This window comes from Streptomyces sp. NPDC019224, from assembly GCF_040632605.1.
Taxonomy (GTDB): domain Bacteria; phylum Actinomycetota; class Actinomycetes; order Streptomycetales; family Streptomycetaceae; genus Streptomyces.
The window spans coordinates 1-56542 of sequence record NZ_JBEYCF010000036.1 but is presented as its reverse complement, the minus strand read 5'-3'; the positions used below and the strand labels follow the sequence as shown (position 1 = coordinate 56542).

Sequence of the window (56542 nt, the reverse complement as noted above, 5' to 3'; positions counted from 1 at the left end):
ACCTGGAGCCCGGTCAGCCGGTCGCGGCCGAGGCGGGCCGACCAGAACGGGGCCAGGGCGGTGTGGGCGCTGCCCGTCACCGGGTCCTCGTCGATGCCCACGGCCGGGAAGAAGCCGCGCGAGACGTAGTCGTACGTACGGCCGGGCCCGGCGGCGGCCGTGGCGATGACGCCGCGCCGGGAGAGGCCGGCCAGCGCCGCGAAGTCGGGGGCCAGGCCCCGTACGGCCGCCTCGTCCTTCAGCTCCACGAGCAGGTCCCCGACGTGCGCACCGGTGTCGTGCACCGACACCGGCTCCGCGCCCAGGGCCTCGGCGAGACCGGCGGGCGCGGGCTCGGGGGTGAGCGGTGCGGTCGGGAAGTCCAGCGTGAGCGAACCGTCCGGGTGGGCCGTCGCGGTCAGCGTTCCGCACCGGGCGGCGAAGCGGACGGTGCCGGTCGCCGCTCCCGTGGTGTGCAGGACGTGGGCGGTGGCGAGCGTGGCGTGGCCGCACATGTCCACCTCGGTGACCGGGGTGAACCACCGCAGCGCCCAGTCCGCTGTGCCGCCGGGCGGCAACGGGTGGGCGAACGCCGTCTCGGAGAGGTTCAGTTCGGCGGCGACCCGCTGGAGGAAGCCGTCCCCGGGGAAGCCCTCGGGGCCGAACAGCAGGACGCCGGCGGGGTTGCCGGTGAAGGGGCGGTCGGTGAACGCGTCGACGGTGCGAATCCTCATGCGCTCGACCGTAGAGGTGGCTCCCGGCGGATAACCAAGGCCAATCGCGGCTCGGTGGCCCCGAAACGTATCTCGACTTGACCTTGTCACTGTGGCAAGGGCTTCACTGAGCCGCGAGGAGGTGGTCCGGATGACCATGCCGAACGAGGACACGGCCATGACGCGCGCCCTGCGCGGGCTGGAGCACGGTGACGCGTCGGTCCGGCTGCGCACCGCGCTGGCGGTCGGCTCGGCGCCGGAGGCGCGGCTCGTCGACCGGCTCGTGGAACTGTGCGCGACCGAGCCCGATTTCTCCGTACGCGAGATGCTGACGTGGGCGCTCACCCGCCATCCGCAGGAGCTGACGGTCCCCCGGCTCGTCGAGGAGCTCCGCTCGGAGCGCCCGCAGGCACGCAGCCAGGCCCTGCACACCCTGTCCAAGACCGGGGACCGGCGGGCCTGGCCGGCGATCACCCGGGCCCTGCTGACCGACACCGACGACGAGGTGGCGCGTACGGCCTGGCGGGCGGCGGTCGTCCTCGTCCCCGAGGGCGAGGGCCCCGGACTGGCCGACGTGCTGGCCGGGCAGCTCGGGCGCGGCGGGCGCGAGACGCAGCTGAGCCTCAGCCGGGCGCTGATCGCACTCGGCGAGGCGGCCGGCCCGGCCCTGAGCGCCGCCGCCACGCACCCCGGGCCGCGGGTTCGTCAGCACGCACTCGCCACCGAGGCGCTGCGGCGCGACCCGGGCGCCGGGTTCGAGTTCGCGATCGAGGAGGCGAAGCGGAGGGTCGCGCTCGGGGCGTACGGTCAGGAGGGGTGAGGCACGGTGTTGATCGGTGAGGTGGCACGGCGGTCCGGGGTCAGCGCCCGCATGCTCAGGCACTACGAGTCGCTGGGGCTGGTGCGGCCCACGGGACGCAACGACGTCGGATACCGCGAGTACTCCGGCGAGGACGTCCGGCGGATCTTCCACATCGAGAGCCTGCGGTCCCTCGGCCTTTCGCTGCGCGAGGTGGGACGCGCCCTGGACGACCCCGGCTTCAGCCCGGCGGAGCTCGTCGAGGACCTCGTCCGGCGGACCCGGGAACGGATCGCGAGCGAGACGGAGCTGCTGACCCGGTTGAGCCGGATCGGCGCCGCCGAGCCGGAGCGCTGGGGGGAGGTCCTGCGTACCGTCGCCCTTCTCCAGGCGCTGGGATCCAGCAGTCCCGGCACGCGTCAGCGGGCGGCACTGGCCTCGGGCGGCGAGGCGCCGGTGCCGGGGGAGGCCCTGGCCGAGGCGGTGCTGAGCGAGCGGGACCCGACCGTGGCCGGCGCCCTGCGGTGGGCCCTGGCCCGGGCGGGCGACGGGCTCGCCCGGCTGGCGGAGGGCCTGGACTCGCCCGCGGCGGAGGTCCGCGCCCGCGCGGTGCGGGCTCTCGCCGGGATGCCGGGCGAGGCGGCGAGCGCGCTGCTGCGGGACGCTCTCGGCCACCCCGACGCCGCGGTACGCCGGTACGCGGCTCCGGCGCTGGGTGCGCGCGGGGTGGCCGAGGCGGTCCCGACACTGATCGACATGGTCGCGGAGGCGGTGCGGGACGTGGACGCGGCCGACGCCCTGGGCGTGCTGGCCGCCGAGCCCGGGACGGCCGAGCGGATCGCCGCCGGGCTCCTCGACCGCCTTGCGGACGACGCCCCCGACGCATCCGCCCGCCGCCGCCTCACCCAGGCACTCGCGGACATCCCGGGTCCGACGGCGTCGCGCGCGCTCGCGGAACTGGCGCGGGACGCGGACCGGGGCGTGGCGGTCACGGCCGTGTATCTGCTCGGGCTGCGGGGCGAAGGGTGAGTTCGGGCTGCCGCTGACGGCGCCCGGGCGACGGGCGCCGGTGCGGCGGCGGGGACCGGGATCTGATGTGCCACCGGCGGCGGGCGCGGCGCCGGTGCTCAGCTTCTGGCGCCGGCGAGGGCCGCCGTGTCCATGTAGTCGCGGACGTGGGTGATCAGCCCGTCGCGGACCCGGAGCACGAGCAGGCCGGGGACGGTGAAGGCGGCGCCACCGGCGGGCAGCGTCCCCGCGACGACGTGCTCGGCGATGATCACCTCCGGGTCGGCCGTCTCGTACGAGGACACCGTCCTGACCTCGTCGATGCGTACCGGGCTCGCTCCCCAGGCCGCCCGGTAGCCCGCACGTACGGCCTCGCGCCCCTCGTAGCGCGGCGGAAAGCCGGGAGCGGTGAACGGGAACTCGTGCAACGCGTCGGCCGCGTACAGATCCGCGAGCTCGTCCGCGGACTTGCCGAGCATGGCCCGGTAGTAGGAGGCCAGGACGCCGCGGGGGGTGCGGACACCGGCGGTTTCCAGATGCGGCATGGGAGGACTCCAGTCACTCAACGTTTGTTGAGCGATGACCGTAGGCCGGAGGGGAGCGTTCGGTCAACGGCTGTAGAGTCACGGCGTGACCACGCCTCGACCCTCCCGCGCCGACCGCCGTCGAGCCACCGAGGCGCGCATCCTCGCCCACGCCCGGGAGCAGTTCGCCGCCCAGGGGTTCGACCGGACCACCATCCGCGCGGTGGCGGGCGCGGCCGGTGTGGACCCGGCCCTGGTCATGCAGTACTTCGGCTCGAAACGTGAACTGTTCGGCCGGGCCGTGGAGACGTTCACCGCGCCACCGGTGGAGGCCGCGGACGCGGACGCGTGGGTCGATCGGATGCTGGCCACACTGGGCCTGAAGCTCGGCGGGCTGCCCGAGGGCACGCTCGCGGTGATGCGGTCCATGCTCACGGATCCGGCGGCCGCCGCTCACGTACGCACCGCGCTCGGGCGGCAGATCGCCGATGTGGGTACCGCCCTGCCCGCGCCCGACGACCGCGAGCTCCGCGCCGCCCTGGCCGTCACCACCCTGCTCGGCGTCACCCTCGGGCACCAGCTCCTGGGCCTTCCGGTCTTGTGTGAGGCGTCGCCCGACCGCATCGCCGCGTTGCTCCGGCCCGCGCTCAACGCGCTGGCCGAACCCGCACCGGGCCCCGAACCGGCCTGAGGCCGCGGGCGCCGTGCTCCGGCGGCGGAGATCACGGGCGGGGGAGCGGACCGTTGCGTGGCGGGGCGGCCGGCCGGTCCGGCCTCACTCCGCCGCCAGAATGCGGTCCAGTGTCCGGCGGCCCATCGCGCTCATCACCGGGTTGCTCTCGGCGTAGTACCAGACGAGGCCCATCGCCTGTTCGAACGCCCAGGCCTTGCCGCGTTCCCATTCCAGGTCGGCGCAGGACAGGGCGTGCCGGAGCACCTCCCGGGGGCCCGGGCGCAGGAGGTGCCAGGCGCTGACCAGGTCCAGGGCGGGGTCGGCCGGGGCGAAGCCGCCGGTGTCGAGTACGCCGCCCAGGCGGTCGCCCGTGACCAGGACGTTGCCGGGGATCAGGTCGCCGTGACTCATCACGTCGGCGCTCGTGCGCGGCAGTTCGCGGAAGCGGTGCCACAGCCGGCGCAAGCGGTCCACGTCGAGCAGGGCCTCGCTCTCCCGGAAGCACGTCGCCATCCAGTCGTCGTGGTCGGCGAGCACGCCACCGCGGTTGCCGCCGTCGAAGCGGCGCCCCCGCGTGTCGGCGCCCCGGAGGCCGGCGATGAAGGCCGCCAGGTCCTGGGCGAAGGCGTTCGAAGCGCTCGGGTCGGCGTCGAAGGCGTTCGTGCCCGGCAGCCAGGTCTGGACCGACCAGGGCATGGGGTAACCCGCGCCGGGCCGCCCCAGCGCCACGGGCTGCGGAACGGGGAACCGCGACACCCGCGCCAGCTCCGCGCTCGCCCGGGCTTCCCGTTCCAGGACCGCCAGGGCCCCGCCGACGTCGGACGGACGCAGCGGGAAGCGCGCCGAGAGGCCCTCCCCTATGCGGAAGACGGCGTTGACCGTCCCGGTCGAGGCCAGCGGGCGGATCGCCTTGCCGCTCCACCGGGGGAACTGGTCCCGGATCAGGGCCGCGACGGTTTCGGCGCTCACGTCCAGTTGGTCGCTGTGCATGGTCAGCCAGTATCCGGACGGCGGGCCGGGAGAGCGACCGGGTTTCGCGGATTTCTGTGTCCCGTCTCGATCGATCCGGTCCGGTGCCGGGGCTGTGACCTGCGAGGGCCGGATCATCTGGGACGCGGGGCGGCGATTGTCCCGGACGATCTGGCCCGGCACCGCTGCCGCGGCATTCCAAGTGCCGGACCTGACCCTCTTTGATCCTGAGTGGGCGGACAAGAAGATCCGCCCGGACGAGTTCGAGGCAGCATGGCTCCGAGCACGGCACATGGACAGCGAGTAATAAGGGGTCGACGCCGCCCAGGTCGGACCAGATCAACGGAGACCGGGACCGGATCGCCGAAGGCGGAACACCAAGGCAATGCCTCCTCGGGTTGTCATGCGATGGGTCCCGATATATCGTTGAAGCATCGCGATAGTGCAGCGATACGTGAAAGATCGACGCAGGAAAAGGAGAACGGTCATGCGTTCACATGGATTCGAGCATGGACATGGTCACGGCCCGTGCGGCCCCGAGGGGCGACGTGGGGGATTCGAGGGGCAGCGGGCGGCGTTCGGGCCGTTCGGGCCGCCGTTCGGCGGGGGGCCCTTCGGTGGCGGGCGCGGCCGGGGCGGCGGTCGGGGGCGGGCGCGGCGCGGTGACGTACGCGCTTCGATCCTGGCGCTGCTCAAGGACCGGCCGATGCACGGCTACGAGATGATCCAGGAGATCGGCGAGCGCAGCGGCGGGGCCTGGCGGCCCAGCCCCGGCTCGGTGTACCCGACCCTTCAGCTACTGGAGGACGAGGGGCTGATCACCAGCGCGAGCGAGGGCGGCAAGAAGCTGTTCACGCTCACCGGCGCCGGTCGCACGGAGGCGGAGACGGGGGCCGAGGCGCCCTGGGAAGAGGTCGGGCGCGGCATCGACTGGGAGAGCATGAACGAGATCCGGCAGGCCGGGTTCGGTCTGATGGAGGCGGTCGGTCAGGTCTGGAAGAGCGGCTCGGCCGACCAGCGCGAGAAAGCCGTCGCGGTCATCAACGAGGCCCGCAAGAAGCTGTACCTCATTCTCGCCGACGAGCACTGAGCCCCGGCCGTGGGCCGTGCGGCGGTCGGAGAGGAAGACCCGGGGGAGCCCGGCGGCCCGGGCCGCCGGACTCCCCGCTGTTGGCCCGTCAGTTCCGGTGGACCTGGTCGGGACCCGTCCGCCAGATCAGGGCCGCGTCGAAACGGTCGGAGGCGCGGGGGTGCGGTCCGTCGTCGTGGCAGTGGAACGCGGACCAGAACAGATCCGCCGGCAGCGCGTCGAGCGGTGCGTGGACCCGGTAGACGTAATCGCGCCCGTCGAGCGCCGGCAGGGACACCAGCCAGCTCACCCAGGTTTCCTCCCGCCGCGTCGCGAACAACCGCTCACGTCTGTGGGACGTGTACGGGTGGGCCGTCGGTTGCCCGGTGTTTCCGGGTACGTACGTGTCAGGGGCGTCGATGGCGTCGGAGTGTTACCCGGGTCAGGTGTCACCGGGGTGACGCTCCTGACCTCAGCTGTCATGATGTGCCGATGCACGCGTCTCAGGGGAGAAGCGCCGGCCTGGGACTCGCCCTCGCCTCGGCCTTCGCATTCGGCGGTTCCGGAGTGGCGGCCAAGCCGCTGATCGAGGCGGGGCTCGACCCGCTCCACGTGGTCTGGCTGCGGGTGGCGGGCGCCGCGCTCGTCATGCTGCCCGTGGCCTGGCGCCACCGGGCGCTGGTGCGCGGCCGGCCCGTGCTGCTGCTCGGCTTCGGGCTGCTCGCCGTCGCGGGCGTGCAGGCCTGCTACTTCGCCGCCCTCTCCCGTATCCCGGTGGGCGTCGCGCTGCTGGTGGAATACCTGGCGCCGGCCCTCGTCCTCGGCTGGGTGCGTTTCGTCCAGCGACGGCCGGTGACCCCGGCGGCGGCCCTCGGGGTCGTCCTCGCGGTCGGCGGCCTGGCCTGCGTGGTCGAGGTGTGGGCCGGGCTGAGCTTCGACGCGGTCGGACTGCTGCTCGCGCTCGGCGCCGCCTGCTGCCAGGTCGGCTACTTCGTCCTCTCCGACCAGGGCGGCGGGGAGGCGTCCCCGGGCGGCGGAGAACCCCCGCATCCGGTCGGCGTCATCGCCTACGGGCTGCTGGTCGGTGCCCTCGTGCTCACCGTGATCGCCCGGCCGTGGGGCATGGACTGGTCGGTGCTCGGCGGCGACACGGCCATGGACGGCACCGAGGTTCCGGCCTGGCTGCTGCTGGTCTGGATCGTGCTGCTGGCCACCGTCATCGCGTACGTCACCGGGGTGATCTCCGTACGGCTGCTGTCCCCGGCGGTCGCGGGCGTCGTGGCCTGCCTGGAGGCGGTCATCGCGACCATGCTCGCCTGGGTGCTGCTTGGCGAGCACCTGGCCGCCCCGCAGCTCATCGGCGGCGCGCTCGTCCTGACCGGCGCCCTCATCGCGCAGTCGGCAACGCCCCGGCCCCCGTCCGGACCCGTCGCCTCGGGGGCGGGTGCGGAGGACGCGACCGGGGAGCGGGCCGCGGCCCGTCGCTAGTGCATGTCCGAGTCCCGACGGTCCGGGCGGCACTGGCGCAACGGGGCCGCGCTCCGGGTCGCCACGCCTGGGGACGGTGAGCCCGGACGATCCCGCACTCGCTGATGCCGGCCTCCACCTCGGCCTGATCCCGCTCATCCGCAAGGGTTTCCGTTTGCGGCACCTCTTCCGGAGACGGCCGCGACGTCATCCCGGTGAACCACACGCGCGCGGGGACCCTCTTACGGGCGGATGCCCTCGACACGCGACAGTGGGACGCGGCGACCACGGCCGTGCTTCCCCGGGCAACGACGGAAAAGGATGTTCATGAAGCTGACGCTCAAAACCGCGGTGGTCGCGGCTGCCATCGCCTCCACCGCCGTACTGACGGCTCCGGGAGCCGCGTCGGCCGACCCCAGGGACGCCTATATGGGAGGCAAGATCTACCTCTTCGACGGCCACAACAACACCGGGGACATGCTGCAGATCGATCCCGTGGACACCCCCTACATCACGTGGGCGTGGAACGACCGGGTAAGCTCGGTGTGGAACCTCAGCGACGATCAGGTCTGCATCTGGACCGATGCCGACTACAACGGCCGCTACTTCAGCATCCCGGCGGGCGCGAAGCAGGAACTTCTGTTCCTCTACGACAACGCGGTGTCCTCCCTCTCGGTCAGCGGCTGCGGAGGCTGAGCCGGCTGGTTGACCGAAACAGCCGTCCCCCCGCGCTTCGAGGGGGACGGCGGGGCGTGGCCGGACGGCGTCCCGTGGGGGAGAGAGCCAGTGCCTTCCGGTCGCGCTGCCGGGCCCTCCCAGGGGCCCGGCAGCGAAGACCTCGTCTCAGCCGAGGCCCTCGTCCCAGTCGACGGCCGCCGGGTCCACCACCTCGTCGGCGTCCGGGACATGCACGTCGAGCGGCTCGTCGAAGGCGCTGAACGAGGTGGTGGTGGAGACCTCCTCGCCCTCGTAGACGACCTTGAGGAGGTACGGCTTGCCCTCGGTGGCCACGTAGAAGGCGAAGGAGCCGCCCTTGTCCGTCCCGTCGGCCACCTTCAGCACCATCGCCGGAGCGCCGTCGACCTCGGCCGGTCCGCCCTCGGAGACCTCACCGAACGAGGCGAACTCCTGTGTGCACCCCGCGAGTCCGTCTCCCGGCTGCGCCGTGTCGGCCGGCGTCTTCGCCCACAGGTCCTGCTGCCCCGTGCCCGCCACGTCGTAGCCCGACTCCTCGAGATAGGCCCGGTTCGGGCGCACGTAGTCCGTCCCGTCGGTCCGGATCTGTTCCAGCCCGGCTCCCGTGGAAGAGGTCATCGTGAACGCGCACGTGGCCTTGAGATCCGTCGACAGCCGGGTGGACGTGACATCGCCCCCGTTCTTCTTGGTGACCGTCTTGATGGTCACCGACGTCAGACCGCGCATCACGGCGTTCGCATCGTCGAGCATCTGCTCGGCGGACGATCCCTTCATCGCGCTGCCGTCGTCGGTGCAGCCGGTCACGGTGACGCCCACGAACAGGCACGCCGAGGCCGCCTTCGCCATGGTCGGTATCGCTCTCACTGGACCCCCCCTGTCTGAATCTGATCATGCTAGTGCCGCGGCAGCAGGTCCCGCTCGGTCGCCGGCCACTTGGCCCGGGCCGGGTTGACCGTCGAACACCCGGTGCCGGGCTTCGAGGGGCGTTGGACGTCGCGGGGAACAGGTGAAGCTGCCGGCCGGGCGCATCCTGGAGGTTCTCGGCCTGCCGGCCGGGCCGCTCTGCACGCGGTTTTGGCTGTCGGCCGACGCGGACGTGGTGTGCGAGGTCAGGTACGTGGCGACGGACACCCAGGCCCTCACCTTCGTACTCGTCGGTCCGGGCGGTGAAAACACCCGGCAGCGGCGGCGTCATCCGCTCCCGCGCCGCATCCGTCAGCTCTCCGCGACCCACCACCGGATCAATGCCGGACCGCTCCTGGTCAGGGCGCGTTCAGGTAGGCCGGGACCTCGATCGACGGGTCCAGGTCGTCCGCCGGGACCGGCGTGCCGAAGGCGGGGGCGACCGGGACGACGCCGGCCCAGTGCGGCAGAGCGACGTCCCGGGGATCGTCGTTCGGTCCGCCCGTGCGGATCTTGGCGGAGACCTCCCGCAGGTCCAGCCGGATGACGGCCGTGGCGGCCAGCTCCCTGGCATCGGCCGGGCGCGCGTCCTTCGAACGTCCCGGCACCACCTGGTCCACGATCGCGTCCAGGGCGATGCGCCGCTCCTCGGGGTCGGTCACCGGGTGTGCGGTGCCGTGGACGACCACGGAACGGTAGTTGAGCGAGTGGTGGAAGGCGGAGCGGGCCAGCACCAGGCCGTCGACGTGCGTCACCGTCAGGCACACGGGCAGCCCCTCGTCGCTGCCGCCGGCCGCCCGCAACGGCCGCGAGCCGGTCGAGCCGTGGACGTAGAGCCGCTCGCCGACCCGGCCGAAGAGCGTCGGCAGCACGACCGGTGCGCCGTCGCGCACGAAGCCGAGGTGGCAGAGGTAGGCGTCGTCGAGTATCGAGTGGACCGTCTCCCGGTCGTACGCGGCCCGCTCGCGCGACCGGGTGGGGGTCGTGCGGTCCGTCGGCTCGTAGCCGGACGAGGCATCCGGGGACGTGGTCTGCTGGGGTGCGGTCTCCGGCATTGCGGCCTCCATTGCACTAGTGCATACTGTTGTTTGTGCTAGGAGAGTATCGGATCAGTGGGCGGCGCGCACAGGAAATCGCCGCCAGTGTCGAGCGCGGGGTCGGTTCCGGGGAGCTGGCGCCCGGCCAGGTCCTGCCTCCGATGCGGGAGTTGGCGGCTCGGTTGGAGGTGAACCCCAACACCGTTGCGGCGGCCTACCGCATCCTGCGCGAGCGCGGGGTGATCGAGACCGCCGGCCGCCGGGGCAGCCGGATCAGGCCGCGCCCCGCGAGCACCGCGCGCGGTTCGATGCGGGTCGAGGCGCCGGAGGGTGTACGGGACCTGGGCGACGGCAGCCCCGATCCGGCACTGCTGCCGCGCCTCGGCGAGGCGTTCGCGGCGGTCGCCGAGCGGTACGCGCGCGAGCCGGGCCTGTACGGGGAGGCGCCCGTCGACCCGGAGTTCGCCGCGCTCGCGCGCGCCGCCATGGACGCCGACGGGGTCCCGGCCGGGCCGGTGGCCGCCGCTTCCGGCTCGCTCGACGCGATCGAGCGGGTCCTCGTCGCCCATCTCAGGCCCGGTGACCTGGTCGCCGTCGAGGACCCCGGGTGGGGCGGACTGCTGGACCTGGTGCCCGCGCTGGGCATGCGTCCCGTGTCCGTGGCGCTCGACGACGAGGGGCCGCTGCCGGACGCGCTCGAGGCGGCGCTGCGGGCGGGCGCGCGGGCCGTCGTCGTCACGGACCGGGCGCAGAACCCGACGGGGGCGGCGGTCTCCGAGGTACGTGCGGCGGAACTGCGGGCCGTCCTCGCCGGCCATCCGGAGGTCCTGCTCATCGAGGACGACCACGGGCACGCCATCGTCGACCTGCCGCTGCACCCGCTGGCCGGTGTGACGGACCACTGGGCGTTCGTCCGCTCGGTCGCCAAGGCGTACGGGCCGGACCTGCGGGTCGCGGTGCTGACCGGGGACACCGTCACGGTCGACCGGGTGTCCGGGCGCCAGCGGCTGGGCCCCGGCTGGGTCAGCCGGCTGCTGCAGCGGACCGTGGTGCACCTGTGGAGCACCGGCTCCGTGGACCCCCGCCAGGTGGCCCGGTCCTACGCCCGCCGCCGGGACGCCCTCGTGCGGGCGCTGGCGGAGCGGGGAGTCGAGGCGCACGGCCGCAGCGGGATGAACGTGTGGGTGCCGGTGAGCGACGAGACGGGAGCGGTGGCCCGGCTCCTGCAGGCGGGCTGGGCGGTGGCGCCCGGGGCCCGGTTCCGCATCTCGGCGCCCCAGGCGGTCCGGCTCACCGTGTCCCCGCTCACCGACGCCGACATCGGGCCGCTGGCCGACGCGGTGGCGCAGGCGGCGGGACCGGCGAGGCCGCTGAGCTACGGGTGAGCGCGGAGGCCGGTCGGCAGGGGCCTCACGGGCGCGGCGCGGCCCTTCGGCCGCGCCGCCTGCTCTGGGTGAGGGCGGCACCGGCCAGGACGACGAGCGCGCCGACGGGGGTGTTCCAGCTCAACTCCTCGCCGAGCACGGCCACTCCGGCAGCCGTGGCGATGACCGGGATGAAGTAGGTGACCATCTGCGCGGTCGTCGGTCCGACCTCCGTGACCAGGCCGTACTGGAGCAGCACCGCCAGCCCGGTGCCCAGCGCCCCGAGCGCGACCACGGCCAGCGTGGGCAGCAGCGGGAAGCTGCCGGGGAAGGCGGTGAACAGCGGTGTGACCAGCGCGAGTTGCAGGGTGCCCAGGAAGAGCTGGCTGCCGGTGAGAGCGAGGGTCGACGCATCGCTGCCCGCCAGCGTCCGGCGTACGTGGATCCAGCCGACCGGGTAGCTCAGCGACGCCAGGAGAGCCATGGCCGTCCCGCTGAAGTCCAGCCCGGAGAAGCCCTGCCAGGCACCCAGCACCGTCAGGACCCCGAGGAAGCCGAGCCCGAGGCCGGCGACGCGGCGCCTGGTCGGCCGGTCCTCCGAGAGGGCGACGAGTGACAGTGCCATGCCCCACAGCGGCGAAGTCGCGTTGCAGATGCCCGCCAGCGTCGACGGGATGCTCAGCTCGGCGTAGGCGAACAGGGAGAACGGCAGGGCGTTGAGGAAGAACGCCGCCACGGCCAGATGGCCCCAGGTGCGGGCGGAGCGCGGCAGCCGCTCCCGCTTCGCCGCCATCACCACCGCCAGGACGGCGGTGCCCGACAGGAGCCGCCCGAAGGTCACCTGGAACGGGGCGTACGCGTCGGTGCCGACCTTGATCAGGAGGAAGCTGAAGCCCCAGATGAGCGAGAGCGCCGCGAAGCGCAGCCGCCAGTCCAGGGCGGGGCGGTGGGCGGGAGTCGTGGCGGAAGCGGCGGTGGTGGCCGTTGCCTCGGGCGGTGCGGCCGGGGAGGCGGACGACTCGGTGGCGGGTCGCGGTGCGGTCGGGGCGCTCATGAGGACCACGATGGCCGCGTTCACCTCGTAGTACAAGTGAGATTTTGTGTGCCGCTTCGCGTAGCATCGCTTACATGTTGAACCTGGAGCGCCTGCGTACCCTGGACGCCCTGGCCAGGCTCGGTTCGGTCAGCGGTGCCGCCGAGGGGCTGCACGTCACGACGTCGGCCGTCTCGCAGCAGATGGCGAAGCTGGAGCGCGAGGTGGGCCAGCAGCTCCTCGCCAGGAACGGTCGCGGGGTGCGGCTCACCGACGCGGGGCGGCTGCTCGCCGACCACGCGGCGCGCATCCTCTCGCAGGTGGAGCTCGCCCAGGCCGACATCGAGGCCCAGCGCGGCGAGGTGGTGGGCGAGATCCGGCTCGGCGCGTTCCCGACGGCGGCGCGCGGCCTCTTCCCCACGACGCTGCTCGCCCTGCGCGCCGGCCACCCCGAACTGCGGGTGCGCACCCTGGAGATGGAGCCCGAGGACGGCATCCGGGCGGTGCTCAGGGGCGACATCGATCTGGCGGTGGTCCTGGACTGGAGCAACAAGCGGCTCCCGGTGCCCGGCGGACTGACCCGGGCGGAACTGCTCGACGACGCCCCCGACATCGCGATGCCGGCGGACCACCCGCTCGCGGGACGGTCCGAAGTGGACCTGGAGGACTTCGCCGACGACGACTGGGTGTCCTGGCCCGAGGGCGAATTCTGTTACGAGTGGCTGGTGTTCACGCTCCGCTCGAAAGGCATCGAGCCGCGCATCGCGCACCTCGCGGGCGAGCACCACACCCAGCTCGCGCTGATCGCCGCCGGGATGGGGGTGTGCGTGGCGCCCCGGCTGGGGCGGGGGCCGGTGCCGGACGGGGTGCGGCTGGTACCGGTGCGCCAGAAGATGCGGCGGCACGTCCACGCCGTGTGGCGGACGGACGCGGACCGGCGGCCGTCACTCCGGGCGGCGGTCGCGGCCCTGCGCGCGGCGGGCCGGGAGCTGGACGACCCCCTGGAGAAGCGGCAGGAGCGCTGACCGCCCCCGGCGCCGTACGGTGGTCAGAGCCCCAGGGAGCTGCGCAGGAAGTCCCGCTCCAGCAGCAGTCCGCTCGCCGTGCGGTCCAGGCCCACCAGGTGTCCGGCCCCCGACAGCGGCAGCACGGTGTGCGGGCGGCGAGCGGGGCCGCCGACAGGCGCGGCGTGTGCGCCACGGCCGCGTTGTCGTCGCCGAGCCCGTGCACCAGCATCAGCGGCCGGGTCAGGGACGCGGCCTCCTCCAGCAGCGAATTGCGCGCGTAGTTCTCCGGCAGCACGTCCGGGTGGCCGAGGAACCGCTCCTCCCCGTGGGTGTCGTAGAGCCGCCGGTCCGCCGGAGCGGCGCCCGCCACCGCGGCGTGGAAGACCTCGGGGTGCCGGAGCACGGCGGCCGCCGCGAGGTAGCCGCTGAACGACCAGCCCCGCCTCGCCATCCGGGTCGTGTCCAGTTCCGGGCGGGCCGCGGCCGCCGCGTGCAGGGCGTCGATCCGGCCCGTACCGTACGCGGCGCGCCGCCGGTGACGTACGCGATCAGCGAGCCGTCGGGGGAGGGGAGACGGTGAACTGCCGGGCCACCCCCCAGCGAGAAGCGCCGGGTACGGGCGAACCGTCCGGCGTCGACGGCACGCGTAGAGGAGGGGGCCGTGCCGGAGGGGGTGTCATCTCGGCACCATGACAGGTGACGTGGCCCCCACGCAGTCCGGGGCCCGCCCGCCCCCGGCGTGGGGGAGGACGGGCCCCGGAGCGGGGATCAGTGCGTGGGAGTCGCGGCGGCCTGTGCCGCCGCCGTCTCCTCCGCGAGGCGCTCCATGCCGCTCTGGGTGCGCAGCGGCTTCTCCTTGATGAACAGCACCGCGATCAGCGCCAGGAACGCGAACGGGGCACCGATCAGGAAGACATCGGCGGTGGCGACGCCGTACGCGTTCTCGACGATCTCCCGCGCCGGCGCGGGCAGCTTGCTGAGGTCGGGGACACCGCCGCCGGTGCCGCCGCCGGCCGCCCCGCCGAAGCCCTTCTCCAGCTCCTCGGCCACCCGGTGGCCGAGGACGGCGCCCAGCGCGCTCGTACCGATGGCGCCGCCGAGACTGCGGAAGAACGACAGGACCGAGGTGGCCGCGCCGAGTTCGGAGGCGGGCACGTCGTTCTGGGCGGCCAGCACGAGGTTCTGCATCAGCATGCCGACGCCGACACCGAGGACCACCATGTAGACGCTGAGCAGGCCGAACGACGAGTCGGCGCCGATCGTGGACAGCAGGCCCATGCCCGCGGTCATGATGATGCCGCCCGCGATGAGGAAGCCCTTCCACTTGCCCCGGGCGGAGATGATCTGGCCGGCCACGGTCGTCGAGATCATCAGACCGAGGATCATCGGCAGGCTCATCAGGCCCGCGGTCGTCGGGGACTTGCCCAGCGAGATCTGGAAGTACTGGGAGAGGAACACCGTGCCGCCGAACATGGCCACGCCGACCAGCAGGCTCGCCACCGTCGTCAGCGCCACCGTGCGGTTGCGGAAGATGTCCAGCGGGATGATCGGTTCCTGGACCCGCGACTCGACCCACACCGCGGCGGCCAGCAGCACCACGCCGGCGGTGACGAGCGCGGCGGTCTGCCAGGACGCCCAGTCGAAGTTGTTGCCGGCGAGGGTCACCCACAGCAGCAGCGAGCTGACGCCGCTCATGATGAGGACGGCGCCGACGTAGTCGATCTTCACTTCCCGGCGGATCGTCGGCAGCTTCAGGGTCAGCTGGAGCAGCACGATCGCGAGCAGTGCGAACGGCACGCCGATGAAGAAGCACCAGCGCCAGCCCAGCCAGGAGGTGTCCACGAGCACCCCGCCGATGAGCGGGCCGGCGACCGTGCCGACGGCGAAGACGGCGCCGAAGATGCCGGAGTAGCGGCCGAGTTCGCGCGGCGGGATGACCGCCGCCATCACGACCTGCGCGAGCGCGGTGAGACCGCCCGCCCCGATGCCCTGCACGACGCGGCTGACGATGAGCAGTCCGACGCTGTGCGAGAAGCCGGCGACGAGCGAGCCGACGATGAACATCGACAGGGAGAGCTGGATGAGGAGCTTCTTGTCGTACAGGTCGGAGAGCTTGCCCCAGATCGGCACGGTCGCCGTCATGGCGAGGAGTTCGGCCGTGACGACCCAGGTGTACGAGGACTGGGTGCCGTGCAGGTCGGCGATGATCCTGGGCAGGGCGTTGGAGACGACCGTGGAGGCCAGGATGGCCACGAACATGCCGGCCATCAGGCCCGACATGGCCTGGAGTATCTGGCGGCGCGTCATGCCTGACGCGGCCCCCTCGGTCGCACCGGCGGCGCCGGTTTCGGGTGTGACGGCAGCGGTCATCGGCTGACGTTCCTCATTCTCTGGTGACTGGCTCCGCGGTCAGTGGTTCCGTGCGGAGCGGTGGTGCGGGGATGGTGAGCGGACCGGCGGGGTACGCCGGGCGCGCTCAGGCCTTCAGGCCGGCGGCCAGGGAGGCGAACGCCTCGCGGTACAGGCTCTGGAAGGTACGTGTACGGCCCGTGGCCACCCAGACCTCGACCGCGGCGCGCACGGCGGCCAGGGCCACGTGCGCGAGGAGCCGGGGGTAGAGGTCGGTCTCGGGGTCCTGGCCGAGGCGTTCGGCGACGACGGCGACCATGGCCGTCTCGTCGGCGCCCCGGGCGGCCAGGAAGTGGGGGAGCAGGGCCGGGCTCTTCCTCAGGACCGCCGTCTGGAGTTCCCAGCGCTCGTGGTCCTCCTCGATGGAGGCGAGTTCCTGGGCGATGGCCTCGCTGAGGGCTTCGAGCGCGGTCAGGTGCTCCGGGGCGTTGAGCACGGCCCGGCGGGTCCGTTCGGCGTTCTCCTGGCCGGAACGCGTGATGGCGTCCTCCAGGCACGGGAAGTAGTTGAAGAACGTGCGCACGGAGACCCCGACGGCGTCGGTGACCGCTTCCACGGTCACATGCTCGAAGCCGCGGTCGGCGGCCATGCGCAGGGCCTCGCCCGCCAGGGCGTCACGCGTGGCGCGCTTCTTGCGTTCACGCAGCCCCAGGGGCGGGTCGTCGCTCATGAAGGTGCATGCTATGCAATTTTGCAGGCTGGGCAAAATTTTGAACGGGGGCGCGTGAACCGGTGTCCGGCGGATGGATCCTGGTGACAGGCGGTCCGGGTGACCCCACCTCATGACTTCGCCGGTCTGCTGCGGCTCATCGACGAGTGGTCCGCGGCCTTCCGCGCCGCGACGGCCTCCGCGCCCGACTTCGACGCGCCCGCGCCCATCGCCGACGGCGCCCACCCCGCCCGCATCCCCGCGCCCATCGCCGAGGGCGCCGGAACTGCCGGGGCGGCCGCCCGGGGCCCGGCCGGCGACCTGGTCCTCCCTCTGTACCACCGCATCCCGGCGGAGGCCCTGCGGATCGACGGGGACGGGAAGCTGTCCGGCCTGCTCCGCGACTGGGAGCCGGAGGAGTGGCAGCCGGACCCCTCCCCGTACGGCGCACAGCTCGGCCGGGTGAGTTCACCGCGGCCCGACGCGGAGCGGACCGGGATCACCGGCATGGCCGTGCCCGCCGGCAGACGCACCGGCGGGCACGGCCATGCCGGCGGAGGGCGGTCAGGCGCCCGCCCTCCGCTTGTTCCACACGTCGAAGCCGACCGCCGCCAGCAGTACCAGGCCCTTGATGACCTGCTGCCAGTCGGTGCCCACCCCGACCAGGTTCATGCCGTTGTTGAGCACACCGAGGACCAGACCGCCGATGATGGCTCCCAGCACGGTGCCCACGCCCCCGCTCATCGACGCCCCGCCGATGAACGCGGCGGCGATGGCCTCCAGTTCGAAGTTCACCCCCGCCTTCGGCGAAGCCGCGTTGAAGCGCGCCGCGAAGACCAGTCCGGCCAGCGCCGCGAGCATCCCCATGTTGAGGAAGACCGCGAAGGTCACCTTCCGGTCCTTGACCCCGGACAGTTTCGCGGCGGGCAGGTTTCCCCCGATCGCGTACACATGGCGCCCGATCACCGCGTTGCGCATGACGTAGCCGAATCCGACCAGCAGCACCGCCAGGATCAGCAGGACCACGGGCGCGCCCTTGTAGCTGGCCAGCAGCAGGGTCGTGACCAGAACGGCGGCGACCAGTGCCGTCACCTTCAGCGCGAACAGGCCCGTGGGGAGGGTCTCCAGCGTGAACTCGCGTTGGCGCCGGCGGTCCCGCAGCTCCTGGAACACCACGTACGCGGCCAGCCCCAGGCCCAGGAGCAGGGTGATGTTGTGGTAGTTCGTCTCCGGCCCCACCTCCGGCAGGAAGCCGTTGGCGACCCTCTGCATGCCCTCCGGGAACGGGCCGAGCGTCTGGCCCTTGAGGAAGATCTCCGTCAGCCCGCGGAACAGCAGCATGCCCGCCAGGGTCACGATGAACGAGGGAATGCCGACGTACGCGATGAAGAAGCCCTGGAGCGCCCCCGCGACGGCCCCCAGCAGCAGGGTGAGGATCACCGCTACGGGCCAGGCGAGGTGGTGCTCGACCATGAGCACCGCCCCGACGCCTCCGACCAGGGCCATCAGGGAGCCCACCGACAGGTCGATGTGCCCGGAGATGATGACGATCATCATGCCGATGGCCAGGATGAGGATGTAGCTGTTCTGCAGCACCAGGTTGGAGACGTTGCGCGGCAGCAGGAGGTCGCCTCCCGTCCAGATCTGGAACAGGAGCACGATCAGACCGAGCGCGAAGAGCATTCCGTACTGGCGCATGTTCCGCCGTACGCCGTCCAGGAGCACCCGGACGACCGGGGCTCCCGTCGGCGGGGCCCCGCCCCGGCCCGAGGGTGGGGTGGCCTTCGTGGGGGTGCTGACGTCGGAGCTCATGCCTGCTGTCCTTCGGTGGGGGTGGTGCCCGCGGTGGCCGCCGGGGGTACGGGGGTGTCCTGGGTCATGTGCCGCATCAGCACTTCCTGGGTGGCGGCCTCGCGGGTGACCTCGCCGGTCAGCCGCCCGGCGGCCATGGTGTAGACGCGGTCGCACATGCCGAGCAGTTCGGGCAGCTCGGAGGAGATGAAGAGGATCGCCTTGCCCTCGGCGGCGAGCCGGTCGATCACGGTGTAGATCTCGAACTTGGCTCCCACGTCGACGCCGCGCGTGGGCTCGTCCAGGATGAGGACGTCCGGTCCGGTGAGGATCCACTTGCTGAGGACGACCTTCTGCTGGTTGCCGCCGGAGAGGCGGCCCACCGGTTCGAGGACGTTCGGAGTCCTGATGTCCATGGTCCGCCGGTACCGTTCGGCCACCTTGCGTTCCTCGTGGCCGTCGACGACACCGCGCCGGGCGAGGGCGCCGAGGGAGGCGAGCGAGATGTTCCGGCTCACGGAGTCCCCGAGGTCGAGACCGTAGTGCTTGCGGTCCTCGGTCACGTACGCGATGCCGTGGGCGACCGCCTCGGGAACCGTGCGGGTGCGTACCTCGCGACCGTCCTTGAGGACGGAACCCCGCTCGTAGTGGCCGTAGGAGCGCCCGAAGACGCTCATCGCGAGTTCGGTCCGGCCGGCGCCCATGAGTCCGGCGATGCCCACGATCTCCCCACGGCGGACCTGGAGCGAGACCCCGTCGACGGCCTTGCGGCTGCGGTCGAGCGGGTGGCGCACCGTCCAGTCCCTGATCTCCAGAGCGGGGCGGGCGTCGGCCTCACCCGTGTAGGGAGTGCGGTCGGGGAAGCGGCTGTCGAGGTCCCGCCCCACCATGCCGCGGATGACGCGTTCCTCGGTGGTGGCCGGGTCGTTGACGTTCAGGGTCTCGATGGACCGCCCGTCCCGCAGGATGGTGACGGAGTCGGCGATCCGGGCGATCTCGTTCAGCTTGTGCGAGATGATGATCGAGGTGATGCCCTGGTCCTTCAACTCCCGCATCAGCTGCAGCAGCTTCGCGCTGTCCTCGTCGTTGAGCGCGGCGGTGGGCTCGTCGAGGATCAGCAGCCGGACGTTCTTCGCCAGCGCCTTCGCGATCTCCACGAGCTGCTGCTTGCCGACACCGATGTCGGCGACCCTGGTCTCGGGATGGTCGTCGAGACCGACCCGCCTGAGCAGGGCGGAGGCGCGGCGCAGCGACTCGCGCCAGTCGATGATCCCGCGCCGGGCCGGCTCGTTGCCCAGGAAGACGTTCTCGGCGATCGACAGATGGGGGACGAGGGCGAGTTCCTGGTGGATGATGACGATGCCGCGCTGCTCGCTGGCCCTGATGTCCTTGAAGCGGCACGGTTCGCCGTCGAAAAGGATCTCGCCCTCGTAGGAGCCGTACGGGTGGACGCCGGAGAGGACCTTCATGAGCGTCGACTTGCCGGCACCGTTCTCCCCGCACAGGGCGTGCACCTCGCCGCTCCGCACGGACAGGGTCACCTCGGAGAGCGCCCTGACGCCGGGGAACGTCTTGACGATGGAGCGCATTTCGAGGACCGGGCCGGACGGGGCGGGAACGCCGGGGGAGCGGGGCGCGCCGGGAGTCACCCGAGCTCCTTGGCGTTGATGTAGCCGGAGTCGACCAGGATCTTCCGGTAGTTCGACTTGTCGACGCTGACCGGGTCGAGCAGGAAGGCGGGAACGACCTTCTTGCCGTTGTCGTAGGTGGAGTCGTCGTTGATCTCGGGCTTCTCGCCGTCGAGGACCGCGGCCACCATGTCCGCCGCGACCTGGGCCAGAGCGCGGGTGTCCTTGTAGACGGTCTGGGTCTGCTGGCCCGCGATGATCGACTTCACGGAGGCGACCTCCGCGTCCTGGCCGGTGACGACCGGGAGCGGCTTCGCGGCGCTTCCGTAGTCGTCGGACTTCAGGGCGGACAGGATGCCGATGGAGATGCCGTCGTAGGGGGAGAGCACGGCGTCGACCCGCGCGGTGGAGTACGAGGAGGTCAGCAGGTCGTCCATGCGCTTCTGCGCGGTGCCGCCGTCCCAGCGCAGCGTGGTGACCTGGTTGAGCCGGGTCTGCCGGGAACGTACGACCAGCTGCTTCTTGTCGAAGTAGGGCTTCAGCACCTTCATGGCGCCGTTGAAGAAGTACTTGGTGTTGTTGTCGTCGTTGGACCCGGCGAACAGCTCGATGTTGAAGGGGCCCTTCTTCGAGCCGTCCTTCAGTCCCAGCTTGTCGACGATGTACGTGGCCTGCAGCTCGCCGACCTTCTCGTTGTCGAAGGAGGCGTAGTAGTCGACGTGCGGGGAGCCCAGGATGAGCCGGTCGTAGGAGATCACCGGGATGTCCGCGTCCGCCGCCTGCTGCAGGACGTTGGACAGGGCCTCGCCGTTGATGGCGGCCACGACCAGCGCGTCGACGCCTTGCGTGATCATGTTCTCGATCTGGGCGACCTGCTGGTCGGGGTCGTCCTCCCCGTACTGCAGGGTGGTGGCGAACCCGGCCTTCTTCAGGCTCGCGGTCATGTTCCTGCCGTCGGCGATCCACCTCTCGGAGGACTTGGTGGGCATGGCGATGCCGATGGTGAGGTCCTTCTTGTCCTTCTCCTCCTGGCTTCCCCCCTCGCTGTTCTGCCCGCAGGCGGTGAGGAGCAGGGCGCAACCGGTGGTCACCGCCACGAGGGCGGACGCGGCTCGGAAGTTCTTCATGGGCGTTACCTGGCAATCCCGTCGTCGCGAGTGGGGCTCTGTCCGGAACGGCGGGCGGGGCGGCACATGTCCGGGCGCCACCGGAAGGCGTCGTTCCGAGGTTGGGGCGGCCGGGTTCGGCGGCCGGGGTCGAGCTAGATTGTTAGCGCTCGCATCCATGGGGACAAGAGGTCATCGGGCTTTTTCTTGCGCCGGCGCGGCCGTAAGCGGAGAAAAGGGAGACAACCATGGCGCATCCAGGGGGCCGGTCGGTGCGCGGTCCGGTTGTTCACAAGTTCTCTTGCGCCGAGTCCGTTTTGCCACAGGCTTGTTCGTCCGCGCTTCCGAGGACGCGGGCGTCCTTGTGCGGTGGCGGGAGCTCCCGTGGCGGGTGGGGGGCGGCACCGTTGCCGGGCCGACGGGGAACGACAAAAGTGCACGCCGCCCTTGCCCAAACTAATTGTGAGCGCTAACAATCAAGAGGGGTGTATTGCCGCCCCCCTGCCCATGACGAGAGAGACCTCATCGTGACCCCACACGCCCATTCCGACTCCGTCGATCGTCACCGTCCCGAGGCCTGCACGGTCGGAGTGGACTTCGGCACCCTTTCCGGGCGGGCCGTGGTGGTCAGGGTCCGGGACGGCGCCGAACTCGGCTCGGCGGTCCACGACTACCGCCACGCCGTCATCGAGGACCGCCTCCCGCTCACCGGCGTACCGCTGTGCCCCGACTGGGCGTTGCAGCACCCCGAGGACTGGCGCGACGTGCTCCGTACCGCGGTCCCGGCGGCGGTCGCGGCCGCCGGGGTCGACCCGGCCCAGGTCATCGGCATCGCCACCGACTTCACCGCGTGCACGGTCCTGCCGGCCACCGCGGAGGGCATCCCGCTCGCCCTGCTGCCCGAATGGTCCGGCCACCCGCACGCCTGGCCGAAACTGTGGAAGCACCACGCCGCCCAGGAGCAGGCCGACCGCATCAACGCCCTCGCGCACGCCCGGGGCGAGAAGTGGATCGCCCGCTACGGGGGAAAGATCTCCTCCGAGTGGCAGTTCGCCAAGGCCCTCCAGGTGCTGGAGGAGGATCCCGAGGTCTACGCGGCCTGCGCCCGCTGGATCGAGGCGGCCGACTGGATCGTCTGGCAGCTGACCGGTGCCGAGTCGCGCAACGCCTGCACCGCCGGCTACAAGGGCATCCACCAGGACGGGGCCTACCCCTCGCCCGGCTTCCTCGGTCATCTCCACCCGGACTTCGCGGACTTCCCCGCCACCCGCCTGGAGCACCCGCTGTCGGCCCTGGGCTCCCGCGTCGGCGGGCTGAGCAGCCGTGCCGCGGGGTGGACCGGCCTGCCCGAGGGCATCGCCGTGGCCGCGGGCAACGTCGACGCGCACGTGGCCGCCCCCGCCGCCGGAGCCGTCGAGAACGGCCGGCTGCTCGCCATCATGGGCACCTCCACCTGCCACGTCCTCAACGGCGCCACCCTCGCCGACGTCCCCGGCATCTGCGGGGTCGTCGAGGGCGGCATCGTGGCCGGTGCCTACGGCTACGAAGCCGGGCAGAGCGCGGTGGGCGACATCTTCGCCTGGTGGCTCCGCCAGGGCGTACCGGACGACTACCGCACCGAGGCCGCGAACGCCGGTGAGGACCTGCACCAGCTCCTCACCCGCAAGGCGACCGGCCGGCCGGTCGGCGCCCACGGCCTGATCGCCCTGGACTGGATGAACGGCAACCGCTCCACCCTGGTCGACCACCACCTCTCCGGAGTCGTCGCCGGGCTCACCCTCGACACCCGCCCCGAGGACGTCTACCTGGCCCTGCTCGAATCCACCGCCTACGGCACCCGGGTGATCGTCGAGGCGTTCGAGGCCGGCGGGGTCCCCGTCGAGGAGTTCATCGTCACCGGCGGACTGAAGAAGAACGCCCTGCTCATGCAGATCTACGCCGACGTCCTCCGCCGCCCCGTCTCCCTCGGCACCTCCGAGCAGGGGCCCGCGCTCGGCTCGGCCATCCACGCCGCCGTGGCCGCGGGCGCCCACCCGGACGTCCGGTCCGCCGCCGCCGCGATGGGGAGCGTCCAGCGGCACGCGTACACCCCCGACCCCGCCCGGGCGGACGCCTACGACGCGCTGTTCGCCGAATACCGCGCCCTGCACGACTACTTCGGCACCGGCGCCGACCTCCTCCTGCACCGGCTGAGACGGATCCGCAACGCCGCGCGCGGCACGGCCGCGCCCTGACCGAACGCCGTGCCGCACCCGGCACGACCGCGCACCGACCGAGCGCCGTGCCGCGCCCGGCACGACCGCGCACCGACCGAACGCCGTGCCGCGCCCGGCACGACCGCGCACCGACCGAGCGCCGTGCCGCGCCCGGCCCGGAACCGCTTGACCCGGAACCCCTTAGGACACGAGGCGGCCCCTCCGGCAGGAGATCCGGCCTTCCCCCTCCGACGCCTTCCCGCACCTTCCCGCACCTCCGAGGAGCACACCCGACATGACGCTCGCCCAGCCCGACCGCGAGATCTGGTTTCTCACCGGCAGCCAGTCCCTCTACGGGGACGAGACCCTGGCCCAGGTCGCCGACCAGTCACGGGTCATCCGCGACACCCTCGCGGGGCAGCCGCAGATGACGGTGCGCCTCGTATGGAAGCCGGTCCTCACCGACGCGGCCGCCATCCGCAGGGTCTGCCTGGAGGCGAACGCCGACGACCGCTGCATCGGCCTCATCGCCTGGATGCACACCTTCTCACCGGCCAAGATGTGGATCGCCGGCCTGGACGCGCTCAGCAAGCCGCTGCTGCACCTGCACACCCAGGCAAACCGCCGACTGCCCTGGTCCACCATCGACATGGACTTCATGAACCTGAACCAGGCCGCCCACGGCGACCGCGAGTTCGGCTTCGTGCAGACCCGTCTCGGCGTCCCCCGCAAGACCGTGGCCGGCCATGTCACCACCCCCGAGGTCGTCGACCGCATCGCCGGCTGGGCGCGCGCCGCCCTGGGCCGCGCCGAACTGTCCGGCCTCAAGCTCGCCCGCTTCGGCGACAACATGCGCGACGTCGCCGTCACCGAGGGCGACAAGGTCGAGGCCCAACTGCGGTTCGGGGTCTCGGTCAACACCTACGGCGTCAACGACCTCGTCGCCGCGGTCGACGCCGCCGACGAGGACACCGTCACGGCGCTCGTCAAGGAATACCAGGACCTCTACGCGCTGGCCCCCGAACTGCGGCCCGGCGGCGAACGCCACGCCTCCCTCCGCTACGCCGCCCGCATCGAGGCCGGTCTGCGGGCCTTCCTCACCCAGGGCGGCTTCCACGCCTTCACCACGAACTTCGAGGACCTCGGCGGACTGCGCCAGCTGCCCGGTCTCGCCGTGCAGCGCCTGATGGCGGACGGCTACGGTTTCGGCGGCGAGGGCGACTGGAAGACCTCGGTCCTGCTGCGCACCCTCAAGGCCATGGCGCACGGGCAGCCGGGCGGCACCTCCTTCATGGAGGACTACACCTACGACCTGACACCCGGTCAGGAACTCATTCTCGGCGCCCACATGCTGGAGGTCTGCCCCTCGCTCACCACGGCGACCCCCAGCTGCGAGATCCACCCGCTCTCCATCGGCGGCCGGGAGGACCCGGTCCGGCTCGTCTTCGACGCGGCCCCCGGCCCGGCCGTCGTCGTCGGTCTCGCCGACATGGGCGACCGGTTCCGCCTCGTCGCCAACCACATCGACGTCGTCACCCCGCCCGAGCCGCTGCCCGCGCTGCCCGTGGCCCGCGCCGTCTGGCGGCCCAGGCCCGACCTGCGTACCTCCACCGAGGCGTGGCTGACGGCCGGAGCGCCGCACCACACCGTGCTCACCACCGCACTCGGCGGCGAGGAGCTGGAGGACCTCGCCGAGATGCTGCGCACCGAACTCGTCGTCATCGACGAGGAGACCACCATCCGGCGCTTCACCCGCGAACTGCGCTGGAACCAGGCCTACCACCGTCTGGCCCAGAGCCTGTGACCGCCGCCGACACCTCCACCAGGACGGAGCCCACCGTGGCCGGGACCGTATCGAAAGAGCTGCGCCGAGAAGTACTCGAAGCCAACCTCCGCATCCCCGGGGCCGGGCTCGCCACCCTCACCTGGGGCAACGTGAGCGGGGTCGACCGCGCGGCCGGCGTCTTCGTCATCAAGCCGTCGGGGGTCTCCTACGACGCGCTGGGCCCCGAGGACCTCGTCGTCGTCTCGCTGGCCGACGGCAGCGTCGTGGAGGGCCGGCTGCGCCCCTCCACCGACACCGAGACCCATCGCAGCCTCTACCTGGCCTTCCCCTCGATCGGCGGGGTGACCCACACCCACTCCACCCACGCCGTCGCCTTCGCCCAGGCCCGGCGCGCGATACCGGTGCTCGGCACGACCCACGCCGACACCTTCAACGGGCCCGTCCCCGTGACCGCCCCCCTCACGCCCGAGCAGTGCGCCACGGACTACGAGTACAACACCGGGCAGGTCATCGTGGACCTCCTGGAGCGCGACGACACCCGGGCCAGGGAGGTGCCCGGCGCCCTGGTCGCCCACCACGGCCCCTTCACGTGGGGCGCCGACGCCACCAAGTCCCTGGAGCACGCCATCGTCTGCGAGGCGGTGGCCGAGATGGCCCTGCACACCATCGCCCTGGGCACGGTCGAACCCCCGCAGCACGTACTGGACCGCCACTTCACCCGTAAGCACGGCCCGGACGCCTACTACGGCAACTCTTCCTGGTCCTAGGGCCGCTGGAACACGGGGGCGGGCTCACTCCCCCCGGGCCCGTACCGCGTGCGGGCCCGGGCACCGGCCGTCGCACGTGCGAGCCCCGGGCCCTGGAGCCCGTCGGTAGGGGGGATGTGCGCGCTCACATCGATACGTGCGGCACGGATCGTCGGCCACGCCGGGTGTCCGGGTCAGTGGCCGAGGGGCGCCCGCACGCTCTCGCGCCGGACGAGCTCGGGGGTGATGACGGGCTGGGCGCTCTTCGCGCCGGTGCCGTTCATCAGGCCGAGCAGGAGGTCGAGCGTCGTGGTGGCCACCGCGCCGAAGTCCTGGCGCACGGTCGTCAGCGGAGGCGAGTAGTACGCCGCCTCGGGCACGTCGTCGAACCCCACGATGCTGACCTGGTCCGGGACCGAACGCCCCCGCTCGGTCATGGCCCGCAGGGCGCCGAGGGCCTGGTGGTCGTTGGCGGCGAACACCGCGGTGACGTCGGGCATGCGCGCCAGCATCTGCCCCGCGCGGTACCCGGAAGCGGCGGACCAGTCGCCCGTGCTGACCGGGGGGACCTCCGCGCCCGCCTCCTGCAGTGCCCTGCGCCACCCGTTGATGCGGCCGGCCGCGTCGAACCAGTCCGGCGGGCCGGAGATGTGCCACACCGTCTCGTGGCCCGCCTCCAGCAGGTGCTTCGTGGCCTGGTAGGCGCCGTGCTCCTGGTCGACGGACACCATCGGCGCACCGCGTTCGGGGTCGCCGTCGATCGTGACGAGGGGGACCTCGGCGGGCACCCCGGCCAGCGCCGCGTCCGCCGAGGCCGTGGGGGCGATGACCACGATCCCGGCCACACGCTCGTCGCGGTGGCGCTCGACGGCGGCGGTGATCGAGGACGGGCCCAGTTCGGGCACCCGGTGCACGCTCACCGCGAACCCCTGGCGGGCGGCGGCGATCTCGAACGCGGCCAGGAGCGAGGACGGGCCGTAGAGCGTGGAGTTCTGGGCGATCACGCCGATCAGCTGGGACCGACCGGTCACCAGGGCGCGCGCCGCGCGGTTGGGCCGGTAGCCCAGCTCCTTGACGGCCGCGAGCACCCTCAGCCGGGTCTGCTCGCGCACGTTGGGGTGGCTGTTGAGCACCCGGGACACCGTCTGATGGGACACGCCCGCGAGCCGTGCGACGTCGGTCATCGCCGGCTCCCGCACCACTGGACTCGTCGCCGTGGCGTCCTCCACACCCATCTCCTTCTGACAGTGGCCGCCCCGCTCCGGCTGCCGCCGGAGACACGGGTGATCCGCATGGAACGTTCAATCTACGCCCCGGCCGGGATACGGCCCCCGTGGTGCGGGCGGACCACGCCCCGCCCCGGCCGGTCCCAGCCGGACCACGGGTCCATAGTGAGCGCTAACACTCTCGTCCACAACAAGTCTGCGCCAATGCTGAATTGGGTTTCTCCCAGGGGTTGACGCGATAAATGTTAACGCTCACTGTGGACGCCCGTGGCCCCGATCACATGAGGTCGGCGGCAGGGACGCACGGTTCACGATGGAGGACGACGCTGTGTTCAAGAAGATTGCCCTGGTCGGCTGCGCCCTTGCGCTGGCCACGCTGACGGCCTGCGGGAGCGGAGACGGCGGCGGATCCAAGGCCTCCGGCGACGGCAAGCTGGTGATGGGCTTCGCCCAGGTGGGCGCGGAGAGCGGCTGGCGTACCGCCAACACCAAGTCGGTCCGGGAGTCCGCCAAGAGCGCCGGCGTCGAGCTGAAGTTCTCCGACGCGCAGCAGAAGCAGGAGAACCAGATCAAGGCCATCCGCTCCTACATCCAGCAGAAGGTCGACGTGATCGCCTTCAGCCCGGTCGTGGAGACGGGCTGGGACGCCGTCCTGCTGGAGGCCAAGCGCGCGAAGATCCCGGTGATCCTGACGGACCGGGCCGTCGACTCCTCGGACACCTCCCTGTACAAGACGTTCCTCGGCTCCGACTTCGTCGAGGAGGGCCGCAAGGCCGGCAAGTGGCTGACCGAGAACGCGAACGGCCCCGCCGAGGTCGCGGAGATCCAGGGCACCACCGGCGCCGCCCCGGCCATCGACCGGCAGAAGGGCTTCAAGGAGGCCATCGCCGGCAAGTCCGACATCAAGATCGTCGCCTCGCAGAGCGGCGACTTCACCCGGGCGGGCGGCAAGCAGGTCATGGAGGCGCTGCTGAAGTCGCACCCCGGCATCAACGTGGTGTACGCCCACAACGACGACATGGGCCTCGGCGCCATCGAGGCGATCAAGGCGGCGGGCAAGAAGCCCGGCACCGACATCAAGATCATCACGGTGGACGCGGTCAAGGCCGGCATGCAGGCCCTGGCGGACGGCGAGATCAACTACATCGTCGAGTGCAACCCCCTGCTCGGTGACCAGCTGATGGATCTGGCGAAGAAGGTCGTCAAGGGCGAGGACGTCCCGGAGCGCGTGGTCACCGAGGAGAGCGCCTTCACCTCGGAGCAGGCGGCCGAGGTCCTCAAGGACCGGAAGTACTGACAGGTGCCGCGGGCCCGCCACCGGGGGGTGGCGGGGCCGCTCCCCCCTTGACGAAAGCACGGGTCATGACCGATTCCTCAGCGGCCGGCGCCAGCCCGGTCGTCGACATGCGCGGTATCACCGTCGAGTTCGCCGGTATCAAGGCGCTCGCCGGCGTCGACTTCCGCCTGTTCCCCGGTGAAGTGCACGCACTCATGGGTGAGAACGGCGCGGGCAAGTCCACTCTGATCAAGGCCCTCACCGGGGTCTACCGGCCGACGGCCGGAACCATCCGGCTGAAGGGCGAGCCGGTGGAGTTCACCACCCCGGGCCAGGCGCAGGACGCCGGGATCAGCACCGTCTACCAGGAGGTCAACCTCTGCCCGAACCTGTCGGTGGCCGAGAACATCCTGCTCGGCCACGAACCGCGCAGGCTGGGCGCCATCGACGGCCGGGCCATGCGGGCCCGCGCCGGGGAACTCCTGGCCCGGATCGGTCTGACCATCGACCCGGCCTCCGTACTGAGCAGCCATTCCATCGCCGTACAGCAACTGGTGGCGATCGCCCGGGCGCTGGTGGTGGACGCCCGGGTGCTGGTCCTGGACGAACCGACCTCCAGTCTCGACAGCGACGAGGTCGAGGAACTGTTCCGGATCGTGCGGGTCCTGCGGGACGAAGGCGTGGCGATCCTGTTCGTCTCGCACTTCCTCGACCAGGTATACGAACTGTCGGACCGGATGACGGTGCTGCGCAACGGCACGCTCGTGGGGGAGTACCTGCCCCGGGACCTCGACCGCATGGCGCTGGTGTCGGCGATGCTGGGCCGCGAGCTCGGCGTGCTGTCCGAGGTCGAGCGCCGCTCGGAGGAGCGGGCACCGGGCAGCACCCCCGTCCTGGTCGCCCGCGGCCTCGGCCGGGCCGGTGCGGTCGAGCCGTTCGACCTGGAGATCCACGAGGGCGAAGTCGTCGGTCTCGCCGGCCTGCTGGGGTCCGGCCGGACCGAACTCGCCCGGCTGCTGTGCGGCGCCGACCGTGCCGACAAGGGCACGCTCTCCGTGGGCGGCGAGACGGTCCGGCCCCGAGGGCCGCGCTCGCTCATCGCCAAGGGCGTCGCCTTCTGCTCGGAGGACCGCAAGGCCGAGGGAGTCGTCGCGGACCTGAGTGTCCGCGACAACCTGATCCTCGCCACCCAGGCGTCCCGGGGCTGGGCGCGGCCGGTGCCCCGCCGTACCGCCGAGGCGATGGTGGCCGAGTACATCGAGCGGCTGGACATCCGGCCGGCCGATCCCGACGCCGTGATGGGCAACCTGTCGGGAGGCAACCAGCAGAAGGTCCTGCTGGCCCGGTGGCTGGTGACCCGGCCCCGGCTCCTCATCCTCGACGAGCCCACCCGCGGCATCGACGTCGGCGCCAAGGCGCAGATTCAGAAAGTGGTCGCCGAACTGGCGGCCGAGGGCATGGCGGTGCTGTTCATCTCCGCCGAACTGGAGGAGGTGGTACGGGTGTCCGACCGGGTCGTGGTCCTGCGTGACCGGCACAAGGTGGCCGAACTGTCCGGCGACGACGTGGCCGTGGACTCCGTCATGTCGGCCATCGCGGCCGACGCCCACAGCGGTGCGGCGGTGGCCTCGTGATCCGCGGACGTCTGCTGTGGCCGCTGATCGCGCTCGCCGGCCTCCTCGTGCTCAACGTCGTCTTCACGCACTCCTTCCTGGAACTGCGCATCCAGGACGGCCACTTGTACGGAAGCCTCGTCGACATCCTGCGCAACGGCGCCCCGACCATGCTCATCGCGGTGGGCATGACCCTGGTGATCGCCACCCGCGGCATCGACCTGTCCGTGGGTGCCGTCGCCGCGATCGCCGGCGCCATCGGCTGCACCTGGATCGCCGACGGCGGAGACGTGCCGAGCGCCGTTCTCCTCGCCCTGGGCGTGTGCGTGCTGCTCGGGCTGTGGAACGGCTTCCTGGTCTCCGTCCTCGGCATCCAGCCGATCATCGCGACCCTCGTCCTGATGACGGCCGGACGCGGCGGGGCGATGCTGCTCACGGAAGGCCAGATCGTCACCATCGACGACTCGGCGTACCGGCAGATCGGCGCGGGCTTCCTCGTCCTGCCGATCGCGATCCTGATCAGCCTCGCGGTCCTCGGCGGGGTCGCCCTGCTGACCCGCCGCACCGCCCTCGGCATGCTGATCGAAGCGGTGGGCGCCAACCCCGAGGCCAGCAAGCTGGCCGGAGTGCGCTCCCGCACGATCACCTGGACCGTGTACGTGTTCGCCGCGTTCTGCGCGGGCGTGGCCGGCCTGATGATCAGCTCCAACGTCAGCGCCGCGGACGCCAACAACGCGGGCCTGTGGATCGAGATGGACGCCATCCTGGCGGTCGTGATCGGCGGCACCTCGCTCGCCGGCGGCCGCTACTCCCTGGCCGGCACCCTCGTCGGCGCGCTCGTGATCCAGACCCTGACCACCACCGTCTACACCATCGGCGTACCGACCAACGTCACCCTGCTGTTCAAGGCGGTCGTGGTGATCACCGTATGCCTGCTGCAGTCACCGCGCACGGCGCGGATCATCGGCGGCCGGCGCAAGTCCCCCGTCACCGCCCCCCGATCCCAGAAGGTGGCCGCCGGATGAGCACATCGGCCCTCGCGTCCGTACGACTGCGCCTTCCCCAGCGTTTCCTGCCCGTCGTCGCGACCCTCGTGGTGTTCGTGGTGACCTTCGGGATCGGATCGGTGCGCTACCAGGACTTCGCCTCCGGACAGGTGGTGGCGAACCTCTTCATCGACAACGCCTTCCTCATCGTGCTCGCCGTCGGCATGACCTTCGTCATCCTCACCGGCGGCATCGACCTCTCGGTGGGCGCCGTCGCCGCGCTGTCCACCATGATCGCCGCGTCCACCCTCCGAGCGGGCTGGCCGCCCCTGCTGTCCGTACTCGCCGTCCTCGTCGCCGGAACCGTCCTCGGCCTGCTGATGGGCCTGGTCATCCACTACTTCGACGTGCAGCCGTTCATCGTCACCCTGGCGGGGATGTTCCTGGCGCGGGGCCTGTGCTTCCTCATCAGCGTCGAATCGGTGTCCATCACCGACACGTCCTTCCGCGACTTCGCCACGGGCACCTTCGTCCTGCCCGGCGACGTCACGGTGACCTACAGCGTGCTCGTCGCCCTGGCCGTGGTGGCCGCGGCGGTGTACGTCCTCCACCTCACCCGCTTCGGCCGCACCGTCTACGCGGTCGGCGGCAGCGAGTCCTCGGCGCGGCTGATGGGGCTGCCCACCACCCGGGCCAAGGTGGGCGTCTACGCGGTGAGCGGCTTCTGCTCGGCCCTGGGCGGCCTGCTGTTCGCGCTGTACATGCTCTCCGGCTACGGCCTGCACGCGGTCGGCATGGAACTGGACGTCATCGCCGCCGTCGTGATCGGCGGAACCCTGCTGGCCGGCGGGGTGGGCTATGTGGCCGGCTCGACGGCGGGCGTGCTGGTCCTCGGCACCGTACAGGCCCTGATCTCCTTCGAGGGAACCCTCAGCTCCTGGTGGACCAAGATCGTCATCGGCGCCCTCCTGCTGGCCTTCATCGTCCTCCAGCGCCTCATCGTGCGGCAGCGGCGGTAACCGGACCGCGGCCGCCTCGCCGAAGGGCACGCACGCCCGTGAAGACCGGGGAACAGCGCGGACCACCGGCACCGGACGAGGGGACCGGGAGTACCCGCACGGGGGGCTCGGCCCTCTCCGGGCGGACACCGCCGCTAGTGCCGCGGCTGCCGCGCCCGCCGGGGTGGGACCGGCCCGCTCGCACGGGGCAGCCGGCCCGCCCGTTCGGTGCGGCCCGGCACAGGGGCGCACGAGGCCCCGGCGCCGCAGTGCGCTGTCGGGCCAACTCCTTGGCACGGGGAGGAAAGTCGGCCGGCCGGACCGCCCGTAGTTTTCGGGTGTACCCAGCCGCGGGACGTGGACCGCACGGTACCGACTCCCCGAAAGGACCCCCTCATGTTCGACATCGCCAAGGTGCAGGCCGCCCCGAGCGCGGACCTCCTTACGCCCGACAACGCCGTCATGCTCTTCGTGGACCACCAGCCGCAGATGTTCTTCGGCACCGGCAGCGGCGACCGCGCCGCGATCATCAACAGCACCGTGGGTCTCGCCAAGGCGGCTCGGGCGTTCGACGTGCCCGCCGTCCTGACCACGGTCGCCGCCGAGTCGTTCTCCGGCCCCCTGCTGCCGCAACTCGCCGAGGTGTTCCCCAAGAACGAGATCATCGACCGCACGACGATGAACGCCTGGGAGGACGAGGCGCTCGTGGCGGCGGTCAGGGCGACCGGGCGCAAGAAGATCATCCTGGCCGGCCTGTGGACCGAGGTCTGCCTGGTGCTGCCCGCTCTCTCCGCGCTGGAGCAGGGATACGAGGTGTACGTGGTCTCCGACGCCTCCGGCGGCGTCAGCCCGGCCGCCCACGAGCACGCGATCCAGCGGATGATCGCCGCCGGCGCCGTCCCGGTGACCTGGGTCCAGGTCCTCCTGGAGCTGCAGCGCGACTGGGCGCGCCAGGAGACGTACGGCGCGGTCATGGAGATCGTCAAGGACCACGCGGGCGCTTACGGGCTGGGCGTCGTGTACGCGCAGAGCGTCATCGGCGCGCACGCGGCCGGCTGACCTCCTTGGACACCGGCCTTCTGATCCTGCGCCTGCTGGTGGGACTGCTCGTCGCCGGCCACGGTGTGCAGAAGATCAGCTCGCACCTGGGCGGCAAGGGGCTCGAGGGCGGCGCGGAGGAGTTCCGCGCCGACGGCTTCCGCGGCGGAGCCCTCACCGCGCTGGCGGCGGGCGGTGGCCAGATCGGATCGGGTCTGCTGCTCGCCGCCGGCCTCCTGACCCCGCTCGCCGCCACCGGGACCATCGGGGTCATGACCGTCGCTCTCACCGTGAAACGGCCCCACGGCCTCTGGGTGCAGAACGACGGTTACGAGTACCCGCTCGTCCTCATCGGCACCGCCGCCGCACTCGCCGCCACCGGCCCCGGAGCCTGGTCCCTCGACGCGGCCCTCGGCCTCACGCCGTACCCGCTGTGGTGGGCGGCCCTCGCGCTCGCGGCGGGCGGCGGCAGCGGGCTGCTCACCCGGCTCGTACTGCACCGGGCGCTCCCGGCGGCGCCGCGGAGCGCCGTCCGCGGCGGACGCTGACCGCGAGCCGCGCAGACCGGCCCGGCCGCTCCGCCTCCCCGCCCGGACGGCCGGGTCCTCCCGCCTTCCAGAAGAAATCGATGGAATCCACGATCACCGCACCCCCGCACGGCGGCGGCCGGCCGCTGCTGCACCAGAAGGGCGCCGAGACCCAGACGTTCGGCACGCTCGAACAGTTGCCGATCGGTTTCGGCCACGACACTCGCAGGTACGCCTGCCAGCGGCTGAACCGCGTCCTCGCCGACACGCAGATCCGGTACTCCCTCTACAAGAAGCACCACTGGCTCATGCGCGGGGCGGCCTTCTGCTCGCTCCACCTGATGCTGGACAAGCACGCAAAGGCCCAACCGGCCCTCGTGGACGCGCCGGCCGAGCGGATCCGGAGCCTCGGCGCCGTCTCGGTCGGAGACCCGCGCCACGGCGCGGAGCTGACCTCCGTCCCCCGGACGCCGGACGGCGTGGAGCCGGTCCCCGCCATGCCGTCGCGGCTCCTCGACGCGCACGAGCGGATCCTGACCGACGCGCGGGACGCCGCCGCCCGGATCTCGGCGGAGGGCGACGAGGGCAGCACCGACCTGCCCGTCTCCGACGTCATCCGCACCGGCGAGGCGCAGGTGCGGTTCCTGGCGGAGCACCTCGTCGCCACCCCCCTGGCACGCGGCTGACGGAGGACACGTACGACCTCGTCCTGGCCGGCCGCTCCTTTGCAGGCGCCGTCACCAGCGGTGCCGCAGGGGGCGACAGCCGCGTGAAGGCCCTCGTCCGCATCGCCGCGGCCACCCCGGACAAGGGCGAGAGCGCCGCCCGGCCGGCCGCGAAGTCCCCGGTCCCGTCCTCGGGGAGACGGCGAACCCGCAGTCGTACCCGCTGCCCGGCGGTGGGCGGCGCGGCGCGCCTGCTCCCGCACCACCGGGGCGGACGCCTCGCACGCCGTGGCCGTCTCCCGGCCCGGGATGGTCACCGACGTGCTCCTCGACGCCGCGCGTGCCACCCGCTGAACACCCGCCCCTACCCCCCCGTCCGTCCCACGAAGGGAAACCCCTCATGGCGATCACGCCGATCCTCGAACCCGCCGCCCAAGCCTTCGCCGACGCCACCGCCCAGCCGCCGTACCTCTACGAAATCCCCCCGGCGGACGGCCGCAAGGCCGTGGACGGCGTCCAGAGCGGTGAAGGCGTGCCCCTGCCCGCCGTGGACGAGGAATGGATCACCGTCCACGGCGGGCCCACCGGCGACGTCCGCGCCCGCCTCGTCCGCCCGCACGGCGCCACCGGCCCGCTCCCCGTCATCCTCTACATCCACGGAGCGGGCTGGGTCTTCGGCAACGCCCACACCCATGACCGGCTCGTCCGCGAACTCGCCGTCGGCACCCGTGCGGCCGTCGTCTTCCCCGAGTACGACCTCTCGCCCGAGGCCCGCTACCCCGTCGCCATCGAGCAGAACTACACCGTCGCCCAGTGGATCGCCCGCGAGGGACACCGCAAGGACCTCGACGGCACCCGGATCGCCGTCGCGGGCGATTCGGTCGGCGGCAACATGACCGCAGCCCTCACCCTCATGGCCAAGCAGCGCGGCGACGTCCGCCTCACCCACCAGGTCCTCTTCTACCCGGTCACCGACGCGAGCTTCGACACCGACTCCTACCACGCCTTCGCCGAGGGCTACTTCCTGCGCCGCGACGCCATGAAGTGGTTCTGGGACCAGTACACGACCGAAGAGGCCGAGCGCGCCCGGATCACCGCCTCGCCGCTGCGCGCCACCACCGAGCAGCTCACGGGCCTGCCGCCGGCTTTGGTCGTCACCGCGGAGGCCGACGTCCTGCGCGACGAGGGCGAGGCGTACGCGGCGAAGCTCCGGGCCGCCGGAGTCCCCGTCACCGCCCTTCGCGTGCAGGGGGTCATCCACGACTTCGTCATGCTGAACGCGCTGCGTGAGACGCAGGGCGCGGAACTCGCCATCGGTCTCGCCGTCGACACCCTCCGCAAGGCCCTGGCATGAGCGGGCCGTCTCCGAGCATGCCCGTCGCGGGCCTCGTGCCCGCCCCCCGTCAGGAACCCGCGCAGGCCGACCTCCTCGTCCGCAACGCGAAGGTGTTCACCGGCGACCCCGGCCGTCCCGAGGCCCGCGCCGTCGCGATCCGCGACGGGCGGGTCGCGGCCCTCGGCGACGACCACGACCTGGGCCACCTCGTCGGGCCGGGCACGAAGGTCGTCGACGCCCTCGGCCGCCGGGTGATCCCCGGCCTGAACGACTCGCACCTGCACGTCATCAGGGGCGGCCTGAACTACGTCCTGGAGCTGCGCTGGGACGGGGTGCGCAGCCTCCGCCACGCCCTCACCATGCTGCGGGAGCAGGCCGGCCGCACGCCCAAGGGGCAGTGGATCCGGGTCGTCGGCGGATGGACCGCCGAACAGTTCGCCGAACGCAGGATGCCGACCGTCGCCGAGCTGAACGCCGCAGCCCCCGACACCCCGGTGTTCGTCCTGCACCTCTACCAGTCCGCCCTGATGAACCGGGCGGCGGTACGGGCGGCGGGATTCACCCGCGACACACCCGACCCGCGCGGCGGCCACCTCGTACGGGGAAGGGACGGCGAACCCAACGGCGTGCTCCTCGCGGCGCCCAGCGCCCTCATCCTCTACTCGACGCTCGCCAAGGCGCCGGCCCTCGACGAGGCCGACAAGCGCACGTCGACGCGCCACTTCCTGCGGGAGCTGAACCGTTTCGGGCTGACCTCCGCGGTCGACGCCGCCGGCGGGTTCCAGAACTTCCCCGACAACTACGCCACGGTCGCCGACCTCGCCCGGTCGGGGGAGTTGTCCCTGCGGATCGCCTACCACCTGTTCCCGCAGACGGCCGGCCAGGAGCTCGCCGACCTGAAGCGGTGGACCGAGATGGTCGAGCCCGGCGAGGGGGACGAGTGGCTCCGCCTGAACGGAGCGGGCGAGAACCTCACCTGGGCGGCCGCCGACTTCGAGAACTTCTCCGAACCCCGTCCCGAACTCGCCGAGGGGTACGAGGCCGAGTTCGAGAAGGCGGTCCGGCTCCTGCTCGAGAACGGCTGGGGCTTCCGGCTCCACGCCACCTACGACGAGACGATCCGCCGCGACCTGGCCGTCTTCGAGAAGCTCGCGGCGGAAGGGCTCTTCCCCGGCGCCAACCGCTGGCTCTTCGACCACGCCGAGACCGTCTCGGCCGACAGTCTGGACCGGATCGCGGCCCTCGGCGGCGCTCTGTCCGTCCAGAACCGGATGTCCTTCCAGGGCACCGCCTTCCGCGACCGTTACGGCGCCGAGGCGGCCGCCCACGCCCCACCGGTCCGGGCCATGCTCGACCGGGGCCTGACCGTCGCCGCGGGAACCGACGCCACCCGCGTCTCCTCGTACAACCCGTGGGTCGCACTCCACTGGCTGGTGACCGGGCGCACCGTCGGCGGCACGGCGCTCCACCCGGCCGGCGGCCGGATCGACCGCGAGACCGCGCTCGGCCTCTACACGCGTGGCGGAGCACGGCTCACCGGCGAACAGGACGTCAAGGGAAGCCTGCGGGACGGCTGGTACGGCGACCTCGCGATCCTGTCCGACGACTTCCTGACCGTGCCCGAGGACGCCATCCCCGGGATCGAGTCCGTGCTGACCGTCGTCGGCGGCCGCATCGTCTACGCGACCGCGGAGTACGAGGGGCTCGACGAGGCCGTCCCGCCGGTCAGCCCGGAGTGGAGCCCGGTGGCCCACTTCGGCGGCTACCAGAGCGGGGCCCGCCAGGCGGCGCTCGTGACCGAGGCGGTCGCCGAGTCCGAGCAGCACCGCCTCTGGCGCGTCGCCCGAGGCGGTGCTCCCGACACGCCTCCGCCGTTCCTCGACCCCTGCTTCGAGCACTGAACGAGAGATCCCACGATGAGTACTGACTCCGCCTCCGCCGACGACGGGCCGGACAGCCGGCCGGACGCCGGGCCCGTCACCGTCCCGGCGCGCGGCTTCGAACCGGACCTCCGGTCGATGACCCGGATCAACCTGCGCCCCATCGCCTCACCCATGCCGCTGGGCTTCTTCACGGTGGCCATCGCCTCCGTGATGACGGGATGCATGCAGCTCGGGCTCTTCGAGGACGAGGCCCGCGCCGCCGTCGCCCTCTGCGTACTGCCCGCCTTCGCCCTGCAGTTCCTCGTGGGCATCCTCGCCTTCGGCGCCCGTGACGTGATCGCGGCGACGCTCATGGCCGTCTTCGCCGGCAGCTGGCTGGCCTACGCACTGGTCATGTTCAGCGGTGCGGCCGACGGCCTGCGCGTGCTCGGCGTCTTCAACCTGGCGCTCCTGTGCTTCGGGGCGCTGATGACCGCCGTGACCCGGCCCAAGCGCGCGCTCTGGCTCGTCCTGGCGGTCTCCCTGCCCCGCTGGGCCGCCACCGGGGTGGCGGGCCTCACCGGCGCCGAATGGCTCACCCGCGCCTCCGGCGCCCTCGGCCTTCTGGTGGCGCTCGTCGCGATGTACGCGGCGTTCGCCCTGATGCTGGAGGACATGCGCAGCGAGGAGGTCCTGCCCATCGGCCGCAGCGGCCCCGCCCACGCCGCCGTGGAGGGCGACCTCACGGTCCAGCTCCGCAACCTGGAACGCCAGGCAGGCGTGCGCCGCACGCTCTGAAACACCCCCCGAGACCCGGTACACCGCAAGCGCACAGGAGCATCCATGGAACCGCAGGTGGCGGACCGCCCCGAGAAGTCCCGGTACGAGGTACTCGCCGGTGACGACGGCACGGAGACCGCGGGCTTCGCCGAGTACTTCCTCCCGGAGGACGAGCCGGAGACCGAGATCGCGTTCATCCACACCGAGATCGATCCCCGGTTCGCCGGCCGGGGCCTGGGCTCGCTGCTCGCCCGGGGAGCCCTCGACGACGCCCGGACACGCGGGCTGCACGTCCTGCCGTACTGCCCCTTCATCCGGGGGTGGATCCGCGAACACCCCGAGTACACCGACCTGGTGCCCGAGACGCGCCGCGCCCGGTTCGGCCTCTGAAGCGCGCACGTCCGACCCCGCCTTCCACCCCACCGCCCACGCACCGAGGAGTTCACCCACGTCCCGGCACGCCCGTCCCACCGCCGTCCTGGTCCACGGTGTCTTCGCCGAGGCGGCGCCGGGCGCGGCGTGGAGGAGCAAGCCCTCGTGGGGCCTGGTCGCCACCTCCTGCCGGGCCATCAACCCCGAGGGGGAGCGCTACGGCTACCAGCGCGCCGGCATGACCACCGTCGAGGTCGACTCCTCGCACCTGGTCACGCTCGCTCAGCCGAAGGCCGTGGCCGAACCGATCCAGGACGTGGTCCGGGCCACGGCCCACTGACGCCCAGCCTGTGCCGGGCCCACCCCGCGGGATGGGCCCGGCCTCGCGCTCAGTACTGCCGGCCTGCGGATTTCCCGATCTGGCCGCCGTATTCTTTCCTCGGGCGGGAGGAAAGAGGAGTTTTGTTCGAGGAAAAGCCGTTCGGTCCGGTTCTGCGTGGTCTGCGACAGCGAGGCCGTCTGACGATGGAGGAGCTGGCCGAGGCGTCGGGCGTCAGTGTCCGGGCCATCGGCGACATGGAGCGCGGGCGCAGCCGGGTTCCGCAGCGCCGCACGGTGGCGGCCCTTGCGGAGGGGCTCGGGCTGGCGGACGCGGAGCGGGCGGCGCTGCTGGCCGTGGGACGGTCGGCGCGTCCGACGCGCGTGGTCGCGGTGGCGGGGACGGCTGTGCCGCCGCGGTCGGTGGGGAACTTCACCGGGCGTGAACCGGAGCTGGCACTCCTGCGGGAGTCGGCGGACCGGGCCCGGGCCGGCGGGAAGGTGCCGGTATGGGTCGTCTCGGGTCCTCCGGGGTGCGGGAAGACGACGCTTGCGCTGAAGGCGGCGGCGGACCTGGCGGAGGACTTCCCCGACGGGTGTTTCGTGGTGGACCTGCACGGGGTGGAAGGCCCCGTGGACACGGGTGAGGCGCTGCTGAAGCTGCTGAAGGCCCTTGGTGTGTCGGACCGCCGGCTGGCGAAGGAGGATCCGCAGGGCCACGCGGGGCTGCTGCGGGCGCTGCTGCGCGAGCGCCGGTGCCTGGTGGTCCTGGACAACGCCCGTGACGAGGGGCAGGTCCGGCCGCTGCTTCCCGCGGGCGGACGAAGCCTGGTCCTGGTCACCAGCCGCCGCCCCTTGAGCGGCCTCGAGGATGTCGAGCGCATGGCACTGTCCGAGATGGACCGGGCCGACGCGGTCGAGCTGCTGCGCCGGATCCTGGGTGCTGAGCGGGCCGACGCGGAGGCCGATGCCGTGGCGCGGGTCGCGGAGCTGTGCGGACATCTGCCGTTGGCCTTGCGGGTGGCGGGAAACTGGCTGACGGTCCGCTCGGCGTGGAGCGTCGGCCACCTGGTCCGTCGCCTGACCGACGAGGAACGCCGACTGGGCGCTCTGGCCGCGGGCGATGTGCGGGTGGAGGCGGCGTTCGAGCTGTCCTACCGTCAGCTGACCGCCCAGGCCGCCCGTATGCTGCGGCTGCTGAGCCTGGTCCCCGGGCCGGACATGACCGCCGCCTACGGTGCCGCCCTGACCGCCACCGACGTCTTCGAGGCCGAGGACGTGATGGAGGAGCTGGTCGAGGGCGGCCTGCTCCGGGCGACCTTCACCGGCCGCTACCAACTGCACGACCTGATACGCCTGTTCGCCCGCGCCCGGCTGTCCCTGGAGGAGGAACCCGGCGAGCGGGAAGCGGCCGACGGCCGGCTGCGCACCTGGCTGCTGGAGACGGCTGTGGTCGCGGCTCGCTGGTTCAAGCCCGCGTACGGGGCACCGCCCTCCTCCTGGCAGGGCCTGGTTCCGTTGCAGAGCGCCTCGGAGGCCCGGGCATGGCTGGACAGCGAGGCCTCCGCCTGGTTCGCCGCGCTGCGCGGAGCGGCCCGTCGGGGCGAGCACTCCAGGGTCGTCGAGACCGCCGATGCCATGGAGTGGTACTGCGCCCTCTCGCTCTTCCAGAACCCCTGGGTCGAGATCTTCCGTCTGTCCAGCGAAGCCGCTGCCGCCCTCGGCGACCCTTATCTGCAGGCTGTCCACCTCAACCACTACGCCGTTGTCCTGACCCCCTGCGAGCACAGGTACAGCGAAAGCGTGGAACGGGCGGACGAAGCGCTGGAACACGCCCGCCGGGCCCAGAACCCCTCTCAGCAGGCCTGGGCACTGGTCAACGCGGTACTTCCGCACCGGCGGCTCGGAGAGGCCCGCAAGGGCCTCGAAAAGGCTCGCACCGCCGCCGGCCTGTTCGAGGCCATCGGCGAGTACGAGGGCTGGATCGAAGCCATGGGCCCCTACGGTGCCACGCTGCGCGAACTCGGCCGTGCCGAGGAGGCCCTGACCCAGCACCAGCGCATCATCGCTTTCCTCGACGGACCCGACTGCCCGGTGAGCGGGCACGCGGCCGGCACCTACCGCGCCTTCGCCGGTGGTGCCCTCGGCGACGACTACGCCGCCCTGGGGCGGTGGCGCGAGGCCGCCGACCACTACCGCCTGGCCCAGGACCATTTCCGCCGCATCGGCATGCCGCACAGCGAGGGCGAGACCCTCCTGCACCTGGGGGAGGCCCTGATCGAACTGGGCGAGACCGAGGAAGCCCGCTCCCGCCTCCGGCAGGCCCTCGCCCTCGGTGACACGGCCGGCAGCAAGGAGCTGGCGGCCGCGCAGAGGCTCCTGGACACGCTCCCCGCCGAGTGAGCGAGGTCTTTTGCCGCGCGACGCGCCCGCGCACGTGCGCCACCCGCCCCGTGGCGGAGGGCTCAGCCCCGGTGCCGGTGCAGGGCCACGTGCACGGTGTCGAGGGCCTGGACGAGGGCGGCGCGCGCGGCGTCCGTCTCGCGCAGCGGATCGAGCACCATGAAGCCGTGGACCGTGCCGTGGTAGCGCATGGAGACCACCGGCACGCCGGCCTCCCGGAGCTTCGCCGCGTACGCCTCACCCTCGTCGCGCACCACGTCGGCCTCGCTGGTGACCACCAGTGCCGGGGGCAGTCCGGCGAGCTGTTCCAGCGAAGCCCGCAGCGGTGATGCGGTGGCCCGGCTCCGCTGCCGTACGTCGGGCAGGTACTGGTCCCAGAACCAGCGCATGGTCTCGCGGCCGAGGAAGTAGCCGTCGGCGAACTCCTGGTACGAGGGGGTGTCGAAGCCGGCGTCGGTGACCGGGCAGAGCAGCACCTGCAGGAGCAGCCGCACCCCGCCGCGCTCCTTGGCGAGCAGGGTCAGGGCCGCCACCAGGTTGCCGCCCGCAGAGTCGCCCACGGCGGCCATCCGGCTTCCGTCGAGGCCGATTTCGCCGCCTCGCTCGCAGAGCCACTTCGCGACCGCGTAGCACTGCTCGACGGCGATCGGATACCGCGCCTCGGGGGCGCGCTCGTACTCGACGAAGACCACGGCCGCGTCCGTGCCGAGGGCGAACGCGCGCACCAGACGTTCATGGGTGCCGGCGTCGCCCAGGACCCAGCCGAGACCGTGCAGGAACAGCACGACGGGGATCTCGCCGGTACTGTCGGCGGGCCTGACCACCTGCACCCGTACGTGACCCGTCGGCCCGCCCGGCAGAGCGAACCACTCCGTGGAGGTGGCCTCCTCGTCGAGAGGGTCGGGGGCGGTCCTTCCCTGGAGCCGGGCGAGGTCCAGACGGGCCTGTTCCGGGTCCGGGTCGTTCAGCGATGGCGGGCAGGTGTGCCGGGCCACGAATGCCCGGGTGAGGCGGTCCAGGAGCGGGGGCCTGGCGGGCGAAGAGACGTAGTCGGTCACACAGGGTCTCCTGCCGGGAGGGTCTGAAGCGAAAGGGTGGTTCGGAGCACCGGGTCCCTGGTCGAGCGGCGGAACGGGGAGCGGCGGCTGCCGGCCCGGGCCGTTGCCGCCGCAGGAACGGGGCGTGCACCGAGTGGCCCGCGCGGCTCCGGTCGGGGACCCTACCCGCTGGGCAGCGGGAGGACAGCCCCCTGCCGGGGCGGCGCCGCGGACATCGGCGGCGTCCTCGGGGCGGTCCCGGGCACCGAAGCGACTCCCGGGGGCCGGCCCAGGTCTTCCTGGGCGGTACGCAGGTTGCGCCATTCACGGGGGGAGACGCCGTAGGCGGCGCGGAAGGCCCGGCTGAAGTGGGCGGGATTGACGAAGCCCCACCTCTGGGCCACGGCGGACACGGTGGGGGCGGTCCTGCCGCGGCGGGCCAGTTCGCGGCCGCACTCCTCCAGTCGCCGTTGCCGGATGAACCGGCCGACGGTGGTCCCCTCCCCTTCGAACAGCCGGTGCAGATACCGGACGGAGATCCGGTGCGTCCGGGCGATGAGCTCGGGCGACAGGTCCGGGTCGCCCAGGTTCCGGTTGATGTGGTCACGGACGCGCAGCATCAGATGGCTGCTTGCGTCCGTGTCCGTGCCGTCCGGGTGGGTCCGGTCGGTGATCAGAGTGGCGAACAGGTCGACGACGTTGCCGGCCAGCCGGTTCGCGACGGCCGGGGGGTAGCAGCCGGACGAGGAGGAGGCCACGGCGGCCAGGAACGGGAGCAGCATCGCGCCGAAGCCGTCCCCGGTGCCGATGGCGTGGCCCGTGACCTGCCGGATGTCGCTGTCCGACACGCCCAGCACGCGGCGCGGAAGCTGGAAGACGTGTGTGGCGAACCGCTGCGGATAGTCGAAGGAGTACGGCCGGCTCGTGTCGTACACCACCAGGTCACCCTCGCCCACCGCGGCCCGCCGGCCGTCCTGGACGAAGGTGGCCGTGCCGGACACCTGGACACCGACCGCCACCAGCGCCTCGGGCGACCTGGCGATCAGCGCCGGTGTGCGGCTGACCCGCTCCGCGTCGGCCTCCAGGGTGGAGACCTGCAGATAGCCGAGGCGGTCGGTGGCGATCCGGCCGTCGAACGGGCCGTCACCCCGAGGGGCGACCGTCATCGGCACCAGCGTCCTGCTCACCGCGTCGTTCCAGTACGCGACCTTGTCCCGGTCCGGTACGGAGGCGGTCGACAACACCAAGCTCACATTGCTCTCCGGTCAGGGGGAAGTGGTTCCGGGGCTGCGGCGGGGAATCAGGACGCCGCGCCTCCCCGGAAGGCGGTGGCCGGTGTCCGGCGGGGCCGGACGGCTCGTCGTAGGACGGCGACCGCTCCAGCGCGACCGGACCACTTCGGCGGGGCCCGGGTTCCCGCCCGCACCGACCAGCCAAGCAGCGCGTCGGTGCTGTCTCCAGGCAGAACCACAGGCAGGAATCGCGGGAACCGGCGGAAACGTCCGGTGACGTGCGGTCCGCCCGGTCTGCTTCCGGACCGGGCGGACCGCTGCACTCATGGACAAGACGCAGTGCGTGGCGCGACAACAGGCTGCGCCTCCCCGACCGTAGCGTGACGGCGTTCCGTACCGCACCAGGCGCGGACCAGCCACTTCGCATCGATTCGCATCGAGGAGACCCCCATGCCGTACATCACCGTGGGCCAGGAGAACACCACCGCCGTCGACCTCTACTACGAGGACCACGGCACCGGCCGGCCGGTCGTGCTCATCCACGGCTTCCCCCTCGACGGCCACTCCTGGGAGCGCCAGAGCGCCGCGCTCCTCGAAGCCGGCCACCGCGTGATCACGTACGACCGCCGCGGCTTCGGGCAGTCCTCCCAGCCGACGACCGGCTACGACTACGACACCTTCGCGGCCGACCTGAACACCGTGATGGAGACCCTCGACCTGAACGACGCCGTCCTCGTCGGCTTCTCCATGGGCACCGGCGAGGTCGCCCGCTACGTGTCCACGTACGGCTCCGCCCGCGTCGCCAAGGTCGCGTTCCTCGCCTCGCTGGAGCCCTGCCTGCTCCGGAGCGACGACAACCCGGACGGCGCCGCCCCGAAGGAGTTCTTCGACGGAGTCGTCGCCGCGGTCAAGGCCGACCGCTACGCCTACTACACCGCCTTCTTCGACGACTTCTACAACCTCGACGAGAACCTCGGCACCCGGATCAGCGAGGAAGCCGTCCGCCACAGCTGGAACACCGCCGCACGCGGCGGCTCCTTCGCCGCCTCCGCCGCACCGGCGACCTGGTACACCGACTTCCGCGCCGACCTCCCGGCCATCGACGTGCCCGCCCTGATCGTGCACGGCACGGCCGACCGCATCCTGCCCGCCGAGAACACCGCGCGCCCCTTCCACCAGGCGCTCGCCTCCGCCGACTACGTCGAGATCGAGGGCGCCCCGCACGGCCTGCTGTGGACCCACGCCGAGGAGGTCAACGCCGCCCTCCTCGCCTTCCTGGCGAAGTGACGCCCCACCCGCCGGTTCACCCAGGGGGATCGCACCGCCGCGCGGCAGCCGGGGGAACCCGGCCGCCTGCCGCGGCGGGTGCCGCCGGAATTCCGGCGTCACCCCGCCTTCCACAGCAACGCCCACCGCCGCAGGACCCGGACAGGACCAGGAGAACAGAGACCCCATGCAGTTCGGCATATTCACCGTCGGGGACGTGACCCCCGACCCCACCGACGGCCGCACGCCGTCGGAACACGAGCGCATCAAGGCGATGGTCGCCATCGCCCTCAAGGCCGAGGAGGTCGGCCTGGACGTCTTCGCGACGGGCGAGCACCACAATCCGCCGTTCGTCCCGTCGTCGCCGACGACCATGCTCGGCTACATCGCCGCCCGCACCGAGAAGCTGATCCTGTCCACCGCCACGACGCTGATCACCACCAACGACCCGGTGAAGATCGCGGAGGACTACGCGACGCTCCAGCACCTGGCCGACGGCCGGGTCGACCTCATGCTGGGACGCGGCAACACCGGCCCGGTGTACCCGTGGTTCGGACAGGACATCCGTCAGGGCCTCAACCTCGCCAAGGAGAACTACGCGCTGCTGCGCAGGCTGTGGCGCGAGGACGTCGTGGACTGGGAGGGCACGTTCCGTACGCCGCTCCAGGCCTTCACCTCGACCCCCCGGCCCCTGGACGGCGTCCCGCCCTTCGTCTGGCACGGCTCCATCAGGTCCCCCGAGATCGCGGAACAGGCCGCCTTCTACGGCGACGGCTTCTTCCACAACAACATCTTCTGGCCGGCCGACCACACCCGGCGCATGGTGCAGCTCTACCGGCGCCGGTTCGCGCACCACGGCCACGGCCGGCCGGAGGACGCCGTCGTGGGCCTCGGCGGACAGGTCTTCATGCGGAAGAACTCCCAGGACGCCGTACGGGAGTTCCGTCCCTACTTCGACAACGCTCCCGTCTACGGCCACGGCCCGTCGCTCGAGGACTTCACCGAGCAGACCCCGCTGACGGTGGGCTCTCCCCAGCAGGTCATCGAGCGGACCCTGGCCTTCCGGGAGAGCGTCGGCGACTACCAGCGCCAGCTCTTCCTGATGGACCACGCCGGCCTGCCCCTGAAGACCGTCCTGGAGCAGCTCGACATCCTCGGCGAGGAGGTCGTGCCCGCGCTGCGCAAGGAGTTCGCGAACGGGCGTCCCGCCGACGTTCCGGACGCACCGACGCACGCGGCACGGGTCACCGCCGCCGCGACGCGGCGGGGGGAGGCCGCCGCATGAAGCTGACCGTCGTCTCCGCGGGGCTGAGCACGCCCTCCTCCACCCGCCTGCTCGCCGACCGGCTGGCCGAGGCGGCCCGCGACGAACTCGTCGGCCGGGGCCACACCGTGTCGATCGAGGTCGTCGAGCTGCGCGCACTCGCCGGCGACATCGCCAACCATCTCGTGACCGGTTTCGCACCGCCGCGTCTGGCCGCCGCGATCGACGCGGTGACCGGTGCCGACGGCCTGATCGCCGTGACTCCGGTGTTCACGGCCTCCTACAGCGGACAGTTCAAGTCCTTCTTCGACGTGATCGCCCCGGACGCGCTCACCGGGCAGCCCGTCCTGGTCGCGGCGACGGGCGGAACCGCCCGCCACTCCCTGGTCCTGGACCACGCCCTGCGCCCGCTCTTCTCCTATCTGCGCGCCGCCGTCGTTCCCACCGCGGTGTACGCGGCGTCCGAGGACTGGGGATCAGGGGGAGACGAGTACACCGACGGCCTTCCCGCGCGCATCCGGCGGGCGGGCGGCGAACTGGCCGCCCTCATGGCGGCCCGCCCGCCCCGGGCCGAACCCGCGGACGACGTCACCGCCCTCGAACGGCAACTCGCCGACCTGCGCTTCGACTGAGGCCGGGGGCCCGCCCCCGAGCGGCCGGCCGGCCCGCGCGTGCTCCCCGGAGGACGAAGGGGCGTTCCCGGCGAGGGGGCGGGGCCGGCCGAGTGGCTGTGCTCCGCGGCTCGGACGGGCCGATAACCTGGGAAAATGCTTACCGAAGTGACAGCGACCCGCTATGTCACGCCCTTGCGTGAAGGCGGCTCGCTCCCCGGGATCGTCGAGGCCGACGATCTCGGCACGTACGTCATGAAGTTCACCGGAGCCGGTCAGGGCCGCAAGACCCTGGTCGCGGAGGTGATCTGCGGGCAGCTCGGCCGACGGCTCGGGCTGCGCGTGCCCGAGCTGGCGCAGATCCAGCTGGACCCGGTCATCGGACTCGCCGAGCCCGACCAGGAGGTGCAAGAGCTGCTCAAGGCCAGCGGGGGCCTCAACCTCGGGATGGACTTCCTGCCCGGCTCGCTCGGCTTCGACGCCCTCGCCTACGAGGTCGACCCGCGCGAGGCCGGGCGGGTCGTCTGGTTCGACGCGCTGATCAACAACGTCGACCGGTCCTGGCGCAACCCGAACATGCTGGTCTGGCACGGCGACCTCTGGCTCATCGACCACGGCGCCACCATGATCTGGCACCACAACTGGCCCGGCGCCCAGGCGTCCGTCGCCAAGCCGTACAACGCCTCCGACCACGCGCTCGCCCCGTTCGGACCCGACATCGCGGCGGCCGCCGCCGAGCTCGCCCCGCTGGTGACGCCCGAGCTGCTCGCCGAGGTCGCGGCCGACGTCCCCGACGAGTGGCTGGTGGACGAGCCGGGCTTCGACTCCACGGACCGGCTGCGCCAGGCGTACGCGGACGCACTGCTCGCCCGGGCGGCCACCATTCACGAGCGGATCGTCATGGACGCGCCCACCCCCGACAAACCCTCCCAGGCCCCGGGCTGGATCACCGAGCGCCTCGCCCCGCGCCACCACACCCAGGACAGCGACAAGGGCGGCCGGGCATGAGCGAACGCGATGTCTTCGAGTACGCGCTGCTGCGCGTCGTCCCCCGCGTCCAGCGCGGGGAGTGCTTCAACGCCGGGGTGGTGGTCTACTGCCGCGCCAAGGGCTTCGTGGCAGCCCGCACCGAGCTCGACGAGACGAAACTGAAGGCGCTGGACCCGGGCGCCGACGTGACCGGAGTCCGGGCCGCGCTGCACGCCGTCGAGGGGGTCTGCCGCGGCGGCACCGCCGCGGGCCAGGCCGCCGGAGACGACGCGGGGCGGCGCTTCCGCTGGCTGATCGCGCCGCGCTCCACCGTCGTGCAGCCGGGGCCCGTGCACAGCGGCCTCACCGCCGATCCCGAGGCGGAGGTGGAACGGCTTCTCGACCTGCTGGTGCGCTGACGCGCGACCCGGGCCGGCGTCCGCGCACCGTGTGACGGCGGCCCGGCGGAGTGTGACATGCGCCGCTGCCCCCGTGGGCCGTTGACACCGGGTGCCAGGGCTTCTAGCGTCTCGTCTGCTGAAGGTACTAAGCGGTTGCTCAGCCATCGGGCCGGTTCTCGCAGGGAGCGCCCCGACGTCCGCTGAGCCGCTATCCAAGGGCGAGGAGAGCCAAGCATGTCCACCAGCGAGCAGCGCGTAGCCATCGTGACGGGAGCGGCCCGGGGCATCGGTGCCGCCACCGCGGTACGTCTGGCGGCCGAGGGCCGCGCCGTCGCCGTACTCGACCTCGACGAGGCGGCCTGCAAGGACACCGTCGAGAAGATCACCGCCGCCGGGGGCAGGGCACTCGCCGTCGGCTGCGACGTGTCGGACGGCGCCCAGGTGGAAGCCGCCGTCGCGCGGGTCGCCGCCGAACTCGGCGCCCCCACCATCCTCGTCAACAACGCGGGTGTGCTCCGCGACAACCTGCTCTTCAAGATGAGCGAGTCCGACTGGGACACCGTGATGAACGTGCACCTCAAGGGCGCGTTCCTGATGGCCAAGGCCGTCCAGAAGCACATGGTGGACGCCAAGTTCGGCCGGATCGTGTCGCTGTCCTCCTCCTCGGCGCTCGGCAACCGCGGCCAGGCCAACTACTCGGCGGTCAAGGCGGGTCTCCAGGGCTTCACCAAGACCCTCGCCAAGGAACTCGGCAAGTTCGGCATCACCGCCAACGCCGTCGCGCCCGGCTTCATCGTCACCGAGATGACCGCGCAGACCGCCGCCCGCGTGGGCATGGGCTTCGAGGAGTTCCAGGCGGCCGCCGCCACCCAGATCCCGGTCCAGCGCGTCGGCGTCCCCGACGACATCGCCAACGCCATCGCCTTCTTCACGGGCGACGCCGCCGGCTTCGTCTCCGGCCAGGTCATGTACGTCGCCGGCGGACCACTCAACTGAACCGAAGGGCTGCGGACATCATGACTGTGCAGGACAGCGGCAAGGTCGCGCTGATCACCGGCGCGAGCCGGGGCATCGGCTACGGCATCGCGCAGGCGTTCGTCGAGCGCGGCGACCGGGTGTGCATCACCGGGCGCAACGAGGACGCCCTGAAGGAGGCCGTCGAGGCGCTCGGTTCGGACCGGGCCATCGGCGTCGCCGGCAAGGCGCACGACGAGGCGCACCAGGCGGTGGCCGTCGCCCGCGCCATGGAGGCCTTCGGCCGGGTCGACTTCCTGGTCAACAACGCCGGCACCAACCCCGTCTTCGGGCCGATCGCGGAGCTCGACCTGAACGTCGCCCGCAAGGTCTTCGAGACCAACGTGGTCTCGGCGCTCGGCTTCGCCCAGCAGACCTGGAAGGCGTGGCAGAAGGAGAACGGCGGGGCGATCGTCAACATCGCCTCGGTCGCCGGTGTCTCCGCCTCGCCCTTCATCGGCGCGTACGGCATGAGCAAGGCGGCCATGGTCAACCTGACCCTCCAGCTGGCGCACGAGTTCGCGCCGGTGGTCCGGGTCAACTCGATCGCGCCGGCGGTCGTCAAGACCCGGTTCGCCCAGGCGCTGTACGAGGGCCGCGAGGAGGAGGCCGCGGCCGCCTACCCGCTCGGCCGGCTCGGTGTGCCGGAGGACATCGGCGGTGCCGCCGCCTTCCTCACCTCCAGCCAGTCCGCCTGGATCACGGGCCAGACCCTGGTGGTCGACGGCGGCATCTTCCTGAATGCCGGCGTGGGCTGAGATTCGGCCTGGGCCGGTATGGCCGCGAATGCCTCAAGTGCCCTGCCGGACCTGCGGATTGGTCCGGCGGGGCGCTGCGGTATGGTCTGCCGACCCATGGCTGATCGAGGAGCGTGCACGTGTTCTACCGGGCCAGTCTGCAAGCCGCTGCAGCCCTTGCTTCCCTGTCCCTGCTGGCCGGTTGCGGGCTCCTGCCCGGTGACGGCTCGGAGGTTGACCAGAAGCTCGCCGTCGGCACGACCAGTGAGCCCACGACGCTGGACCCGGCGGCGGCGTGGGACGGTTCCTGGGAGCTGATGCGCAACGTGTTCCAGACCCTGGTGAGCTTCCCCACCGGCAGTACGGAGCCCGAGCCGGACGCGGCGGAGGAGTGCAGGTTCACCGACCGCACCAGCACCGCCTACCGCTGCAGGCTCCGCAAGGGGCTGAAGTTCTCCAACGGCGACAAGCTCGACGCCGGGGCCGTCAAGTACTCCATCGACCGGATCTCCCGGATCGGGGTCAAGGGCGGACCCGCCGGCATGCTCGCCTCGCTCGACCGGGTCGAGACCAAGGGCGACGACGTCGTCATCTTCAACCTGAAGAAGCCCGACGCCACCTTCCCGTTCGTGCTGGCCACCCCGGCCATGTCCCTGGTCGCGCCGAGCGCGTACTCGAAGAACAAGATCCGCGGCGACGGCAAGGTCACCGGCTCCGGCCCCTACCTGCTGGACTCCTACGCGCAGGGCGACCGCTCCGAACTGGTGAAGAACCCCGACTACAAGGGGTTCGCCGACCGCAAGAACGACGCCGTGACCATCCGGTACTTCAAGGAGTCCGGGGCCATGGTGGCCGCGCTCAGGAAGAACGAGATCGACGCCACCTACCGCGGCCTGTCCGCCGAGGACGTCGTCAGCATCGAGGACACCAGCGACAGCGACGAGGACAACGCCCTCCAGATCGTCGAGTCGGTCGGCGCCGACATCCGCTTCCTGGTCTTCAACCCGGACGACCCGGCCGCCGGGAAACCCGCCGTCCGGCGGGCGATAGCCCAGCTGATCGACCGGGACGCGCTCGTCTCCAAGGTCTACCGGGGGACGGCCGAGCCGCTGTACTCGATGGTCCCGAAGGGCATCGCCGGGCACGCCACCAGCTTCTTCGACACCTTCGGCAACCCCAGCGAGGACAAGGCCCGCCGGATCCTGGCGGACGCGGACATCACCACGCCCGTCGCCATGACCTTCTGGTACACCACCGACCGGTACGGCTCCTCGACGGCGCCCGAGTTCGACGAGCTCAAGCGTCAACTGGAGGCGTCCGGGCTCTTCCGCGTCACCCTGAAGAGCCGGCCGTGGAAGACCTTCCAGGAAGGCTTCACCAAGGGGGAGTACCCCGTCTTCGGCCGCGGCTGGTTCCCGGACTTCCCGGACCCGGACAACTTCATCGCCCCGTTCGTGGGCAGGAACAGCGTGACGGGCATGCCGTACGTGAAGGACGAGATCACCAAGCAGCTGCTGCCCCGGTCCCGCAAGCAGAGCAACCGGGGCGCCGTCGGCAAGGAGTTCGAGCGGGCCCAGGAGATCCTGGTCGACGACGTGCGGCTGCTGCCGCTGTGGCAGGGCAAGCTGTACGTGGCCGCGGGCGAGGACATCGGCGGCGGCGAGCGCGCCCTGGACCCGCAGACCGTCATGCAGATGTGGGAGCTGTACCGCAAGGCCAGCTGGTAGCACCGTGCGGGCGGGCCCCGGCCGCCCGCACGCGCACCTCGTTGTCAGTGGCGCCCGGTAGGTTCTGGGATCAAGAACGGATTGCTTACCGGAGGTTGTTCACGTGACCGACACCGACCTGCTGCCCGAGTCCTGGCGCGGCGTCCTCGGCGAAGAGCTGCAGAAGCCGTACTTCAAGGAGCTCACCGAGTTCGTCGAGGAGGAGCGGTCCGCCGGACCGGTCTACCCGCCCCGGGAGCAGGTGTTCGCGGCCCTGGAAGCGACCCCGTACGACAAGGTGAAGGTCCTGGTCCTCGGCCAGGACCCCTACCACGGCGAGGGCCAGGGCCACGGGCTGTGCTTCTCCGTGCGGCCCGGTGTGAAGACCCCGCCCTCGCTGCGCAACATCTACAAGGAGATGAAGGAGGATCTGGGTCTGCCCATCCCGGACAACGGCTACCTCATGCCGTGGGCCGAGCAGGGCGTCCTCCTGCTCAACGCCGTGCTGACCGTTCGCGCCGGCGAGGCCAACTCGCACAAGGGCAAGGGCTGGGAGAAGTTCACCGACGCCGTGATCCGGGCCGTCGCGGCCCGTCCCGACCCGGCGGTCTTCGTGCTCTGGGGCAACTACGCGCAGAAGAAGCTCCCGCTGATCGACACCGACCGCCATGCGGTGGTGACGGGGGCGCACCCCTCACCGCTGTCCGCGAAGAAGTTCTTCGGCTCCCGCCCCTTCACCCGGATGAACGAGGCCATCGCCCAGCAGGGCCACCAGCCCATCGACTGGCGCATCCCCGACCTGGGCTGATCCGCCCCCGAGCCTCCACGCGTCCGCCCGCCCCGGCGGTTAGCGTCGGAAGCCGGACCGGCCGGGTGCGGGCGGACGGGCGCGAGGGAGACTGTGGTGACGGAGCGGCGGGAGATGCCGGAGGACGTCTTCATGACCAGGATCGGCCAGGCGGTCATGCTGCTGCACGGAGGCGACCGGGAAGAGGCCCGCAACCGCTTTGCCGCGCTCTGGTCGGAGATCGGTGACGGCGGCGACGCCCTGCACCGGTGCACGCTGGCGCACTACATGGCTGATACGCAGGACGACCCCGCCGACGAACTGGCCTGGGACCTGCGGGCGCTGACCGCAGCCCGGACGCTGGCCGACGAGTGCGCGGCCGGCCACCGGGACGCGCAGGCGGTGCGGGCCTTCTACCCCTCGCTGCACCTGAACCTCGCCGCGGACTACGTGAAGCTCCAGCGACCGGCGGCCGCCCGGGACCATCTGGAGCGGGCCCGGGCGGCCTCGGCGGTGCTCGCCGACGACGGCGCGGACGACGGATACGGGGGAGGCGTCCGGGCGGCGATCGGTCGGCTGGAGCGGCGGCTGCGCGAGTGGTGACACGTGCCCCGGGTCCGCTCTCCCGGCGCCGCCGCCCCCGGCCACCGTCACCGCATCCGCGTCACCTGCCGTAGGCGCGGTCGCAGATACGGGACTGCGGGCTGCCCGCCGGCCAGTGGCCGTAGCCCCTCCCCAGGGCGCACACCCCGGTGCCGCCGACGGGCGCGGGCAGGGCGGGAGCGGGGGCGGCCGGGGCGATCCGGCGCGGCAGTGGAGGGGCCGGTGCGCGCTCGGGCCGCTGTCGTGGCAGGCGAGCCTCGCCGGGCCGCGCGGCCGGGGGCGCCGGCGGCGGCTTGGGCGCGGCGGACGGCGAGGCCGAGGAGGAGCGCTTCGCCTTCGGCGCGGCCTCCAGGGTGTCGTGGACCGGCGGCCCGGCGGTCTGCGGGGTGAGGTCGTGCGCCGGCCGGCTGACCCCGGGGAGCGGCGGGGCGGCCGGCCGCGGCTGGACGGACACACACCCCGACAGGGCCGCGACCGCGAGGCAGGCCAGGAGTTTCACGGCGGTTCTCGTTCGTTGCACGTGATCAACTCTGCGGCGCCGGTGATCAACCGGTGAGCCCGTACGCGGCAATTGGCCCGCACGAGTGACGCCGGGCGCGTCAGTGCGCGACTTTCCGTCGCCCCCGTCTCCCGGCTCGTGCCCCGCCTCGGCCCTCGACGGCATCACCGGCAGGCGGCTCCCGGGACCCACGTATGCTGCCCGGGACGACGACGGAAGCGCCCGCAGCGCTGTGGCCGGGCCCTCCGGACGCTCGCGGCACACGGCGCCGGCCAGTGAGAGGAACACCTGTGAAGGTCGGCTGCATCGGGCTCGGGGACATCGCGCAGAAGGCGTACCTGCCGGTGCTCGGCGCCCTGCCGGACATCGAACTGCACCTGCAGACCCGCACCCGGGCCACCCTGGCCTCGGTCGCCGCCGCCCACCGCGTGCCGGCGGACCGGTGCCACCAGGACCTGGACTCGCTGCTCGCCCAGGGGCTCGACGCCGCGTTCGTGCACGCATCGACCGCCGCCCACCCCGAGATCGCCGGCCGGCTGCTCGAAGCGGGCGTCCCCACGTACGTCGACAAGCCGCTCGCCTACACGCTGGAGGAGTCCACCCGCCTGGTCGAGCTCGCCGAGGCGCGCGGGACCGGCCTCGCCGTCGGCTTCAACCGCCGACTGGCACCGGGTTACGCCCAGTGCGCCGAGCACCCGCGCGAGCTGATCCTCATGCAGAAGAACCGGATCGGGCTGCCCGAGGAGCCCCGGACCATGGTCCTCGACGACTTCATCCACGTCGTGGACACGCTGCGCTTCCTGGTGCCCGGTCCGGTCGAGCGCACCGTGGTGAGCGGCAGGATCGTCGACGGTCTGCTGCACCACGTCGTGCTCCAGCTGTCCGGCGACGGTTTCACCGCCATCGGCGCGATGAACCGGCTCAGCGGCTCGACCGAGGAGCGGCTGGAGGTCTCCGGCCAGGATTCCAAGCGCGAGGTGCTCAACCTCGCGGAGGTCATCGACCACAAGGGCCAGCCGAGCGTGCGCAGGCGCGGCGACTGGGTTCCGGTGGCCCGTCAGCGCGGCATCGAACAGGCCGTGCTGGCGTTCCTGGACGCCGTGCGCGCGGGCCGTCAGCCGAGCGCCCGGGACGCCCTGGAGACCCACGAACTCTGCGAGCGCGTCCTGCGCGACCTGGACGCCGCGCAGGGCTTCCCGCCACAGGCGGTCTAGGAAGCGGCAGCCGCCTCCACCGGCCTCGTACGCCTCCGGGCGCGCGCGGCCCGTACCCCCTCCGACGTACAGAAGACGGCCAGCAGCACCAGCGCCCCGTACAGCGGCCAGTCGCCCAGCCGTACGTACAGCGTCGTGCCCCGGGCCAGCGGCACCCCGAACACGGCGGTGCCGCTGGTGTCCGTGCCGAGCCGGGGCCCGATCGCCTCGCCGTGCGGGCCGTACACCGCGCTCACGCCTGTGAGGGTGGCGTGCACCATCGGGCGGCCGCTCTCCGCCGCCCGCAGCGCGCCGAGCGACGCGTGCTGGGCGGGCGCCCAGCCGTGCTGGAAGGACGAGGTGGAGGACTGGGCGATCAGCAGCCCGGCCCCGTCCCGGACCAGCCGCCGGCTCATGTCCGGGAACGCGGACTCGAAGCAGACCAGCGGCCCGATGCGCAGGCCGTCCGCGCCGGGCACCCCCATCGTGACCGGGCCGGTACCGCGCAGCCGGTCCTCGCCCGCGGCGCGGCCCAGCGAGGTCGCCCAGCCGAGGGCCGAACGGGCCGGGATGTACTCGCCGAACGGCACGAGCCGCATCTTGTCGTACCGGTCCCCGGTGAGCCCTTGCGGCCCCACCAGCACGGCGCTCTTGAAGATCCCGGTCCGCCCCGCCCCGTCGGTCTGCCGCGCGTCCACGTTGACCAGGACGTCCGCGCCCACCGACCGCGACAGCGCCGCCAGCCGGGCCGTGATGTCGGGCCGCCGGACCGGATCGACGCCGACGCTGCTCTCACCCCACACCACCAGATCGACGTCCCGTCCCGCCAGTGACCGGGTCAGCTCCTCGCTGACGGCGAACCTCCGCTGCACGCTGCCCGGACCCGCCACGATCCCGGGCTGCACGACGGCCACCCTGGCCGTGCCCGCCCGTTCGGGCTGCGGTGCCCACACCCAGGCCGCACCGACCACGAGGGCGCCCACCAGGAGCGACACGGCGGCCGCGACCCGGGCGGCGGAGTGCACCAGCAGCACGGTGAGCGCGGTGTTCACCGCCACCACCAGCAGGCTCACCAGCCACACCCCGCCCACCGAAGCCAGCCGCAGCGCCGGCGCCACCTGCCACTGGCTCGCCCCCAGCAGCCCCCACGGTCCGCCCAGCGCCTCCCAGGACCGGACCAGCTCGATCATCAGCCAGCCGCACGGCACCAGGACCATCGCCGCCACCGCCGACCGCCCGGTCACAGGGCCCCGCAGCAGCCGGCCCACCAGCACCCCCCACGGCGCCCACAGCAGACCGAGCAGAGCCGCGAGGACCACGATGAACACATGCAGGCTCGGCATCAGCCAGTGGTGCACGGCGATCATGTAGCCGGTCCCGCCCAGCCACGCGTCCCGCGCCGCCCCGCGCCCCGTACCGGCGGACCGGATCAGCAACAGCAGCGGGACCAGACAGACATAGGCGAACCACCACAACGAGGGCGCGGGAAAGGCCAGGGCCGGCAGCGCACCGGCCACCAGTGCGGCCGCCGCCCGCCCCGGGGCCCGGTCCAGCATCCGTGCGCCCCGCTCGCGCCACCCGGCCCACGACCCCATGCCGCACCTCCTCGCCCCACCCGTCGGCAGGTCCGTCCGCATCCGATCCCGCTCTTCTTCCCCAGTGTGGTCCGGCGGACGCGGCCCGGGCGCCGGTGCCGAGACGGGAGCGGCCGTCCGGCCCCCGCACGGCGTACCGTCGCGCGTCTCGGTCCCTGTGGGCCGGGCCGCCTGCGCCTATGCTCGCGGAATGGAGCAGAGCGAAGTGGTGAAGCGTGTGGTCGGCATCCTCACCGAGGCGGGGGAGATGCGCCGGCTGCTGGAGGAGAATCCCGACCGGGACGACGCCGACACCGATTCGACCGTGGTGACCGCCCTTCTCAACGAGACGATGCCGCGGATCGCGATCCCGGAGGACGCCACCGTCGAGGACGTGGTGGTCCTCGTCGGGCGTGAGGTCGGCGGTGCGGTGGAACAGCTCGTCGGGGCGTTCACCCTGGCGTTCGCCATGCTGGCCCAGGTGCACGACTCCGGGCAGACGGACGTCACCTCGGCGGACGTGCTGCAGGACCTCGCCCTGCGCGCCGAGCAGTTCGGCGCCGAGGGCCCCGGCGACGCGGAGATCTGACGCCGTGCGCCGCCCCCGGCCGGCCGGGGGGGGGGCACGGCGGACGTGAGCCCCCGGACACGCCCCCGTGCGGGCGCAGCGCGGCGGCGCCGACCAGAAAGAAGATCAT

52 protein-coding genes and 2 pseudogenes (1 of these 54 cut by a window edge) are annotated in these 56542 nt (G+C 72.2%); 36 read left to right on the top strand and 18 right to left on the bottom strand.

Translation table 11 applies throughout. The features are described 5' to 3' along the window. Nucleotides 1-713: the 5' portion of a PhzF family phenazine biosynthesis protein gene (locus ABZ564_RS22205; protein WP_360859087.1), read on the bottom strand. Its footprint begins 106 nt before the window's first position; only the first 713 of its 819 coding nucleotides appear in the window; the start codon lies at nucleotides 711-713; its stop codon lies off the left edge, out of view. Nucleotides 714-843: 130 nt separating this feature from the next. On the opposite strand from ABZ564_RS22205, the gene ABZ564_RS22200 reads away from it, so the two are divergent. Together ABZ564_RS22200 and ABZ564_RS22195 are read left to right on the top strand one after the other, a co-directional pair. Beyond that, the gene (locus ABZ564_RS22200; protein ID WP_360859084.1) at nucleotides 844-1512 is read left to right on the top strand and encodes a HEAT repeat domain-containing protein; all 669 of its coding nucleotides are present in this window, start codon (nucleotides 844-846) and stop codon (nucleotides 1510-1512) included. A gap of 6 nt (nucleotides 1513-1518) precedes the next feature. Then, nucleotides 1519-2520: a HEAT repeat domain-containing protein gene (locus ABZ564_RS22195; RefSeq protein ID WP_360859081.1), complete on the top strand. Its 1002-nt coding sequence runs from the start codon at nucleotides 1519-1521 to the stop codon at nucleotides 2518-2520. 98 nt (nucleotides 2521-2618) lie between these two features. Here the strand turns inward: ABZ564_RS22195 and ABZ564_RS22190 are convergent, their stop codons facing one another. Further along, the gene (locus ABZ564_RS22190) at nucleotides 2619-3044 is read right to left on the bottom strand and encodes a nuclear transport factor 2 family protein (protein WP_360859078.1); all 426 of its coding nucleotides are present in this window, start codon (nucleotides 3042-3044) and stop codon (nucleotides 2619-2621) included. An 85-nt stretch (nucleotides 3045-3129) separates the two neighbouring features. Between ABZ564_RS22190 and ABZ564_RS22185 the strand changes: the two genes are divergently transcribed. Further along, nucleotides 3130-3714 (top strand): TetR family transcriptional regulator, encoded by a 585-nt coding sequence (locus ABZ564_RS22185; RefSeq protein WP_360859075.1) that lies wholly within the window; start codon nucleotides 3130-3132, stop codon nucleotides 3712-3714. An 84-nt stretch (nucleotides 3715-3798) separates the two neighbouring features. Here ABZ564_RS22185 and ABZ564_RS22180 read toward each other — a convergent pair whose 3' ends face one another. Next, nucleotides 3799-4692: an aminoglycoside phosphotransferase family protein gene (locus ABZ564_RS22180; RefSeq protein WP_360859141.1), complete on the bottom strand. Its 894-nt coding sequence runs from the start codon at nucleotides 4690-4692 to the stop codon at nucleotides 3799-3801. Between the two features lie 460 nt (nucleotides 4693-5152). Here ABZ564_RS22180 and ABZ564_RS22175 point away from each other — a divergent pair, with 460 nt between their 5' ends. Continuing rightward, the gene (locus tag ABZ564_RS22175; protein ID WP_360859072.1) at nucleotides 5153-5755 is read left to right on the top strand and encodes a PadR family transcriptional regulator; all 603 of its coding nucleotides are present in this window, start codon (nucleotides 5153-5155) and stop codon (nucleotides 5753-5755) included. Nucleotides 5756-5843: 88 nt separating this feature from the next. Here ABZ564_RS22175 and ABZ564_RS22170 read toward each other — a convergent pair whose 3' ends face one another. Then, nucleotides 5844-6044 (bottom strand): hypothetical protein, encoded by a 201-nt coding sequence (locus ABZ564_RS22170; RefSeq protein ID WP_360859069.1) that lies wholly within the window; start codon nucleotides 6042-6044, stop codon nucleotides 5844-5846. A 182-nt stretch (nucleotides 6045-6226) separates the two neighbouring features. On the opposite strand from ABZ564_RS22170, the gene ABZ564_RS22165 reads away from it, so the two are divergent. Then, nucleotides 6227-7222: an EamA family transporter gene (locus ABZ564_RS22165; RefSeq protein WP_360859066.1), complete on the top strand. Its 996-nt coding sequence runs from the start codon at nucleotides 6227-6229 to the stop codon at nucleotides 7220-7222. A gap of 306 nt (nucleotides 7223-7528) precedes the next feature. Continuing rightward, nucleotides 7529-7897 carry a peptidase inhibitor family I36 protein gene (locus tag ABZ564_RS22160; RefSeq protein WP_360859063.1) on the top strand — a complete coding sequence of 123 codons (369 nt, stop codon included), beginning with the start codon at nucleotides 7529-7531 and terminating at the stop codon, nucleotides 7895-7897. Between the two features lie 147 nt (nucleotides 7898-8044). On the opposite strand, the gene ABZ564_RS22155 is transcribed toward ABZ564_RS22160, so the two are convergent. Together ABZ564_RS22155 and ABZ564_RS22150 are read right to left on the bottom strand one after the other, a co-directional pair. Further along, nucleotides 8045-8761, bottom strand: coding sequence for a hypothetical protein (locus ABZ564_RS22155; RefSeq protein WP_360859060.1), 717 nt, complete (start codon nucleotides 8759-8761; stop codon nucleotides 8045-8047). Between the two features lie 398 nt (nucleotides 8762-9159). Beyond that, on the bottom strand, nucleotides 9160-9855 hold the full coding sequence (locus ABZ564_RS22150; protein WP_360859057.1) for a pyridoxamine 5'-phosphate oxidase family protein: 696 nt from the start codon (nucleotides 9853-9855) through the stop codon (nucleotides 9160-9162). A gap of 35 nt (nucleotides 9856-9890) precedes the next feature. Between ABZ564_RS22150 and ABZ564_RS22145 the strand changes: the two genes are divergently transcribed. After that, a complete protein-coding gene (locus ABZ564_RS22145; protein ID WP_360859054.1) occupies nucleotides 9891-11222 on the top strand; it encodes an aminotransferase class I/II-fold pyridoxal phosphate-dependent enzyme in 1332 nt (443 codons plus the stop codon). A gap of 25 nt (nucleotides 11223-11247) precedes the next feature. On the opposite strand, the gene ABZ564_RS22140 is transcribed toward ABZ564_RS22145, so the two are convergent. Then, nucleotides 11248-12291, bottom strand: a complete 1044-nt coding sequence (locus tag ABZ564_RS22140) for a DMT family transporter (protein WP_360859051.1) — start codon at nucleotides 12289-12291, stop codon at nucleotides 11248-11250. Between the two features lie 38 nt (nucleotides 12292-12329). Between ABZ564_RS22140 and ABZ564_RS22135 the strand changes: the two genes are divergently transcribed. Beyond that, on the top strand, nucleotides 12330-13259 hold the full coding sequence (locus tag ABZ564_RS22135) for a LysR family transcriptional regulator (RefSeq protein ID WP_360859048.1): 930 nt from the start codon (nucleotides 12330-12332) through the stop codon (nucleotides 13257-13259). 23 nt (nucleotides 13260-13282) lie between these two features. On the opposite strand, the pseudogene ABZ564_RS22130 reads toward ABZ564_RS22135, so the two are convergent. The 6 genes and pseudogenes from ABZ564_RS22130 to chvE form a co-directional block, all read right to left on the bottom strand. Then, nucleotides 13283-13749 (bottom strand): annotated as a pseudogene (locus ABZ564_RS22130) (prolyl oligopeptidase family serine peptidase); the annotation flags it as partial. A 260-nt stretch (nucleotides 13750-14009) separates the two neighbouring features. Further along, nucleotides 14010-15611, bottom strand: a complete 1602-nt coding sequence (locus tag ABZ564_RS22125; protein ID WP_360859045.1) for an MDR family MFS transporter — start codon at nucleotides 15609-15611, stop codon at nucleotides 14010-14012. 106 nt (nucleotides 15612-15717) lie between these two features. Then, nucleotides 15718-16320, bottom strand: a complete 603-nt coding sequence (locus ABZ564_RS22120) for a TetR family transcriptional regulator (RefSeq protein ID WP_360859042.1) — start codon at nucleotides 16318-16320, stop codon at nucleotides 15718-15720. A 543-nt stretch (nucleotides 16321-16863) separates the two neighbouring features. Continuing rightward, nucleotides 16864-18111: a multiple monosaccharide ABC transporter permease gene (mmsB, locus tag ABZ564_RS22115; protein WP_360859039.1), complete on the bottom strand. Its 1248-nt coding sequence runs from the start codon at nucleotides 18109-18111 to the stop codon at nucleotides 16864-16866. Then, on the bottom strand, nucleotides 18108-19679 hold the full coding sequence (gene mmsA / locus ABZ564_RS22110; RefSeq protein ID WP_360859138.1) for a multiple monosaccharide ABC transporter ATP-binding protein: 1572 nt from the start codon (nucleotides 19677-19679) through the stop codon (nucleotides 18108-18110). The genes mmsB and mmsA overlap by 4 nt, the downstream gene beginning before the upstream one ends. Before the next feature lie 56 nt (nucleotides 19680-19735). Then, nucleotides 19736-20845, bottom strand: a complete 1110-nt coding sequence (chvE, locus tag ABZ564_RS22105; protein ID WP_360859036.1) for a multiple monosaccharide ABC transporter substrate-binding protein — start codon at nucleotides 20843-20845, stop codon at nucleotides 19736-19738. A gap of 506 nt (nucleotides 20846-21351) precedes the next feature. On the opposite strand from chvE, the gene araB reads away from it, so the two are divergent. The 3 genes from araB to araD all read left to right on the top strand — a co-directional run bounded on the left by araB (nucleotide 21352) and on the right by araD (nucleotide 25572). Beyond that, entirely contained in the window at nucleotides 21352-23058 is a 1707-nt protein-coding gene (gene araB, locus ABZ564_RS22100) for a ribulokinase (RefSeq protein ID WP_360859033.1), read from the top strand. A 256-nt stretch (nucleotides 23059-23314) separates the two neighbouring features. Further along, nucleotides 23315-24823 carry an L-arabinose isomerase gene (araA, locus tag ABZ564_RS22095; protein WP_360859030.1) on the top strand — a complete coding sequence of 503 codons (1509 nt, stop codon included), beginning with the start codon at nucleotides 23315-23317 and terminating at the stop codon, nucleotides 24821-24823. A 35-nt stretch (nucleotides 24824-24858) separates the two neighbouring features. After that, nucleotides 24859-25572, top strand: coding sequence for an L-ribulose-5-phosphate 4-epimerase AraD (gene araD / locus ABZ564_RS22090; protein WP_360859027.1), 714 nt, complete (start codon nucleotides 24859-24861; stop codon nucleotides 25570-25572). Nucleotides 25573-25745: 173 nt separating this feature from the next. Here araD and ABZ564_RS22085 read toward each other — a convergent pair whose 3' ends face one another. Then, nucleotides 25746-26735, bottom strand: a complete 990-nt coding sequence (locus tag ABZ564_RS22085; protein WP_360859024.1) for a LacI family DNA-binding transcriptional regulator — start codon at nucleotides 26733-26735, stop codon at nucleotides 25746-25748. A 388-nt stretch (nucleotides 26736-27123) separates the two neighbouring features. Here ABZ564_RS22085 and ABZ564_RS22080 point away from each other — a divergent pair, with 388 nt between their 5' ends. The 13 genes and pseudogenes from ABZ564_RS22080 to ABZ564_RS22020 all read left to right on the top strand — a co-directional run bounded on the left by ABZ564_RS22080 (nucleotide 27124) and on the right by ABZ564_RS22020 (nucleotide 40951). Then, the gene (locus tag ABZ564_RS22080) at nucleotides 27124-28074 is read left to right on the top strand and encodes an ABC transporter substrate-binding protein (protein WP_360859135.1); all 951 of its coding nucleotides are present in this window, start codon (nucleotides 27124-27126) and stop codon (nucleotides 28072-28074) included. Nucleotides 28075-28139: 65 nt separating this feature from the next. Further along, nucleotides 28140-29687 (top strand): sugar ABC transporter ATP-binding protein, encoded by a 1548-nt coding sequence (locus ABZ564_RS22075; protein ID WP_360859021.1) that lies wholly within the window; start codon nucleotides 28140-28142, stop codon nucleotides 29685-29687. Next, nucleotides 29684-30691, top strand: coding sequence for an ABC transporter permease (locus ABZ564_RS22070; protein ID WP_360859018.1), 1008 nt, complete (start codon nucleotides 29684-29686; stop codon nucleotides 30689-30691). The genes ABZ564_RS22075 and ABZ564_RS22070 overlap by 4 nt, the downstream gene beginning before the upstream one ends. Continuing rightward, the gene (gene yjfF / locus ABZ564_RS22065) at nucleotides 30688-31671 is read left to right on the top strand and encodes a galactofuranose ABC transporter, permease protein YjfF (RefSeq protein WP_360859015.1); all 984 of its coding nucleotides are present in this window, start codon (nucleotides 30688-30690) and stop codon (nucleotides 31669-31671) included. The genes ABZ564_RS22070 and yjfF overlap by 4 nt, the downstream gene beginning before the upstream one ends. Before the next feature lie 375 nt (nucleotides 31672-32046). Beyond that, nucleotides 32047-32709: a hydrolase gene (locus ABZ564_RS22060; RefSeq protein ID WP_360859012.1), complete on the top strand. Its 663-nt coding sequence runs from the start codon at nucleotides 32047-32049 to the stop codon at nucleotides 32707-32709. A 5-nt stretch (nucleotides 32710-32714) separates the two neighbouring features. Next, entirely contained in the window at nucleotides 32715-33236 is a 522-nt protein-coding gene (locus ABZ564_RS22055) for a DoxX family membrane protein (protein ID WP_360859010.1), read from the top strand. Nucleotides 33237-33316: 80 nt separating this feature from the next. Further along, nucleotides 33317-33901, top strand: coding sequence for a DNA starvation/stationary phase protection protein (locus ABZ564_RS22050; RefSeq protein WP_360859007.1), 585 nt, complete (start codon nucleotides 33317-33319; stop codon nucleotides 33899-33901). A gap of 379 nt (nucleotides 33902-34280) precedes the next feature. Further along, on the top strand, nucleotides 34281-35234 hold the full coding sequence (locus ABZ564_RS22045; RefSeq protein WP_360859004.1) for an alpha/beta hydrolase: 954 nt from the start codon (nucleotides 34281-34283) through the stop codon (nucleotides 35232-35234). Then, nucleotides 35231-37117: an amidohydrolase gene (locus tag ABZ564_RS22040; RefSeq protein WP_360859002.1), complete on the top strand. Its 1887-nt coding sequence runs from the start codon at nucleotides 35231-35233 to the stop codon at nucleotides 37115-37117. Before ABZ564_RS22045 ends, ABZ564_RS22040 begins: the two co-directional genes overlap by 4 nt. 15 nt (nucleotides 37118-37132) lie before the next feature. Beyond that, nucleotides 37133-37876, top strand: a complete 744-nt coding sequence (locus tag ABZ564_RS22035) for a GPR1/FUN34/YaaH family transporter (protein WP_360858999.1) — start codon at nucleotides 37133-37135, stop codon at nucleotides 37874-37876. Nucleotides 37877-37921: 45 nt separating this feature from the next. Further along, entirely contained in the window at nucleotides 37922-38248 is a 327-nt protein-coding gene (locus tag ABZ564_RS22030) for a GNAT family N-acetyltransferase (RefSeq protein WP_360858996.1), read from the top strand. Between the two features lie 103 nt (nucleotides 38249-38351). Further along, nucleotides 38352-38570, top strand: a pseudogene (locus tag ABZ564_RS22025) (alpha/beta hydrolase); the annotation flags it as partial. A 122-nt stretch (nucleotides 38571-38692) separates the two neighbouring features. Continuing rightward, on the top strand, nucleotides 38693-40951 hold the full coding sequence (locus ABZ564_RS22020; protein ID WP_360858994.1) for a helix-turn-helix domain-containing protein: 2259 nt from the start codon (nucleotides 38693-38695) through the stop codon (nucleotides 40949-40951). Between the two features lie 62 nt (nucleotides 40952-41013). Here ABZ564_RS22020 and ABZ564_RS22015 read toward each other — a convergent pair whose 3' ends face one another. Continuing rightward, nucleotides 41014-42009 carry an alpha/beta hydrolase gene (locus tag ABZ564_RS22015; RefSeq protein WP_360858992.1) on the bottom strand — a complete coding sequence of 332 codons (996 nt, stop codon included), beginning with the start codon at nucleotides 42007-42009 and terminating at the stop codon, nucleotides 41014-41016. Nucleotides 42010-42170: 161 nt separating this feature from the next. Then, entirely contained in the window at nucleotides 42171-43241 is a 1071-nt protein-coding gene (locus ABZ564_RS22010; protein ID WP_360858989.1) for a helix-turn-helix domain-containing protein, read from the bottom strand. Between the two features lie 429 nt (nucleotides 43242-43670). Here ABZ564_RS22010 and ABZ564_RS22005 point away from each other — a divergent pair, with 429 nt between their 5' ends. The 10 genes from ABZ564_RS22005 (at nucleotide 43671) to ABZ564_RS21960 (ending at nucleotide 52578) form a co-directional block, all read left to right on the top strand. Then, nucleotides 43671-44507, top strand: coding sequence for an alpha/beta hydrolase (locus ABZ564_RS22005; protein WP_360858986.1), 837 nt, complete (start codon nucleotides 43671-43673; stop codon nucleotides 44505-44507). Nucleotides 44508-44673: 166 nt separating this feature from the next. Beyond that, nucleotides 44674-45771: an LLM class flavin-dependent oxidoreductase gene (locus ABZ564_RS22000; protein ID WP_360858983.1), complete on the top strand. Its 1098-nt coding sequence runs from the start codon at nucleotides 44674-44676 to the stop codon at nucleotides 45769-45771. Then, a complete protein-coding gene (locus ABZ564_RS21995) occupies nucleotides 45768-46382 on the top strand; it encodes an FMN reductase (protein WP_360858980.1) in 615 nt (204 codons plus the stop codon). The genes ABZ564_RS22000 and ABZ564_RS21995 overlap by 4 nt, the downstream gene beginning before the upstream one ends. 135 nt (nucleotides 46383-46517) lie before the next feature. After that, on the top strand, nucleotides 46518-47369 hold the full coding sequence (locus tag ABZ564_RS21990) for a HipA family kinase (protein WP_360858977.1): 852 nt from the start codon (nucleotides 46518-46520) through the stop codon (nucleotides 47367-47369). Beyond that, on the top strand, nucleotides 47366-47749 hold the full coding sequence (locus tag ABZ564_RS21985; protein ID WP_360858975.1) for a DUF3037 domain-containing protein: 384 nt from the start codon (nucleotides 47366-47368) through the stop codon (nucleotides 47747-47749). The genes ABZ564_RS21990 and ABZ564_RS21985 overlap by 4 nt, the downstream gene beginning before the upstream one ends. Nucleotides 47750-47965: 216 nt before the next feature. Next, complete coding sequence (gene fabG / locus ABZ564_RS21980; protein ID WP_360858973.1) at nucleotides 47966-48727, top strand: 3-oxoacyl-ACP reductase FabG; 762 nt, start codon at nucleotides 47966-47968, stop codon at nucleotides 48725-48727. A 20-nt stretch (nucleotides 48728-48747) separates the two neighbouring features. Further along, entirely contained in the window at nucleotides 48748-49503 is a 756-nt protein-coding gene (locus tag ABZ564_RS21975) for an SDR family oxidoreductase (RefSeq protein WP_360858970.1), read from the top strand. Nucleotides 49504-49622: 119 nt separating this feature from the next. Continuing rightward, nucleotides 49623-51209 (top strand): ABC transporter substrate-binding protein, encoded by a 1587-nt coding sequence (locus tag ABZ564_RS21970; RefSeq protein ID WP_360858967.1) that lies wholly within the window; start codon nucleotides 49623-49625, stop codon nucleotides 51207-51209. 103 nt (nucleotides 51210-51312) lie between these two features. Continuing rightward, on the top strand, nucleotides 51313-51996 hold the full coding sequence (locus ABZ564_RS21965) for a uracil-DNA glycosylase (protein ID WP_360858964.1): 684 nt from the start codon (nucleotides 51313-51315) through the stop codon (nucleotides 51994-51996). Nucleotides 51997-52092: 96 nt separating this feature from the next. Next, entirely contained in the window at nucleotides 52093-52578 is a 486-nt protein-coding gene (locus ABZ564_RS21960) for a hypothetical protein (RefSeq protein ID WP_360858961.1), read from the top strand. Nucleotides 52579-52639: 61 nt separating this feature from the next. Here ABZ564_RS21960 and ABZ564_RS21955 read toward each other — a convergent pair whose 3' ends face one another. After that, on the bottom strand, nucleotides 52640-53077 hold the full coding sequence (locus ABZ564_RS21955; protein ID WP_360859132.1) for a hypothetical protein: 438 nt from the start codon (nucleotides 53075-53077) through the stop codon (nucleotides 52640-52642). A gap of 290 nt (nucleotides 53078-53367) precedes the next feature. Between ABZ564_RS21955 and ABZ564_RS21950 the strand changes: the two genes are divergently transcribed. Further along, complete coding sequence (locus tag ABZ564_RS21950) at nucleotides 53368-54291, top strand: Gfo/Idh/MocA family oxidoreductase (RefSeq protein WP_360858958.1); 924 nt, start codon at nucleotides 53368-53370, stop codon at nucleotides 54289-54291. Here ABZ564_RS21950 and lnt read toward each other — a convergent pair. After that, nucleotides 54288-55865: an apolipoprotein N-acyltransferase gene (lnt, locus tag ABZ564_RS21945; protein ID WP_360858955.1), complete on the bottom strand. Its 1578-nt coding sequence runs from the start codon at nucleotides 55863-55865 to the stop codon at nucleotides 54288-54290. The two genes, ABZ564_RS21950 and lnt, sit on opposite strands and share 4 nt — an antisense overlap. A gap of 190 nt (nucleotides 55866-56055) precedes the next feature. Between lnt and ABZ564_RS21940 the strand changes: the two genes are divergently transcribed. Then, nucleotides 56056-56433: a hypothetical protein gene (locus ABZ564_RS21940; protein WP_181509053.1), complete on the top strand. Its 378-nt coding sequence runs from the start codon at nucleotides 56056-56058 to the stop codon at nucleotides 56431-56433. The last annotated feature ends 109 nt before the right edge of the window (nucleotides 56434-56542 follow it).

What these genes read in the sequence shown, in the direction of transcription:
- ABZ564_RS22045 (WP_360859004.1), top strand. Translation starts at nt 34,281, where the DNA reads ATGGCGATCACGCCGATCCTCGAACCCGCCGCCCAAGCCTTCGCCGAC.
- ABZ564_RS22005 (WP_360858986.1), top strand. Translation starts at nt 43,671, where the DNA reads ATGCCGTACATCACCGTGGGCCAGGAGAACACCACCGCCGTCGACCTC.
- ABZ564_RS22190 (WP_360859078.1), bottom strand. Translation starts at nt 3,044, where the DNA reads ATGCCGCATCTGGAAACCGCCGGTGTCCGCACCCCCCGCGGCGTCCTG.
- ABZ564_RS22160 (WP_360859063.1), top strand. Translation starts at nt 7,529, where the DNA reads ATGAAGCTGACGCTCAAAACCGCGGTGGTCGCGGCTGCCATCGCCTCC.
- ABZ564_RS21985 (WP_360858975.1), top strand. Translation starts at nt 47,366, where the DNA reads ATGAGCGAACGCGATGTCTTCGAGTACGCGCTGCTGCGCGTCGTCCCC.
- ABZ564_RS22175 (WP_360859072.1), top strand. Translation starts at nt 5,153, where the DNA reads ATGCGTTCACATGGATTCGAGCATGGACATGGTCACGGCCCGTGCGGC.
- fabG (WP_360858973.1), top strand. Translation starts at nt 47,966, where the DNA reads ATGTCCACCAGCGAGCAGCGCGTAGCCATCGTGACGGGAGCGGCCCGG.
- ABZ564_RS22135 (WP_360859048.1), top strand. Translation starts at nt 12,330, where the DNA reads ATGTTGAACCTGGAGCGCCTGCGTACCCTGGACGCCCTGGCCAGGCTC.
- mmsA (WP_360859138.1), bottom strand. Translation starts at nt 19,679, where the DNA reads ATGCGCTCCATCGTCAAGACGTTCCCCGGCGTCAGGGCGCTCTCCGAG.
- ABZ564_RS22000 (WP_360858983.1), top strand. Translation starts at nt 44,674, where the DNA reads ATGCAGTTCGGCATATTCACCGTCGGGGACGTGACCCCCGACCCCACC.
- mmsB (WP_360859039.1), bottom strand. Translation starts at nt 18,111, where the DNA reads ATGAGCTCCGACGTCAGCACCCCCACGAAGGCCACCCCACCCTCGGGC.
- ABZ564_RS21990 (WP_360858977.1), top strand. Translation starts at nt 46,518, where the DNA reads ATGCTTACCGAAGTGACAGCGACCCGCTATGTCACGCCCTTGCGTGAA.
- ABZ564_RS22150 (WP_360859057.1), bottom strand. Translation starts at nt 9,855, where the DNA reads ATGCCGGAGACCGCACCCCAGCAGACCACGTCCCCGGATGCCTCGTCC.
- ABZ564_RS22200 (WP_360859084.1), top strand. Translation starts at nt 844, where the DNA reads ATGACCATGCCGAACGAGGACACGGCCATGACGCGCGCCCTGCGCGGG.
- ABZ564_RS22035 (WP_360858999.1), top strand. Translation starts at nt 37,133, where the DNA reads ATGAGTACTGACTCCGCCTCCGCCGACGACGGGCCGGACAGCCGGCCG.
- ABZ564_RS22060 (WP_360859012.1), top strand. Translation starts at nt 32,047, where the DNA reads ATGTTCGACATCGCCAAGGTGCAGGCCGCCCCGAGCGCGGACCTCCTT.
- ABZ564_RS21940 (WP_181509053.1), top strand. Translation starts at nt 56,056, where the DNA reads ATGGAGCAGAGCGAAGTGGTGAAGCGTGTGGTCGGCATCCTCACCGAG.
- ABZ564_RS22075 (WP_360859021.1), top strand. Translation starts at nt 28,140, where the DNA reads ATGACCGATTCCTCAGCGGCCGGCGCCAGCCCGGTCGTCGACATGCGC.
- chvE (WP_360859036.1), bottom strand. Translation starts at nt 20,845, where the DNA reads ATGAAGAACTTCCGAGCCGCGTCCGCCCTCGTGGCGGTGACCACCGGT.
- yjfF (WP_360859015.1), top strand. Translation starts at nt 30,688, where the DNA reads ATGAGCACATCGGCCCTCGCGTCCGTACGACTGCGCCTTCCCCAGCGT.
- lnt (WP_360858955.1), bottom strand. Translation starts at nt 55,865, where the DNA reads ATGGGGTCGTGGGCCGGGTGGCGCGAGCGGGGCGCACGGATGCTGGAC.
- ABZ564_RS22050 (WP_360859007.1), top strand. Translation starts at nt 33,317, where the DNA reads ATGGAATCCACGATCACCGCACCCCCGCACGGCGGCGGCCGGCCGCTG.
- ABZ564_RS21975 (WP_360858970.1), top strand. Translation starts at nt 48,748, where the DNA reads ATGACTGTGCAGGACAGCGGCAAGGTCGCGCTGATCACCGGCGCGAGC.
- ABZ564_RS22040 (WP_360859002.1), top strand. Translation starts at nt 35,231, where the DNA reads ATGAGCGGGCCGTCTCCGAGCATGCCCGTCGCGGGCCTCGTGCCCGCC.
- ABZ564_RS22030 (WP_360858996.1), top strand. Translation starts at nt 37,922, where the DNA reads ATGGAACCGCAGGTGGCGGACCGCCCCGAGAAGTCCCGGTACGAGGTA.
- ABZ564_RS22085 (WP_360859024.1), bottom strand. Translation starts at nt 26,735, where the DNA reads ATGACCGACGTCGCACGGCTCGCGGGCGTGTCCCATCAGACGGTGTCC.
- ABZ564_RS22120 (WP_360859042.1), bottom strand. Translation starts at nt 16,320, where the DNA reads ATGAGCGACGACCCGCCCCTGGGGCTGCGTGAACGCAAGAAGCGCGCC.
- ABZ564_RS22125 (WP_360859045.1), bottom strand. Translation starts at nt 15,611, where the DNA reads ATGACCGCTGCCGTCACACCCGAAACCGGCGCCGCCGGTGCGACCGAG.
- ABZ564_RS22165 (WP_360859066.1), top strand. Translation starts at nt 6,227, where the DNA reads ATGCACGCGTCTCAGGGGAGAAGCGCCGGCCTGGGACTCGCCCTCGCC.
- araA (WP_360859030.1), top strand. Translation starts at nt 23,315, where the DNA reads ATGACGCTCGCCCAGCCCGACCGCGAGATCTGGTTTCTCACCGGCAGC.
- ABZ564_RS21995 (WP_360858980.1), top strand. Translation starts at nt 45,768, where the DNA reads ATGAAGCTGACCGTCGTCTCCGCGGGGCTGAGCACGCCCTCCTCCACC.